A 57,671-nucleotide genomic window follows, 5' to 3' on the forward strand; every position below is an offset into this window, starting at 1 on the left:
CCTGCAGTACTTTCGAACCGCCCTGGGCGAAGTTCTCGGTCTTCACTTCCAGGCCGACGTCCTTGAAATAGCCCTTGGCGTCGGCGATGAAGAACGGCAGGTTGTTGAGGTTGTAGGAACCGACGCTGATGCGCACCGGGGCATTGTCGCCGCCGCGTGCGGAACCACCGGCCGCACCGGCGTCCGGCTTGCTGCATCCGGCCGCGGCCAGGCCGACCGCGCACAGCGCGGCCATGAAGAACTGCTTGTACATCATCCCTCCCAGGAGTGAAGCATCTACGTTGTGGTGGCGGGCAAGCACAGCCGTGCCGGCCCGACCGGTTTCAGATCATGCCGCTGACGTCCATTGGCGGGCTTGGGTAGCACTGGCCCTGGCGGGCGCGGGCGAAGTGGCGAACACACGACCTTCAAACAGACGACGTGCGGTGCGAACCACGCTGGCGATCACCGGCGCGTCGTCCGCGCTGCGACTGAGGCCCACCTCCAAGGCCCCACTCGGATGTTCGAGGGTAATGCTGCCGGGCAGCGGCAGGCACCCGACCAAAGTGTGGGCCAACGTGCCCGAGGTGACGGCGGCGGTCGCGATGCCCACCGCGCCGGTAATGGCCAGCGCGGTGTGGCACTGGTGTGGCATGAAATAGCGCACCTGCAGCTGCCCGCCATGTTGCGGTGCGGACAGCAGCACCGGCTTGGGAATGACCTTGCTGCCGGCGTCGGCGATGCCCATTCGGGCGCCGGCCTCGATGCGCAACGCCTCCAGCCGCGCCATGAACGCGGCATCCGCATTCAGTTCGGCAGGTGACGCATCGCCGCGTACGCCCAGGTCCTCAGCGTGCACCAGCATCATCGGCATCGCGCAGTCGATCAGGCTGACCGGCACGCCGTCGATGGTTTCCTGCGCATGGCCACTGGGCAGCAACTTGCCGGTACGTGCGCCTGCCGCATCCAGGAAGGACAACCGGACCGGAGAGGCCGAGCCCGGCGCTCCGGCAATACGGGTGTCGCCCCGGTAGACCACGCTGCCGCCCGGCGTTTCCACCGTGGCGATGATCAGCTTGCCGGTGTTGACGTTGTGGACGCGCACTTCGGTCTGCGGGTCCTGGGCCTGCACCAGCCCGCGCTCGATTGCATACGGGCCCACCGCCGCCAGCATGTTGCCGCAGTTGGGCGAGGTATCCACCACCTGCTGTTCCACCCGCACCTGGGCGAACAGATAGTCCACGTCGGCATCGGGGTGGCTGGAGCGGTCGATGATGGCCACCTTGCTGGTCAGTGCGTTGCCGCCGCCGATGCCGTCGATCTGCAGCGGGTGGCCCGAACCCATCACCTCCAGCAGCAGGCGGTCGCGTTCGGCGGTATCAGCCGGGAGCTCGCTGGCCAGGAAGAAGGGGCCCTTGGAGGTGCCGCCACGCATGAGCACGCAGGGAATGCTGAGCAGATCGTTGGACATACGTGTGTTAGATTGATGCGTATAGGGGATGAATGACCCCTCTGTGATTCGATACTGGCATGACCCCAATTGATCTGTGAATTGCTGATTTTTGGATGATTGATACCTGATGAGCATCAATTGCGAGATTCTCGATCTGCGCGCCTTCCTGCTGGTATCGGAAACCCGCAGCTTCCATCGCGCGGCCGAAATCCTGCACGTCTCCCAGCCGGCGCTGAGCCGTCGCATCCAGAAGCTTGAGCAGGCCGTGGGCTCACCGTTGCTCGAGCGCACCACGCGCAGTGTCAGCACTACGGCCGTGGGCGAGAACCTGCTGCCGCTGGTGCGGCGCATGCTGGAGGAATTCGATGGCTCGCTGTTCTCGCTGCGCGGCCGCGAAGACACCCGCGGCGCCACGGTGACCATCGCCTGCCTGCCCACGGCGGCGTTCTACTTCCTGCCGAGCGTGATGGCGCGCTTCCACGAGGCGCATCCGAACGTGCGCTTCCGCATCCTGGATATTCCGGCCACCGAGGGCCTGCAGGCGGTGGAGCGCGGCGAGGTCGAATTCGGCATCAACTTCATGGGCGCTAATGATCCCAACCTCGATTTCGACGTGCTGGCCGAGGATCCGTTCGTGCTGGCATGCCGGCGTGATCATCCGCTGGCCCGCAAGCGCACGGTGGAATGGGCTGATCTGGCCGAGCACCAGCTGATCACCGTGCATCGCACCAGTGGCAACCGCACACTGCTGGACGGCGCATTGGCGCGCGAGAACCTCAAGTTGAGCTGGCATTACGAAGTGACTCACCTGTCCACTTCGCTGGGCATGGTCGAGGCCGGCATCGGGGTATCGGTGCTGCCGAAAATGGCAACCCCTGATGGCGATCATCCGACGCTGGTGACGCGTTCGATCGGCAACCCGGTGGTGTCGCGCACCATTGGCATCGTGCGCCGTCGGGGTGCCCTGCTCTCGCCCACCGCAGAGCGGTTCCTGCAGATGCTGATGAGCCAGTGGCGCGTGGAGAACTGAGCGCGCCCTGGTGCGTATGGGGTGTAATGGCAGCCTGCTCTCCAGCCACATGAGCAGTGCAGCGGCCCCGGTGCAGATTACTCGGCGTAGCTTGCGGTGTTCTTGCCGTGCCGTTTTGCGTGATAGAGCGCCTTGTCCGCCTTCGCCAGCCAATCTTCTGCGCTGCCCGTGCCAGCCGCTGCGGCGATGCCGATACTGACGCTGAACTGGATATGGGCTGTTTCAGGGGCGCCCGGCTCCTGCAGGTAGTGCCTTATCTGCTCGGCCACATCCATGGCCTCTGCCGGTATCCGCTGGCGCAGCAGGACGGCGAACTCATCACCGCCCAGACGCGCCGGCATGTCGCCCGGCTGGGCCAGTTGGCGTAGCACCACCGCGATGCGGCGAAGCACCTCATCGCCGGCACGATGGCCATGCGAGTCATTGATCCGCTTGAAATCATCAACATCAAGCATCAGCAGGCACGCGTCGCCGCCGTGGTGCTGCCCCGTCTGCAGCACCTGCTGGGCGCGCTGGATCAGGAAGCCGCGGTTGGCCAGCTCCACCAACGGATCCATCCGGCTCAGGCGCTGCAGTTGGCGATTCTGTGATTTCACCCGGCGCGCCAGCCGCCAGCTCAGCACGCTCAACCCGATGCCGTAGACGAACAGGAAAGGCAGGCTGAGGACAACGGTGCGCTGCGAGGTGATGGGTTGATAAGGCAGGCCCAGGGCAAGCCAGGTAGCGGCGAACCCGACCACCAGGGCCAGGGTTGCCCTCGTTGCCAGGCGGATGCCGCCGGCGGCGATCTTGTCGGCCACCAGCAACGCGGCAAACAACGCACTGGGCACCGTGCTGAGGGCCATGAAGGCGATCCATGCGCCTCCAAAGAGAGAGTCGACGATCATGCAGCGGAACTGCGCTGCTGCAGGTTCGCGGGCGTGACGTGTCAGGAGCATCGCCAGCGCCGGCCATGCGAGGGCGTTGAGCAACAGCAGCACCCAGGGCGCAGCATCCGCCTGACGCTCCAGAATGATCGAGGCAATCGGAAGCGCGCCCAAGCCGTTCCCCACGAAGCGCATCCAGCCGATGCGCCGGGCTGCACCGACGCCCTCGACGGCGACTTCTGTTGAGTCAGTGAGAAACGGCATTGCCAGCTCTCCTGATGATCACTCCCCTGCAATTCACCCGGACACCCCTTTGTGCGCGAGTCTGACATCTGTGCGTCAACGACAGGTCAATGAGGCAAGGCGCGCTGCATCGCAGCCGCATGCCACCTGCCTTTCAACCCTGGCGCCGACGTGGACGATGCGTCGAAGAGCCATACCCCGGACAGGCTCAGGAATGACAAAGCGACATGGAAGGAGCACGACATGCCCGAGGATGGTGATGACCCCAAAGCTGCGCCCGACGACTACGAACGGCCTGATCCCGATCCGACCGGGTAGGCACGGCGGGTTGACGCCAATTGAAGCCAACGTGCGTGCCACGCGACATGGCGAGCCTCCTTGCTGAAGGTGCGCCCGCAGAGCGCGCTGTAAGCGCGCGCCGGATCGCGTGTTGCCGGCCAGCGGCCGGCACTACCGGATGCGAAGATGGGGAGCGCCGGGCCATGCCCAGCGAAAGCGAAGATGGGTAGCGCCGGGCTATGCCCGGCGAAAGCGAAGATGGGTAGCGCCGGGCTATGCCCGGCGAAAGCGAAGATGGGTAGCGCCGGGCCATGCCCGGCGGATGCGAAGAACAGAAGGGCCGGCAGGCATTCGATACGGCAGAGCTGCCGCGGACGATTCCATGGCGCTGCGAGGAAGCGATGATCAGCTGGCGTCGACGCCAGCCAGATCGTCATCGCTGCCGATCTCCCAACGCAGTTCGAAGTTCAGTTCCAGCTGTTGTCCCGGCTGCAACCGGGTTGGCGCCAGCGTGAATCCATCGGGTGGGCCGGTCTGCGGCTCCACGCAGGTGGCGTGCGCCGCCCCGTCGTAGACCACCCAGTGATCGGTATCGGCGCTCAGCCGCAGCCGCTGGCCGGCGGCAACCAGCATCATTTCGGCCTGGTTGATGAAGCAGTCATCCCACGGCCCCTGCGTTGGCTGCACGCAGGGCAAGGTGGCGATGCCCTCCCCGTCGCGCGGGTACATCGCGCTGGCTGCGAACAGCAGTCGATCCGGCTTGCGGAACCAGGGATGCCAGCCAAGCACGGCTGGCATTGCCATGGCACCGGCCTGCACCGCGAGGCGCAGCGTCAGGCGGTCGGGTTGCACGAGGAGATGCTGCGATGCCCTGCCTCCGAAGGGCCAATAGGCGTCCTCAGGCAGGTCCAGCGACAGCGAGGCGCCGTCCGGTTCAAGGCGGTCGATGCGCCACGGCCGTGAGAAGGCGACGCCATGGATGGCGTGCATTCCGAAGTTCACCGGCAGCTGATAGGGCCTGCCTTCGAAGGCGAAGCGTCCGTGCCGGATGCGCCCGGCCCAGGGCAGCATGGGATAGCACCCCCACGCAATGCCCGCCTGCCCTACTTCATGTTCGCCGACGAGCCAGTCCACACCGTCACAGCGTAGTTGGGCGATGCGCCCACCGGCTTCCGGTGCAAGCGCGACCTCCAGCCTGCCTGCCCGCAACCAGTGCAGTGGGCCGGCAGGCAGTGCCGCCTGCGCATCATCCGTGGGCGAAGTCGGCTCAGGTGCCATAGGGATGGATCGTCCGGATGCTGCCATCTGCTTCCATGTGCAGCGGTGTGCACTTGACCGAACGTAGGTGGGTGACCCCGCCGGACAACAACGCGTCGTGATAGAACAGGTACCACCGCCCCTGGAACGCACAGATGGAGTGATGGGTGGTCCAGCCCACCACGGGGGTGAGGATCACGCCGCGATAGGTGAACGGCCCGTACGGGCTGTCGCTGGTGGCATAGCACAGCAGGTGCGTATCACCAGTGGAGTACGACAGGTAATACCGGCCCTGGTGCTTGTGCAGCCACGGTCCTTCGAAGAAGCGACGGGCGTGGTCGTCGGCGCGCAGCGGCTGCCCGCGCTCGTCCACGATGATGATCTCCCGGGTGGGTTCGGCAAGCCGGGTCATGCCGGCGTCCAGTCGCCCGATACGCGGGCCCAGTGCCGGCGCCTCGCCTGCAGGTTCTTCATGCGCCGGGTCGTAGCGGTTGTCGCGGTACTTCTGCAGCTGGCCACCCCAGATGCCACCGAAACAGAGATAGTGCGTGCCGTCGTCGTCCTCGAACACGGCCGGGTCGATCGAATACGCGCCCTTGATGGGTTCGGGCTCTGGAGTGAACGGGCCCTCCGGCCGATCCGCCGCCGCAACGCCGATGCGGAACATGCCGTGGGCGTCCTTGGCCGGGAAGTACAGGTAATAGCGGCCATCGCGGGAGGCGGCATCCGGTGCCCACATCTGCTGGCTGGCCCAGGGCACGTCGCGCACATGCAGCGCCACGCCGCAGTCGGTGGCCTCGCCCTCCGGCGTGTCCATCCGCAGCACGTGGTAGTCCTGCATGCCGAAGTGCCCGCCCTCATCGTCGAAGGGGGCGCCGCTGTCGATGTCGTGCGATGGATAGATGTACAGCCGTCCCTCGAACACATGGGCCGAAGGGTCGGCCGTGTAGATGTGGCTTACCAGAGGCTGGGAGATGGCGTGTGCTGCCAGTTGCTGCAGATCGCTGCCCTGGCGCCGCGACTGCAGGTCCTGCTCGATGCGGGTCTCCATGCGCTTGTTGATCTCGTAGAGGAAAAGCAGCGCTACTGCAGCCAGGAACGGCAGGGAGCAGTACACACTCACCGTCAGGCGGATGCCGTCCACCACGGCTTCGGACTGTTGCGGTGCGCCTGCCTGGTAGCCGTGATGGGCGAGGATGCCGGCGACCAGCGCGCCACCGATGCTGAGCCCGATCTTCAGGCCACACAGCATCGCCGAGAAGACGATGGCGGTGGCACGGCGATGGTTCTTCCATTCGGAGTAGTCGGCGACGTCGGCGATCATCGCCCACAGCAGCGGGATGGTGATGCCATAGCAGAACCCGTGCAGCATGAAGGCAGCGAAGGCCACGGCAACCGCGGTGGGCGGGAAGAAATAGAACGCCAGCAGGAACACGGTGGACACCAGCAAAGCACCGCCAAAGACATCACGCTTGCCGAAACGGTCGGCCAGGCGGCGCGATACACCGATGCCCAGGATCATGCAGACGATGCCGCAGGCGTTGAACAGGCTGAAGGCCGATGTTGCCGGATCCTTCGGCCAGGCAAAGCCGGCCAGGCCCAGGCCGTTGAGTGCCGCGTTGACGGCGCCGATGAAGCGGTTGAAGCCGGAGCTGTCGAGGAAGCCCGCAAGGGCGGCCTCGCTCATGTAGTACTGGAAGTAGTAGACGTAGGTGCCGCCCTTCAGCGACAGGTTGATGAAGACCAGGATGGTCAGCGCCAGCATCACCTTCCACGGGCGGTTGCGCAGCAGGTCGGACAGGTCCTGCAGCACCCCGGCAGTCTGTTCCTTCGCCGGTACGATGCGCTCGCGCGTGGTGGCGAAGGTGATCAGGAAGAACACCGTTCCCACCACCGCAAATACCGTCATGACCCGCTCGAAGCCCAGCACCCGGTCGCCGTCGCCGAGGATCAGCACCAGCGGCAGCAGCAGGACCTGGATGATGAACTGCGCGATCATCACCGCCACGAAGCGGTAGGCCGACAGGCTGTTGCGCTGGGCCATGCTGCCGGTGAGCACGCCACTGAGTGCCGAGTACGGCAGATTGTTGGCCGCATACACGAGCATCAACAGGCCGTAGGTGGCCAGGGCGTAGACGACCTTGGCGCGCGGCGCCAGGTCGGGGGTGCTGAAGGCCAGCAGTGACAGCACCCCGAAGGGAATCGCCGTCCACAGGATCCACGGCCGGAACTTGCCCCAGCGGCTGACCGTGCGATCGGCGGCGATGCCGATCAACGGGGTGAACACGAAGGCACCGAGCACGCCGATCACGAAGATGATCGTGGCGGCCGTGGCGGGCGGCAGCCGGTACACATCGGTGTAGAAGAACGCAAGGTAGGTGATCAGCGTCTGGAAGATCAGGTTGGCGGCCAGGTCGCCCAGGCTGTAGCCGAGCTTCTCCCGGATGGACAGCGTGTGCCCGGTGCTTTCGATGCGGCGCGCATCAGTCACGGTTGGTCTCCACGGTGAACCCGGCCTTCGCGCGGATGTCGGCGCTGGAGCTGCCCACCCATGCCTCGTACGCGCCCGCCGGCACGGCATAGCCGCCGCGCGCGTCGTCATAGTGGCGCAGGGCCTGCTGCGCTTCCAGGTCGAACACCACGGTGCGCCGCTCGCCTGCGGCCAGGTGCACACGCTGGAAGCCGCGCAATGTCTGGCGTGCGTCGCCAGGCCCGGCCTGCAGCCGTCGCACATACAGCTGGACCACTTCGTCGCCGGCGCGCTTGCCCGTGTTGACGATCTCGACCTGCACCTTGAGTGTCCCGTCGTTGGCGATGCGCGTTGAATCGAGCTGCAGCCTGCCGTAGTCGAAGCGGGTGTACGACAGCCCGTGCCCGAACGGATACAGCGGGATGCCGCGGAAGTAGCGGTAGGTGCGTCCTTCCATCGTGTAGTCGTCAAAGGCAGGCATCGCCTCGTCCGCCTTGTAGAAGGTCACCGGCAGGCGCCCGCCCGGATTGACGTCGCCGAACAGCGCCTGGCCGACGGCAGTGCCGCCGCGTTGCCCGGGATACCAGCTCATCAGGATGGCGGACAGATTCTGCTGCGCCCACTCCACCGCCATGGCAGAGCCGCCGGTGAGGACCATCACCACCGGTTTGCCGGTGCCATGCAGCGCTTCCAGCAGCGAGCGCTGGGGCGCGGGCAGGCGCAGGTCGGTACGGTCACCGCCGGCGAAGCCCGGGTAGTTGACCTTCATCTCTTCGCCTTCGACGTCGCCGGTGAGGCCGCCCACGAACACCACCACATCGGCGTTGCGCGCGGCCTCCAGTGCCGCTTCGAACGGCGGCTTGGCTCCGGGCATGCGCCACCCCAGGCGGACGCCGGCATCGCGCTCGGCGTCGAAGTACTCAAGCCTCAGGTCATAGGCGCGGCCGGCCTGCAGGTCCAGGTCCACGCCATCGCCGTGCAGGCGATCACTGTTGGCCCAGTGGTCGAGCACCCACTTGCCGTCCACGTAGAGGCGGAAACCATCGTCGGCGGCCGCCTCGATCCGATAGCGCCCCGAGACGGGCGGCAGCAACTGGCCAGTCCAGCGGATGCTGAAACCATCGCTGGGGATGCCCTGCCCCGGTGCGGCTTCACCACGGGCCAGCAGGTTGTCGGTCGGGGAACCCCGATCCCAGCGGAATCCGATCTGGGCATCGGTGCGGACCAGGGCCGGAGTGCCCGAAAGATCGGCGGTACGGAAGTACTCGCCGCGCAGCCCGCGCTCCGGGGAGTCAGCCGACGGGCGCAGGTAGGTCGCTTCGATCAAGGGTGTGGCGCTGGGATCGTCGCGCCCTTCAACCAGGTCCACGCCCCGTGCGTAGCTCACCTCGATTCCCTTGGCGGCATCGCGGATGCCCTGCAGGAGGGTGACCGGCGCGGCCGGGGTGCCGAAGTAGTTGCCGAGCAGTGCCATGGTGTCATCGGCCGTGGGGCCGATCACGGCGATGCGCTTGAGGTTGCGCGACAGCGGCAGCACGCCATCGTTCTTCAGCAGCACCAGCGATTCCTGGGCGGCCTTCAGGGCCAGCGCATCATGCGCCGGAGCCTGGTTGACCGACGCGGGAATCTGCGCCCAGCGCACGCGCTCGGGTGGATCGAACATGCCCAGCCGCATCCGCGCGGCAAACAGGCGGGTCACCGCATCGTCGATCTCCGCCTCGCTGATCAGGCCCTGCCGTACTGCCGCCGGCAGCGTGGCGTACTCCTGGCCGCACTCCAGTTCGGTGCCGTTGCGGACCGCCAACGCGGCAGCCGCCTCGCGGCTGGGAACGATCCGGTGATGTTTCCAGATGTCGACGATGGCCCAGCAGTCGGACACCACGTAGCCCTTGAAGCCCCAGTCGCGGCGCAGCACGTCGCGCAGCAGGAACCGGCTGGCGCTGGCGGACTCGCCGTACACCCGGTTGTAGGCGCCCATCACCGCGTCCACCTGCCCCTCTTTCACCAGCGCCTCGAACGCGGGCAGGTAGGTGTCGTACAGGTCGCGCTTGCTCGGGCGCGCATCGAAGTAGTGGCGGTCGGCCTCGGGGCCACTGTGCACGGCCAGGTGCTTGGCGGTGGCGTCGAGCTTGCGGTACACCGGGTCATCGCCCTGTAGACCGTGCACGAAGGCCACGCCCATGCGGGCGGTGAGGTACGGGTCCTCGCCGTAGGTTTCCTGGCCACGGCCCCATCGCGGGTCGCGGAAGATGTTGATGTTCGGCGACCAGTAGGTCAGCCCCTGGTAGCGGCCATGCGAGCCTTCACGGAGGAACTGGTGGTGCTTGGCACGGGCCTCGTCGCTGATGGTGCTGGCCACCTGCCCCATCAGCGGTACATTGAAGGTGGCCGCCAGGCCGATGGCCTGCGGAAACACGGTGGCCTGCCCTGCCCGCGCCACGCCATGCAGGCCTTCGTTCCACCAGTCGTAGGCAGGAACGCCCAGGCGCTCGATCGCGGGCGCGGCGTTCTGCATCTGCGCTGCCTTCTCCTCCAGGCTCATCCGTGCGACCAGGGCAGCGGCGCGGTTTTCGAAGCTGGCCGAGGTGTCGAGCCAGGGCGCGGGCTCGGCTGCGTAACCCGTGCCCGCCAGCGCGATGGCAGCGCACAGGGCCAGCGTGCGGAAGATGGGAGTGCGCGTCATCATTTGCTCCTCAATGCACGCTCGTCGCGCGCGAATGGTCCCAGCAGGGCGCCGACGAAGCCGCCTGCACGATCCGTACTCAACACCGTTCCGTCCACGGCATCGGCCAGTGTCTGCCAGCCACGCCCGTCGCCGCTGTCGAAGGCGAACGCATAGCGGCCTTCGTCACCGGCGATCTTCAGGCGCAGCGACGTCGCTGCCGTTGCCTGGCGCGTTGCCAGGGTGCGGGTGACACCGCCGCCGTCGCGCGCTTCCAGGAAGACCGCCACGCGGTCACCGCCGAGGCTGCGCACGCCAAGGAAATACCAGTGGGTCTCGCTCTGGAAAGCTGCCAGGCCTGCGGCCACGCCCGCCGCCGGCCGGGTCATGGCCGTGCTGGATTCGAAGCGCAGGTGCTGCTGGCGCCGGCCGAGGAACGCGGGGTTGCGCAGCGTGTCCAGGTTCTCCGCCAGCGGATGGATGGCCAAGGCCCCCGGTCGCTCGCGCAGGTCCGCCCACGACTGCCTGGGGACGCGCACGCGCAGCCAGCCGCTGCCGAGTGTGGGCGCATCGAATTCGTCACGTTCGGTGAAATTGCCGGTGGACGGCGCCTGCGACGCTTCGCCCTGCATCCAGGAAGGCGCTCTGGCCGCATACGGAATGACCTGGTTGGCCGGCAGGATCACCGGCCAGCCGTCACGCCATTGCACCGGCAGCAGATAGGTCTCGCGCCCGGTGTTGTAGTGGCGCGTGTCGTAGTTGCGGCTGGCAAGGAACACCGCCCACCATGAGCCGTCCGGCCCCTCCACCAGATCCGCATGCCCGGCATTGGTGATCGGCAACGGCCTGTCGGCGGGCAGGTCACGCTGGGTGAGAATCGGATTGCCCGCATACGGCACGTAGGGCCCCCACACATCACGGCTGCGCAGCACCACCTGCGAATGTTGCGGCCCGGTGCCGCCTTCCGCGTCGGAGAGGTAGTACCAGCCATCGCGTTGGTAGATGTGCGGCCCCTCGATCCAGATAGGGTTCCTGGCCGGCTCCACCCCGCCGTCGATCAACACCTTGCGGGGACCTACCGGGGCGAAGGTCGCCAGATCAATCTGCTGCATCCAGATGGCACGGTGGCCCTCGTAACGTGGCGGGCCGGGCGGTACATCGTTGTTGAGCAGATACACGGTGCCGTCGTTGTCGAAGAACAATGACGGATCGATTCCATCGATGCCAGGCAGCCAGTGCGGGTCGGACCAGGGACCGGCAGGATCACGGGCGGTAGCGATGAAGTTGCCGCCGCTGTCGACGGCCGTGGTGACCACGTAGAACATGCCGTCGTGGTAACTGATGGCCGGCGCGAAGATACCGCGCGACACGCCCAGTCCGTCGAAGTCCAGCTGCGACGGTCGGTCGATCACATTGCCGATCTGCTTCCAGTGCACCAGGTCCACGCTTTCGAATACCGGGATGCCCGGGAAGTAGGTGAAGCTGGAATTGACCAGATAGAAGCGCCCGTTTGCGGCGACGATGCTGGGGTCGGCATGGAACCCGGCAAGAATCGGGTTGCGATAGTGCCCGGCCGGCAACGGCGCATCGAAGGCCGCGTCGCGACCGCTGTACTCGAACCAGTCGAAGTAGACCGGCGGCGCGGGCGGCGCTGCCCACGCCTGCGGCAGCAACGACATCAACACGAGTACTGGAGCCAGCAGCAGACGCATCAGGGAACCTCCGCAGGGGTGATGGAAAGCTCGAACGGGCCGGCGGGCGCCCCACTGCTGTCGCGCAGGGTGCACACCGGGCCATCGGCCCAGCAGTAGCGCACGCGCCCGCCCGCGTCTGCCAGCGGGCTGCGCAGCACGACGTCGTGCCCGTGCAGCACCGCGTCGGCGTAGTGGCAGTGGTGCGCATCGGCGTCGCACAGCTCGAAGCCGATGGGGCCGTTCGCGCCGGTCGTGACCAGGGTGCCGGTGACCCCGTTGAAGCGGATACGCACGCCGGCGCGCGTGGCCGATGCCGTGTGTGCAGTTGGGCCGGCGGGCGCCAGGCTGCGCTCGCCATAGACCACATGGCGCGCTGCCCGCGCCAGCCGCCGGCCCAGTTCCTGCTTGTTCGGCGGGTGGATGTCGTAGGCATCGCCGATGTCGATGGCCACGGCCAGCCCGGTGCGCGGGTCTTCCGCCGCAGCGAGCCGCTGCGCCTCGCGCACCTGCGCCCAGCCACTTTCAACCGGCGCCACGGGTGGCTGGCCATAGCCGGCCAGCTGCACCAGCAGCAGCGGCGTGTGCGCGCCGAACCGCCCCCGCCAGTCGTCACGCAGGCTGCGCAGGCGTGCGAGGTATGCCGTTGCGTCGCCGGTGTTGGATTCACCCTGGTACCACAGCATGCCGCGCAGGCCATAGGCACCCAGCGGCGCGATCATGCCGTTGTACAGCGTCGACAGCCCCGTGGCGGCGTGCCACGGGGCCAGCGGCGGCGCCTGTGCGCCTGGCGCCACCCGGTACTGCCAGCGGGCATCCAGCTCGATGCGCGTACCGTCATCCAGGCCGATGGCGTGCGCGCTCGCGGGCCCTGCAAGGCCGCCCTCACCGTAAGTGTCCAGTACATTGATCACCACGGTGTTGGCGCCGGCTTTCAGCAATCCGGCTGGCAGCGCATAGGTTCGCCGCTCGCCCGCACCGTACTGGCTGCCCACGGCCACGCCGTTCACCCAGGTCATGTCCGTCTCGTCGATGGGGCCGAGCTCAAGCTGTGCGCGCTTGGCTGCCTGGTCGGCGCTCAGTGTCACCTGGGTGCGGTACCAGACCATGCCGTTGTAGCCGGCCAGCGCTGGCACACCCCAGCGCTCCCACGCCCCGAGCGTGGCAGGTGCGCGTTGCCATCCACGGCTGTCGTTGCCTGGCTGCCAGGGTGCATCGGCGGCGACGGCATCGGCGCGTGTTGTCCACCAGTGTTGCCACTGCTGGCCCCAACGTTCGTTTGCCGCAGCCGGATCACGCGCGTACAGCGCGAACACGTCAAGCGCTGGGCCCAGGCCACCCTGCATGCGCAGGGCATTGCTGCTGGTCCAGGCCTCGATACGCGAGCCGCCCCACGCTGCCTGGATCAGCCCCATCGGAACGTCGACGGTCTTGCGCAGTTCACGCGCAAAGTAGAAACACGCGGCGGAAAAGTCACGCACGGTGTCCGGTGACGCGGGGCGCCATGCCACAGACGCGGAAAAATCACTCTGCGGTGAAACCGCCGCCGCCTTCGGCACGGTGAACAGGCGGATTCCCGGTTCCGTGGCGGAGGCGATCTCGCTGCCTGCATCAAGCGCGCGCCACACCGGAAGCTCCATGTTCGACTGCCCGGAACACAACCAGACATCGCCGATCTGCACGTCGCGCACGATCTGGCTGGCATGCCCGGACCGGACCGACATTTCGTAAGGTCCGCCGGCTGCGGCAGGCGGCAGCGTTGCGTGCCAGCGGCCATCGCCAGCCGCGTGCGTGCTGACAGTGCGCCCTGCAAACGCCACGGAAACCGAGGCGCCCGGTGTGGCCTGGCCCCATACCGGAATCGGCCGGTCACGCTGCAGCACGGCGTGATCCTGGAACAGCGGATGCAGCAGCGCCATCGTTGGTTCCTGTGCCGCTGCACGCGTGGCGCAGCCGCCCATGGCAACCAGCAGCAGCCATCCCACCCACGACGTCGGCTTCATCGGCCATCTCCTGGCGCGGAGGGAAACTGCAGGGCCTGGTACCAGGCCAGCGGATGCGGCGGCGCGGCTTCGCCTGCGGGCAACGGTCTGCCGCTCACCGACTGGAAGTACGCCACGCTGGCATCGCGCCACCACTGTGCTTCGCGCTGCTGGATACGCAGGAAGGCCGTGACCTGCGCATGCCGTTGCGCATCCACCTTGCCCTGCAGCCCAGCCCAGGTGGCCTGCATGCCCTGCACCTGCCGTACCCCCTGCGAGTAGCGCCCGACCAGTTCGTCCCACAGCGTCCGCCCAGAGGCCATGCGGTGATCCCACGGCACGTGGTGGAACCACAACAGCAGCGGCTCCGGAACCCGCGCCAGGTCGCCATACTGCTCGGCCACGCCGGGGGAATACTGGGCCACGGCGTTGCTGCCGCGTGCGGTGCGGTCGAAGCCGATGCCGTTGTGATCCGCACGGTGGTAGTACACCGACGTCCAGTCCGCGCGCGGGCCGCCATCGACCCATGGACCGGGACCATAGTGGTGCCCCCGCGCCATCAGATGGTGCAGGCCCAGCGGCGTCATGTAGTTCACCGCAGCCTCGCGCGAGGCCATCATCATCCCGACGATGGGCCGCACCACGCCGGGATCGGCCGAGAACGTCAGCGCCGCCCAGTCTGCCGCGATGTCCTGGGCCGATTGCCGCGGATCCCACGCAAGACGCCCGAAGGCGTACCAGTTGGCCTGGTCGAAGTGCGATCCACTCCAGGTGCGGTCGGTGCCGATGTTGGCGACCCCGGCCATGCCGGCCAGGGACTGCGCCACGGTGGCCCCCTTGCCGCGTGTGCGGGTGTCGGCCCGCAGCACTTCCTCGTACAACGGCCCCAGGTAAACCAGATGCGTGGCAAAGCCCAGGTACTCCTTGGTGATCTGCACTTCCATCACCAGCGGCGTGCGCGGCATGGCCCCGAACAGCGGATGGAACGGCTCACGCGGCTGGAAGTCGATGGGCCCGTTCTTCACCTGCAGCACCACGTTCGGGCGGAACGCACCATCCAGGCCGGCGAATTCGCTGTAGGCCTGCGTGGCCCGGTCCGCAGGAACGTCGTGCGCATAGACGAAGGCGCGCCACATCACCACGCCGCCGTGCGGGGCCAGCGCATCGGCCAGCAGGTTGGCGCCGTCGGCGTGCGAGCGGCCGTAGTCCTGCGGGCCGGGCTGCCCTTCCGAATTGGCCTTCACCAGGAAGCCACCGAAATCGGGAATGCGCGCGTAGATCTGGCCGGCTTTGTCGCGCCACCAGCGTTGCACGGCCGGGTCGAGCGGATCGGCGGTGTCGAGCCCGCCCAGCTCGATGGGTGCGCTGAAGCGTGCACTCAGGTAGACACGGATGCCATACGGCCGGAACAGATCCGCCAGTGTCGCCGCTTTGTCGAGATAGTCCGGCGCAAGACTCTGTGCGTTTGCATTCACGTTGTTGAGCACGGTGCCGTTGATGCCTACGGATGCGTTGGCGCGTGCATAGTCGGTGTAGCGCGGGTCGCGCCACTCCGGCAACGTCTGCCAGTCCCACAGTGAACGGCCTGCGTAGCCACGTTCGACATGGCCATCCAGGTTGTCCCAGTGATTGAGCACGCGCAGCCGGAGCCGTGGCGATTGACGCACATCGAGAGCGTCCAGTGCCGCGCCCGTCTGCAGCAGCCGCAGCAGGTGGAACACCCCGTACAGCACGCCGATATCCCGCGGTGCGGCGACCAGCAGCGCATCGCGCCCGCCCACCCGTGCGCGCTTGAGCAGGTAGCCTTCCTCGCCCAGCGGCTGCATCTGCGCACGCAACGGCGCGATCAACGCCGACGACTGCGGCGTACCCAGCACCAGCATGGGGCCGGTGGCTGCCGTACCTGCCAACTGCGGAGCGCTGCCGAGCAGCCCGGCCAGTCCACGCTGCAGTTCATCGCGCGCGGCGCGCTGCGTGGATGTGTGATCAGGGGCCACCACCTGCCCCAGGCGGGTACGGTAGTCGGCAGCAAGGACCGGTTCGAGCGGGACGTAGCGCATCCACAGGGCATGGCCATCCTCTGCGCGCGCGTCGCCGATGCAGGCCAGCAGCGCCAGCACGGCAGCGAACATCCAATGACACCGCTCGCCATCCGGACCGGACCGTTGGGCGGCCGGCAAACCTTGTAAGCTCCGGACGTGCGCGGGCTTCGGCAGCGTCACAGAGAAGAACGGGAGCGCGTATTGGACAAGCCGAAGAAATCGGTCCGCCGCAAAACCAGTGGCGTGACGATCGACGAGGTGGCGGCCCTGGCCGGAGTGTCGCCGATGACGGTGTCGCGGGCGATCAACCAGGGCAAGGTGCGCGACGTCACCCGCGAGCGCGTGATGCGCGCAGTGCGTGAACTGGGCTATACGCCCAACCTCGCCGCCAGTTCGCTGGCCGCCGCGCAGCACACGCGTATTGCACTGATCTACACCGACCCCAGCGGTGCCTACCTGCGCGAACTGCTGGTCGGCCTGCTGCGCGTAGCGTCCAACACTGCCATCCAGCTGGTCATCGACTACTGGGACGAGCCGGGCCCCGCGGCCCAGCGCAAGGCCGCGCGTGCCCTGGCCGGGCGGGTGGACGGCGTCATCCTGCCGCCGCCGCTGTGCGAATCGAAGCCGGTGGTGACCGAGCTGGTCAAGGCCGGCATCCCGGTGGTGGCGATCGCGCCGGGTCACCTCGGCAATGACATTTCCTGCGTGCGCATCGATGACTTCCACGCCGGCAGGGAATTGGCTGAACACCTGATCCAGCAGGGCCACCGCCGCATCGGCTTCATCTGCGGGCGCACCGACCTCAGTGCCAGCGCGCGGCGCTATGACGGCTTTGTCAGCGCACTGCACGACGCCGGGCTGGAGGTCGACCCCGCCCTGGTCGAACAGGGCGACTACACCTACCGCTCCGGGCTGGCCGCTGCCGAGAAACTGCTGTGCCAGCCCAGGCCGCCCACCGCAATCCTGGCCAGCAACGACGATATGGGCGCGGCGGCGATCTCCGTCGCGCACCGGCGTGGCCTGGAGGTGCCCCGCGACCTGTCGGTGGTGGGCTTCGATGACAGCTCCGCCGCCACGACGGTCTGGCCCGAGCTCACCACCATCCATCAGCCCATCGCCTCGATGGCCGATGCCGCCATCGAGATCCTGCTGCGCACCATCCGCCGCCGCAGCGAGGGCGTGCGCGTGTTGACCGACCACGTGGTGCCGCACCGGCTGGTGGTGCGCGATTCGGTCACGCGCCCACCCGGTTCCCGATAGCGCAGGACACAGCGTCACGGTCACGCGCCTGCGCACCCGATGCTGGTCTCCGCCTCGTTCAGGGCGCCCAGCGCGACACGTGACACCGACAGTGTCATCGCCCCCGCCGTTCCGATCGACCACGGGCGATCCAGCTTGCCGACGTCCGCACCTGCGGCAGCAAGGCACTTCAGCGGCACGCCCACGCGCGTCCATTGGCCGACCGGCAGTTTTGCCAGCGTCGGCGTGAGCGCAATGCGGGCCGAGCAGCCCGTGCCGCAGCCCACCGCCAACCAGGCCTCGCCACGGGGTGCAGACTCCACCCGCAGCGTGGTCAGCAGCATCAGGTCGCCGTTGCTTTCGCGCTGCAGGTCCAGTGCCGTGTGTGACTGCAGCGCGGCAACTGCCTCAGCCTTGCCCGACCAGGCCAGGCGGCGGCCGTCTTCCTGTGCCAGGTGGTCCACGCCGGTGACCTTGAGCAGATCGCCCTCCAGGGCCTCCGGCACCTTGGTGACCGTGACGCCCTGCCCCGTGCTGTTCTGCAGGCGCAGAGCCATGCCGGATCCGGCTTCGCCGCGCGCGAAGAACACGCCGGCGGCACCTTCATTGCCGGTTACCCCGGAGACTTCCGGCAGCGCCGCCAGATCGCCGTTGTCGGCGTAGGACAGGCCGAAGCCGAAGGCGAACTGCGGGTTGTAATCCTTCTGCCCCACATTGTTGGCGTACTGCGTTGCCGTGCGCGGCCAGCTGAAGCTCAACCTGCCCTTGAAATCGTGCTGCACGCTGCCATCAGGCCTGCGCAGCAGCACGTCGGCAACGCCAGCACCTTCCGAGCCGGGCAGCCACGCCGCCACGAACGCATCAGCGGCGTTGATCTCGCGGTTGACCCACAGCGGGCGTCCGCTCAGGAACACGGCCACCACCGGAATGCCGTCGGCCTTCAGCCGCTTGATCAGGTCAAGGTCGGCATCGTCCCCCGGCTTGTAGGCCAGCGTCGGCAGATCGCCCTGGAACTCGGCATACGGGCTCTCGCCGAATACCACCACGGCCACATCCGGCTTCGTTACATATTTCCCATCGACCGCCAGCACTGCCTCGCCACCCGCGGCCGACGCCTGCTGGGCGATGCCCTCGTAGATCGTGTCCGCATTGGGGAAGTCCTTGCGGGTCGTGCCGGTGCCCTGCCAGTTCAGCGTCCAGCCGCCGGCCTGCTTGCCCACGTCGTTGGCGCCGTCACCGGCCACCAGGATCCGTTGCTTGGGCGACAGTGGCAACACGCCCCCCTGGTTCTTCAGCAGTACCAGCGATTCGCGCACCGCCTGCCGTGCCAGCGCACGATGTTCCGGTGCGCCGATGAGGGCGAACTGGCCGCCGACCGCACGTGTGGACGGCTTGCCGGCCTCGAACAGACCCAGCCGCATCTTGACGCGCAGGATCCGGCGCACCGCCTCGTCCAGCCGTTGCTGGCTGATGGTGCCGTTCTTCACGGCGGCCAGCGTGGTTTCGTAGAAGCCCTTCCAGCTGTCCGAGGCCATGGCCATGTCCAGGCCCGCATTGATGGTGGCCGGGCAATCGGTGGTCGTGCAGCCCTTGACCTGCCCGTGGCCGTTCCAGTCGCCCACCACGAACCCACCGAAGTGCATGCGGCCCTTCAACGCATCGGTCAGGTACTGCCTGTGACCATGCATTTTTTCGCCGTTGACGCTGTTGAAGGAGGCCATGACGGTCTGTGCGCCTGCAGCGATCGCCGGCGGATATCCGGCCGCGTGGATGCGCACCAGGTCCGCTTCGCTGATCCGGGTATCACCCTGGTCCTTGCCATCGGTAGTGCCACCGTCGCCGAGGAAGTGCTTCACCGAGGCGATCACATGACGACCATCGAGGAACGCGGGCGTACCCACTTTGCCCTGCAGGCCTTCGACCATTGCACCGGCATAGCTGGCCACCACCTCGGGCGATTCGGAATAGCCCTCATAGGTGCGCCCCCAGCGGTCGTCCTGCGGTACCGCCACGGTCGGTGCGAACGCCCACTCCATCCCGGTCGCACGGGTCTCCAGCGCGGTCACCTCGCCGATCCGGCGCAGCAGATCCGGGTTGCGGGCCGCGCCCAGGCCGATGTTGTGCGGGAACAGTGTCGCGCCGATGATGTTGCTCTGCCCGTGCACGGCATCGATGCCGAACAGCACCGGGATGGCTTTGCCGCCGGTGGAGGTGTCCATCGACGCTGCGTAGAACGCATCGGCCAGCGCGAGCCATTCGGCCGGTGCGGCATCGTAACGGCCACCGGGATCGGAATTGCCGCCGGCCAGGACCGAGCCCAACCGATAGCGGCGCACGTCGTCGGGGGTGATGCTGGCGATATCGCCCTGCACCAGCTGGCCGACCTTTTCCTCCACCGTCATGGTGGCCATCAGGTCGGTGATGCGCTTCTCCAGCGCGGGGTCCTCGGCCAGTGGCCAGGCGACCTGCGGCCACGGCGTCGCGGCTGCAGTTGCGGCAACGTTTTGATCCTTGCCGCAGGCCGCCAGTGCCAGCAGCAGCGTGGTCAGCAGCACGCCAGCGTGTGCGCGGCCAACGTGTCGATGGGTCATCGCGTTCATCCTTCCATCTGCTCCAGTTCCTTGCCCTTGGTTTCGTGCACGTACCTGAGCACGAAGAACACCGAAATGACCGCCGCCACCAGATAGATGCTGTACGTGGCTGCCAGCCCGGTGGCGGCCAGCAGAATCGGGAAAGTCACGGTGACGGCGAAATTGGCGGTCCACTGCGCCGCACCGGCCACCGCCAGGCCCGAACCGCGGATCTGGTTGGGGAACATCTCGCCCAGCATCACCCACATCACCGGGCCCCACGAGATGTTGAAGAACACGACATAGGCATTGGCCGCCACCAGCGCCAGCGTGCCCATGCCTGCAGGCAGCTGCAGGTGCGTATCGACCAGCGACCCGCTGGCGAATGCGGCCACCAGCAGTGCCAATGACACCGCCATGCCGGCCGAGCCCACCCACAGCAATGGCTTGCGCCCGATGCGATCGATCAGCAGCACGGTGACGATGCAGGCGCCGATGCTGAGCGCACCGGACAACACGTTGATCAGCAGCGCGTCGTTCTCGGAGAAGCCGACGGCCTGCCAGAGCACGGCACCGTAGTAGAACACCACGTTGATGCCGACCAGCTGCTGGAAGGTGGCCAGGCCGATGCCGACCCAGACAATCGGGCGGATCCTGCCGGTGCCCTTGTTGCGCAGGTCCGACAGCCGCGGCCGATGGTGGTCGGTCGACAGCGAAGCGTCGATCTCGGCAAGCTTCGCCTGCGCCTCGACACCGCCGTACAGCCGCGCAAGCACCTGCAACGCCTCGTCCTTGCGGCGCTTCACCATCAGGTAGCGCGGGCTTTCCGGAATGGTCAGCAGCAGCGCCAGGAACAGCAGCGAGGGCACGGCCTGCATCCAGAACATCCAGCGCCACGCTGCGTGCCCGCCCCACAGTGCCTCGGTGGACGCACCGGCGGTGGCCGCCAGCAGATAGTTGGACAGGAACGCGACGGTCAGCCCGCTGATGATGGCGATCTGCTGGACCGTGGCGAGCCGGCCACGGTAGCGCGCCGGCGCGACTTCGGCGATGTAGGCCGGGGAGATGACACTGGCGGCGCCCACCGCAAAGCCCCCCAACACCCGCGCGACGATGAACATCGCCGAGGAGGATGCGGCGCCGGCGCCGATCGCCGACAGCAGGAACAGCACTGCCGAGACGATCAGCACGTTGCGGCGGCCGAGACGGTCGGCCAGCCGGCCGGCGCTGAAGGCACCCACGGCGCAGCCCAGCAACATCGAGGCGATCTCGAACCCCTGCATCCACTCGCCGGATCTGAACGCCTGGTGCAGGCCGTCCTGGGTGCCGTTGATCACGCCGCTGTCGAACCCGAACAGGAATCCGCCAATCGTCGCCACCACGCTGATCAATACGATCAGCCGGGTGTTCTCTCCACCGCTCATTGCCTGCTGCATTGCCGTGCCCCTCCCCGGTTCGGTGTCATCGATGCGAGCCGCTGTGCTCAGCGCAGCAGGTACTGGTTGATCAGGTTCTCGTAGCGCTCCTGCTTGCCGCTGATCTGCCTGGGCTCGCCGCCCTTGGCACCGAGCGCAGCCAGTTCTGCCAGACTGAGCGCGCCGCCCGCGAAGTCCTTGCCGGCACCACTGTCGAAGCTGGCGTAACGCTCCTTGCGCCACTGCTCCAGCGGCGAGTCGTTCAGCAGCGCATGGGCCACTTCCAGCCCGCGGGCGAAGGCATCCATGCCGCCGACATGGGCAATGAACAGATCTTCCAGGTCGGTCGATTCACGGCGCACCTTGGCGTCGAAGTTCAAGCCGCCTTCCAGGCCGCCCTGGCGCAGCACCACCAGCATCGCGCCCACGGTGTCGTACAGGTCGGTGGGGAACTGGTCGGTATCCCAGCCGTTCTGGGCGTTGCCGCGGTTGGCGTCGATGCTGCCGAGCAGGCCGTGGTCCGAGGCGACCTGCAGATCATGTTCGAAGGTGTGGCCGGACAGCGTCGCGTGGTTGGCCTCGATGTTGAGCTTGAAATCCTTGTCCAGGCCATGTTCCTTCAGGAACCCCACCACGGTGGCGCTGTCGAAGTCGTACTGGTGCTTCATCGGTTCCATCGGCTTGGGCTCGATCAGGAAGTTGCCCTTCAGGCCGATGCTGCGGCCATGGTCGCGCGCCATGGTCAGGAACCGCGCGAGGTGGTCGACTTCGCGCTTCATCTGGGTATTGGCCAGCGCGGCATAGCCTTCGCGGCCGCCCCAGAACACGTAATGCTCGCCGCCCAGTTCAACGGTGGCCTCCAGCGCCGCCTTTACCTGCACGGCGGCACGCGCCACCACAGCGAAATCCGGGTTGGTGGACGCACCGTTCATGTAGCGCGGGTGCGAGAACAGGTTGGCCGTGCCCCACAGCAGCTTCATGCCGGTTGCATCCTGGCGCGCCTTGGCCAGGCCCACCATGTGCTTCAGGTTCTTTTCGTACTGCCCGACATCCTCGGCGTCCGGCGCCAGGTCGATATCGTGGAAACACCAGTACGGCACGCCCAGCTTGGTGAAGAACTCGAACGCCGCGTCCACCTTCGCCTCGGCGGTCGCCATCGGCGAGCCGGCCTCCCAGGGGAAATGGCGGGTACCCGGACCGAACGGATCGTGCCCGGCATTGCAGAAGGTGTGCCAGTAACAGACTGCAAAGCGCAGATGCTCCTGCATGGTCCTGCCGCCGATGACCTTGTCCGCGTCGTAGACCTTGAACGCGAGCGGGTTGTCCGAGCCCCGGCCTTCGAAGGGAATGCGGCCGATGCCGGGGAAGTATTCCTTGGCGCCGATGAAAGGTTGCGTGCTCATGGTGCGTCTTCCTGTCGTTGTGCGAGGTGTCGCGGAAAGGAGATCAGCCGCGGTACAGCGGCGTGATGGCGTCGAGATGTCGAAGGAAACGGGCGTAGGCCGTGGCGTAGGCTTCGGCGCGTGCGGGGTCCGGGCGTGCCGAACGCAGCGGGTCAAGCGCAACGTGGCGGTCGGCGACGTCGGCGATGGAGGCGGCATCGCCGCGGCCGTGGCCCAATGCCCACAGGGCCTGCAATGCCGCACCGAATGCCGCGCCTTCGGACTGGGTCGGCACCTCCACCGGCAGGCCGAACACATCGGCCACCAGTTGCCGCCACTGCGCGCTGTTGCTGCCGCCGCCGGTCAGCACGATGCGTTCGAACTGCATGCCCGCGCCGACGAATGCGTCGTAGCCATACTTCAGGGCGTAGGTGGCCCCTTCCATGGCCGCGCGGTAGATGTGCGCCGGCGTCATGTTGGTCGTGTCCAGGCCCGCCAGCACCCCCTTGCCCTGCGGCAGGTCCGGCGTGCGTTCGCCGTTGAGGAACGGCAGCATCACCAGGCCGTCGGCACCGGGCGGAGTGGCCTGCAGGTGCCGGTCGCCCTCGCGGCTGCTGAAGCCGAAGGCGTCGGCGACCTGTCCGGTCACCACGGTGCAGTTCATCGTGCAGATCAGCGGCAGCCAGCCGCCGGTCGACGAGCAGAACGCGGCCCATGCCCCGCCCGGGTCGACCACGGGCGCGTCCGAGAAGGCAAACAGGGTGCCGGACGTACCCAGGCTCATCACCAGGCGGCCGGGTACGACGCAGCCAGTACCCACGGCCGCCATCATGTTGTCGCCACCGCCGACGGCCACCTTCACCGATGCGGGAAGGCCCAACGCCGCCGCCGCGGCGGGGGTGATGCCGAACATCTCTTCGGTCGCGGCGATGCGTGGCAGGCAGTCGGCGAGATCGCGCTGCGGATCGGTCGCGTGCAGCAGCTCGGCCGACCAGGTCCGGGTGCGCACATCCAGCCAGCCGGTGCCCGACGCATCGCCGTATTCGCAGAAGCGCTCGCCGGTCAACACGAAATTGAGGTAATCGTGCGGCAGCAGGATGGTGGCAAGCCGCGCGTAGGCGTCGGGCCGGTGCGTTTTCGTCCACGGCAGCTTGGAGGCGGTGTAACCGGCAAGCACCGGGTTGCCGGCCAACGCGATGGTGCGCGCCGTGCCGCCTGCGGCGTCCATGATCTGCACGCATTCGGCCGAGGTGCTGGTGTCGCACCACAGCTTGGCCGGAGCCAGCACCTCCCCGGCCGCATCGACCGGCACGAACCCATGCTGCTGTCCTGAGACTGCCAGCGCGGCAATCCGGGAGCGCACCGCCGGATCGATCGCAGCAAAGCAGGCGTGCAGTGCCGTCACCCAATCGGCCGGCCGCTGTTCCCGGCTGCCGTCTGCAGCGCTGGTCAGCTGCAATGGCGCGCTGGCGCTGGCCACGAGACTGCGCCCTTCAGGGTCGTAGACGACCACCTTCAGGCTTTGCGTACCAGCGTCGATTCCCGCAACCAATTCCATTCACTGCACCCCGTAGTGGTTTGAAGGTAGCGCTACCAATTCAATGCAACAGCGCGCACTGCGGCTACGCCACGGCCCTGCCCCTTTGCCATGCGTCCGGCGCCGCCTTGCAGTAGCGCTCGATGAACTCTGCCTGCGTCGGCATCTTCGCCACCGTTTCCTGCACTGGCTGCCGGATGCGATGCAACAGGGTGCGCAGGTCCGCATCGCCGATGGCCCGCGCAAGCGGGTGCGGCGCTCCGGGCTGGATGCCCTGACCCATCAGGACGCTGGTCCAGGAGTCGACCCGGAACAGCTCGCCAGGGTCCTGCCAGGCATGGGCACGCTCGCGCCACGCGCGCAGGCGGACCTGCAGCGATTCAGGCAGCGCCATCTCGCGGCAGGCCTTCCACATCGGCTCGTCGCGCTGGTTGGCGTGGTAATGCAGGATGATGAAATCGCGCACGTGCTCCATCTCCTGGCGGCTCACGTCGTTGTACAGCGCCACCAGCGAAGGGGTGATGCCGTCGGACGGGAACAGCTGGATCAGGCGCACGACGGCGCTGATGGTCAGGTGGATGCTGGTCGATTCCAGCGGCTCGATGAAGCCACTGGCCAGCCCGAGCGCCACCACGTTCCTGTTCCAGGCCTGCAACCGGCGCCCGCTGCGGAACGGCACCAGCCACGGATCGCGCAGGGGCCGTCCGTCGACATCACGCAGCAGCTTGGCCTGCGCCTCGTCATCGGACATGTGGCGGCTGGAAAAGACCAGCCCGCAGCCAACCCGGTGCTGCAGCGCGATGTGCCAGCGCCACCCGGCCTCGTGCGCGATGGCACGGGTGTAGGGCACCGGCGGCGCGGGCGAGTCGGTCTGCACGGCAACGGCGCGATCACTGGGCAACCATTCGTTCCAGTCTTCATAGCCGGTATGCAGGGTCTGCTCGGTCAACAGGCCGCGGAATCCCGTGCAGTCGATGAACAGATCGCCTTCGATGACCTGCCCGTCGTCCAGCACAAGCGACGCAACCGAGCCGTCATGGGGATGCTGGCGGACTTCGCGGATCTTGCCTTCCACCCGCCGCAGGCCGTTTGCTTCGGCCTTGCCGCGCAGGAACCTGGCATAGAGCCCGGCGTCGAAATGGTAGGCGTAGTTGACCTGGGGTTGGGTCTGCAGCGAGAACCTGTCGGCCAGGGACGCGGCGCTTTCCAGGCAGAAGTCGCCCAGCTCGGAGGGCATGCCGCGGCGCAGGCTGTCCAGCCAGAAGTGATGGAACGGCGTGGCCCAGGTGCCCTGCCCGATCGTGCCGAAAGGATGGATGAAGCGTTCACCGGGGCGACGCCAGTTCTCGAACGAGATCGACAGCTTGAACGTGCCGGCGACCGCACGCAGGAACTCCTGCTCATCGATCTGCAGGAAACGGTGGAACGTGCGGATGGGCGGCACGGTGGATTCGCCCACACCCACGGTACCGATCTGCTCGGACTCCACCAGGGTGATGTCCAGCTGCTGGCGGAACTGGTGCGCCAGTGCGCAGCCGGCCAGCCAGCCGGCGGTGCCGCCACCGGCGATCACCACTCTCCGGATCGGCCCTTGTGTAGTGTCCGCAGCGTTCAATGCGATGCTCCCATCAGCGGTTGAGTCGACCCAGCAGCTGCGCGCGCATGCGCCGCGCCTGCGTCTCGTCGAACGGTGCCAGCTCACCCCGGGCCGCTTCTGGCAGGTGTTGCCCTGCCTGCTCGCCGGGACCAAACACGTAGTACTGGAAGATCTTTGCCCACGCCTGCTTCTCGCGCGCCGGTAGATCGCGCAGGGCCCACATCGCATGCTGCAGCGCCGGCAGGGGTGAGCCGAGATAGCCAGGCGCACTGCGCCACCAGTAGTTCACCAGCACGTTGAACGGTTCCAGGCTGCGCACGTGGTGCCACCACAGGCCTGGGATGAAGATGGCATCACCGGGCTCAAGCGTGGCAGTCTGCGCGCTTGCCAGGGCATCACGGAAGCGCGGATGGCGGTCGAAATCCGGCTGGTCGAAATCCACCACGCTGACCACCTGCCCACCCGGGGTGGGCTCCATCGGTCCCGGGTAGAGGTTGTCGATCTGCTCCGGCGGAAACAGGGTGAAGCGGCGCCGGCCCACCGCGCAGCACGCCAGGTTGTCCGGAATGTCGTAATGGCAGGAGGCCGTCACCCGGTTGCCGACCCAGATGCTGGCCGAAGCATCGATGCCCTGCCCCGCCAGTCCGGCGTCGTTGTGCTGGGCGAACCCGGGCAGCGCACGCGCGATCAGCAGCGAAGCGACGTAATAGGTGGGCGGGCTCGGCGAATCGAGGTGGTCGGCGATTGCGTCCAGCACCTCTGTCAGCAGGCCACGCCGGACCTCGAAGTTCAAGCGGGTGAAATCCGCGTTGTAGAACGGACGCCCTTCGATCTCGGGGCCGCCGAAGGAATAGGGAACAGGCACGCCTGCTTCGAACCCGCGCAGGTAGGCCATGGCCTCCTGCAGGGAACGCGACCCGGCCTGCACCAATGCCCAGTCGCGCGCGATGCCGCGCAGCACCACTGGCTCGCCGGCTGCCACCAGCGCCTGCAGCGGCAGCGCCGCGGGATCCAGGTCTTCCATTGTGCGCATGGCGACGCCGTCCAGCACCGGTCAGTTCCTGCCGCCCGCGACAGCGGTATCCGCTGCGCGCAGGCGTCGCTGCTTCTCGGCGATCAGGCGGCGCAAGTTGTGCAGCGATGCCAGCATCAGATAGGCGCCCTCCAGGTAGCCGGCGCGGTTGAGTTCGGCCAGCGCCGCACCCTCCAGCAGCGCGAGGCGGTCACGGTCGACCGCATGCAGGCCGTTGACGCCGACCCGATGCTCCGCGTCGATCCGCACGTCCAGCGTGATCGGTTGGATCAACCCTTTCGCGTCGAGCGTGGCAAACATGTCCGCGGCAAAAGCATGGCCGTCGTGGATGCCGCGCAGCACCCCGGCGATATGGTCCAGATAGGGCGAGTTACCGCCCTGTGGCAGGAACACCGGCTCGCCGTGCATTGCGGTCACGCGCGGATGATCCAGATCCACGTGCAACACCGCTTCCCGGGTAAGCGCACCATCGATGTGCCCTTCCTGGAAACCGATCAGGAATGGCCCTTTCGCTGCGGCGCCGGGCAGGTAGGAGGCGTTCCAGCGACCGTCCTGCAGGAACAGGTTCTCGTGCTGTTCGAACCCCAGCAGGGCCACCGCCTGCCAGCCGCCCGTGGCGGGGTCCCTGCGCAGGAAGATGGGATATTCCCGCTGCAGTTCGGCGAACTCACTCGGATAGGCCGGCACCATGCCCACCGCGTCGCCGAACTCGGCGCCGAAGCCGGTGGCCACACGCAGGTCCCGATGGGCAATGTTGTTGAGCATTTCGTAACGCGACATGGTGTTGTCCAATCCGTCAGCAGCCTGGAACGGGTGCCGCTGTCGTGGCAGCGGCACCCCACGGTTCAGAACCTGTAACGCACGCCCAGCATGTAACGCGGGCTCTGGTCGGCCAGCTTCACGATCATCTGCGAGGTACGCGAACGCCAGCGCACATCCTCACCGGTCAGGTTGATCGCCTCCAGGCCGAACGACCAGTGGTCATCCAGGGTGTAGTTCACGCTGAGATCCCACTGTTCGTACGCCTCCACATAGTACGGATTGCGGCTGGCTCCCTGGTTGGCCAGGATCAGGTACTGGTCACGCCAGTTCCACGCCAGTCGTACCGACCAACCGTACTTCTCGTACATCAGCATCGCATTGGCCGTGTCGCTCAGTCCCGTGAGCGAGAACTGGTCGATGCCCGGGTCGCCTGCGTTGTTGAAGCCCACATCGCCATTGACCAGGGTGTAGTTGGCCAGGATGCCGAAGCCGGTATCGCCGAAGAAGTATTGCCCACCCAGTTCCCAGCCGTGGAGCTTGGCCTTGTTCTGGTTGATGGGACGATTGACGTTGAACTGGTACAGCGGATCGCCGGCCGTACCGTACAGGTCGTAGGCTGCTTCAGTGGCCAGCACCTGGGCGTCGGTACCGTTGTAGGCGCCCAACCCGGCGGGATTGTTGCGCAGCAGGGCCAGGGCGGTGAACAGCGAGGTGTCATTGGCCGAGCACGCCGCTGCATTGGCAGCGCCGACCTGTGTGACGCAGGCACCGCTGGTGAGGAACGCCAGCGCCGCCTGCGCATCCGGACCGGCGGTAGGATCGCGCAGGCCGTACAGATTCTCCTGGACAATGGTGTTGCCGACGAAATTGTCGACCGATTTGTTCCAGTAGGTCAGCGAGACGTAGCTCGCATCGGCGAAGTACCACTCCAGCGCCAGATCCAGGTTGTCCGATTCCAGCGGTTTCAGCTGCGGGTTCTGTGCGGTACCGCTGGCCCGCGAGGACGGGTCGATGAGGACCGAGCCGAACGGCTGCTGGGCGGTCGGGCCGGCATACAGGTTCCCGATCGGCGCGCGTGCGATGCTCTTGCCGAATGAGACACGCCCCTTCAGGTCCTCACGAAGATCGATGCTGAAATCCAGATTGGGCAGGATGTAGCTGTAGCTGTTCTTCTCGGTGAACGGCTGTTGTTCGTCGGACAACACCACGCGGAAGTCATTGTTGGATTGCCACTCGATGGCTTCCGGGATGGCGATGTTCGAGGTGGAGACAACATCGGTGGTTTCATAGCGCACACCCAGGCGGGTATTGGTACGCATGCCGCCCAGCTCACCATCCAGCTCCACCTGGAAGTAGGCCGACTTCGTCTTCTCTTCCACCAGGTTATCGGCGGCGCGCTGCGGGCTCACGCCGAGATTGGCGCCATAGTTGTCCGCCGCCCACTGCGCAAGGCGACCGGCATCGCCGCGCCAGGCCGTGAAGCTGTTGGCATTGAAATCGTTGAACAGCCCGACGATGTTGACCGGCTGCAGCAGGTCCATCAGCCCGTTGGCAACATCCCCGTCAACGTTGGCCACGCCCCAATCGCCCAGGGTGTTGTAATTCTCCGCTGCCTGGATGCGGTGGGTGGTCTGCTTGCTCGAGTCCACGCCAAACTGGAAGCGCCCCTTGTCGAAGCTCCACTCACCGTCGACACGCCCCTGCTTGATCTCGCTGATCTGTGTCTGCGAGTTGATGCGCAGCACCTGCGAACCGATCTCGCCCGGCGCGAAACCCGGATTGACCACGCCGTTGGTGTTGGCGATGGCATCGGCCGTGCTCGGGTACCAGACCTGGGTGCCCACCGGCAGGCCGCTGTTGAAGACCATTTCCTGCACCCATGACCCACCGCAATGCGGTCCGGCGGTGCAGTTGTTGGTGCCGGCGATGCTGCTGAAGATGGAGCCGCCACCAGTGAGCGGATCGTTCGGGCGGCTTTCATTCTTCGAGTTGTGCGCATCGAAGCTGAGCTTGAAGCGGTCGGTCACATTCCAGACCGCATTCAGGCCGAGCGAACCCAGCTTGTACTTCTGCATGCTGCGCTGCTGCTCAAGGCCGAAATCCTTGGTGCCGGCGATTTCACGGATGTAGATCGGCGTGGCAACCGCACCGCTGGTATCGAATTCGACGTCGGTGTAGTTGCTGTTCTGCAGCCACATGCCCTGCTCGCCACGATTTTCAGTGATCTCGTTGGTCGAATAGGTGTAATCCAGGGTCAAGGTCACCGCATCGGTCGGCGCGAACTGCAGCACGGCCTGGCCGTTGATGCGCTCACGCTCGAATTCGGAGAAGGCATAGCGCAGGTCGTTCGGCCGCGCATACAGCGCACCGATCGCCGGTGCATTGACCACCCTCGGGTTGCCCGGCATCGTGCCGGTCCACGGCTGCACGTTCCAGTAGTTGTCGGTGGCCTGCACCGAACCGCCCTTGCGTTTCTGGTAGCTGGCGCTCACGCCCACGCCGAAGGTCTTGTCGGGATTGGCGTAACTGAAGATGCCGGACAGTTCCGGCGTCAGGTCGTCGCCGAACGGCTGGCTGCGGTCGGAGACGGCCTTCGCCCCGGCACTGGCGACGATGCCCTCGTGGTCAAACGGCCGCGAGGTCAGGATGTTGATGGTGGCACCGATGCCACCGCTGGGAACATTGGCCTGGCTGGTCTTGTAGACCTCGATGCCATTGATGGCTTCAGCGGCCAGCTGGGCGAAGTTGAAGGCACGGGTGCCGCCGTCGACACCACCGATGGCGACCTGCCCCGACGCACCGAACGCATCGGCGCCGGGCATCTGCCGCCCGTTGAGCGTCACCATGTTGAACTGAGGGCCGAAACCACGTGCCGTTACCTGTGCGCCCTCACCGTCACGGCGCTCGATCGAGATGCCGGTGATGCGCTGCAGGGATTCGGCCAGGTTGGTATCGGGGAACTTGCCGATGTCCTCCGCACTGATCGCATCCACCACGCCGGCTGAATCACGCTTGATGTCCATGGCCTGGCTGAGGCTGTTGCGGATGCCCGTGACCTGGACGGTGTCCAGCTGTGTCGGGCTGGGCGGATTCTGCTGCCCGGCGACGGGTGCCGGCGTTGACGCCTCTTGTGCGAATGCGGGATTGATGACCAGGACGCCACCGACAAAGGTGAACATGGCCCTGGAAGTGAACTTCGCCAGCGTCCGGCTCATCGACGAGCCCTCCGGCCTGGGGTACGACGGAAAGTAGCAGCGCTCATGACTCTCCCCTCTGACATACGATCGAATGGATGTACCGCCCCTCCTGGGGGCACGTACGGGCGACGCCCGTCTTCCACACCGAACATCGCAGTGCGCTTTGCACCCACTGCGACTCAAACTCGCTTTCAGACTTGCCGGAACAGCCGCGCGGTAAAGGGGGGGGGCATCCGCTGGCCTTACACCGGCTCAGTGGTAGCGCTACCATCGCGTCACGGCGCAGACTACTCATCCGCAATCGCGCTTGTCATCATGCAGCGCAGCAAAGGAATCCAGCCTTGAAAAACGGCCATAAAGCGGTCCGTCGAAAAGCAAGCGCCGTCACCATCGATGACGTCGCTGCCCATGCCGGTGTTTCCGCCATGACGGTGTCACGCGTCATCAACGGCCATGCCGGGGTACGCGAAGGCAACCGCGAACGCGTCCTGCGCAGCGTACTGGCGCTGGACTACCGGCCCAACCCTGCTGCCTCCGCCCTGGCTGCGGCGCAGCACACCTGCATCGCCCTGATCTACACCAACCCCAGCTCCAGCTACCTGCGCGAACTGCTGGTCGGCGCGCTGCGCGGTTCCACCCGGTCGGCGGCGCAACTGGTCATCGCTGCCTGGGATGAGCTGGGCACCCCGGCGCGTCGCGAGGCGGCACGGCAACTCGCCACCACCGTGGCAGGCGTGATTCTTCCGCCGCCGCTGTGTGAATCGAAGGACATCGTCGAGGTATTCGTCAACGCGGGCATTCCCGTCGTCTCCATCGCCTCCAGCCGCTTCAGCGACAGGATCTCCTGCGTGCGCATCGACGACCGCCAGGCCAGCCATGACATGGTGTCGCACCTCATCGCCCACGGGCATACCCGCATCGGCTATATCAAGGGCGACCCGAACCAGACCGCCAGCGCGCACCGCTGGCAGGGCTACCGGGATGCACTGGCCAACGCCGGCATCGGCTACGACGACGCGCTCGTGCAACCCGGCTGCTTCACCTACCGTTCCGGCCTGGAGGCAGCCGAGCGGCTGCTGGCCCAGGGCCCGCCACCCAGTGCGATCTTCGCCAGCAACGATGACATGGCATCGGCGGTTGTTTCAGTAGCCCACCGCCGCGGCCTGCAGGTGCCGGGGGATCTTTCGGTGGTGGGCTTCGACGACACCTCCGCCGCGACCATGGTGTGGCCGGAACTGACCACCATCCATCAGCCGGTCGCAGAGATGGCGGACAACGCGATAGACATCCTGCTGCGGGAAATGCGCCGCCCCGCGTCCTCAAGGCGCGTCACTGTCAACCACGTGCTTGCGCACCAGTTGATCACGCGCGCCTCGGTATCGGCACCGCCGCTGTCCTCTGCACGCCGGGCATCCCGGATCGCAACGCGGCAAGCCCCGGACATCGATGGACAAGGGGGCTGAAGCACCCGCCGGGTCCCGGCCGGCCTACAGCCGACGCATCATCAGCTGTGCCGAGCCTGGGCACAGCTCACTGAACTGCGTCGACGCAGCGATGAATCCCGGTGCTGCATCGCGCGCGACGCGCTCATAGCCAAGCTGCTCGAAGAACGGTGCTGCCGTGGTCGTGAGAAGGAACACGGTCCTGCCACCCGCCGCCTTGGCATGCCGCTCCAACTCCACCACCAGTTGCCGCCCCAGGCCCCTGCCCTGCGACATCGGCTGGATCGCCAACGAGCGCAGGAGCACGACGTCGCGGCTCGATTCATAGCCCACGCAACCGAGCAGCTCTCCATTCAACGACGCTGCCAGAAAGGTGATCGGCCTGCCTGCACGCAGATCCTCCGTAGGCAGGCCGCTGGTCTCCAGCAGGGCCAGCACGTCGGCAGACAACGCTGTCTCCATCACTCGCATGCGGCAGCTCTCGCTTTGTTCCGGCCAGGCGACCTGCAGCGGCGACAGGGGCTCATAGCCCACTCCGCGCGGCGTGGGCGCGGTCGCTGGTGGACGCCGCCTGCTGGCAGGGAAGCGCAGTCTCCAGCGCTTCAATGACCAGAGATGCGGCATCCTGATTCAGTCGTTCGGCGGGTAGCTGCCGGATGTGCGAAGACACACGGTCGACCAGTTCATGGGGAAGAATATGTCCCTGGCCACACCACTGCCCTCGGCCTGTATCCGCAACGCCCTGGATGTAGGCGCCCGCGCGGGCGCTCGCCAGGTTCCGGCACTGATCGCCGCTGCAGAATCCGTCTTCACCCCTGCCCTGCAGGAGCTTGGCCAACTCTGCTCCGCTCACGAACCAGGTGCGCGTGACCGGCGCTGTCTGCGCCAGCGCAGATCCGGCCAGCGTGCAGAAGCAGAGCACAAGGGCGCCGGGCAAGCAGCGTGCTCTCCTGCTGACTGGATCCCTGCGGGTGCCTGTGCTTGTCATCTAGTTCTCCTGGGCCGCATGGCCGCGCTCCTGGATACGGTCGAACTGATTGCGTGGAGTGAACTGCGGGTCGTCCGCTCCGTCCAGCATGAGCTCGACCATTGCATCGAAGGTCGCAGCGGTCTCGCCGGCCTGCGCCGGCGTCATGAAGCCCGAATCGCCCTTGCCGGCGAGGTGGACCGCAGCAACCGTCTCCCGCTCACCGTCCTCGGCCCATAGGTAGTCGTGCACCAGTGCCACGCCGTGCTCACCAGGCTCAAGAAAATCGGCGGCGCCCCGCGCCATCGCCAGGAACACGACCAGATCATAGAGGTTCTCGGAATACGTCAGTGACCCTGCAACGAAGTACGCCCCGGCCCGATCGTAGGCCGCAACCCTGATGTTCTCCGCCTGCGCCGATTCCAGGAGGGCGGCCAACGCGGCGCGATTTTCCGCATGCCGGGCCAGCATTGCAGTGCAATCGGAGAGGAATTCACCCAGCTCCACATCACTGGACGCAGCCAGATCGACGCCGCCGGGCAGGCGCCACCGGCCGGCGATGGATCGCCAGTCATTCCACCTCGATGCTGCAGGCACCGGGGCCGCCAACCAGCGTGCAAGACGCTCGCGCGGCAGCTGCAGCCTGAGCAGGGCCGAATAGGGTTCGGACATGGCTCGCGCCCATTCTCTGATCTTCGACAGCTTGGCTTGTACCAAACAACGTCAGCCAAGCCAACTGCCGCTAGCGGGCACGTGCTGTTAACGCTCCCGCATTATGCTGACCGCCTCATTGGACTTCCGCGAGGTGCACCCCTTGACCAAGCTGCATACACTGATGATCGCCGGCTGCCTGTCTGCCTTCAGCCCCTTGGCCCTGGCTGAAACCGTGAACCTGACCAACAGCGCCGACGGTGCCAACCGCGAGGCCGGCATTGCTGCGGTCAAGAAAAAACTCCACGACGCGTGTACCGATCGCAAGGGCTCGCCCGACGCAGCGTCGTTCGAAGTGGTCTTTGAGAAGACCAGCGACAACCCGAACGTACCCAAGCCGTATTACGTGGACGGCAAGATGAAGTGCGAGTTGCCGGGGTGAGAGCGCGATGTCACCGGCGGCCGTGCCGCCATTACCCCCGCGGCGGCTGCGCGCCGCCCGGGGGCTCGTGCCGGAATCCTAGCGACGCAAGGCGTCGATGATCACGCCGGTGGCGATCTCCACCAGCAGGTATTCCGTATCCGACTGCCGCACCCACCGCTGACCGCGACCGGGGTCGCGCAGACGGTAATGCGCGTAGTCGTCCACCCAGTAGCGGCGGTCAACCTCGGCCCAGGGCAAGCGGTCGCCGCGGCGCCATGCCTTTTTCTGCCAGCCCGGCGGCGGTGCGTCGCGGTTGTGGGGGCCGCCTGCATGGGGCGGCGGTCCGTTGCCACGTGCATGGTGCGGCGGATCGGCCCAGGCGGTGGCAGCCATCAGGGTGATTGCAGCGCCCAGGGCAATGCCAAGCAAATGTCTGGTTTTCATGGGAATGTTCCCCGTCCAGCCGCGGTATGCGGCGTTGTGACCCGGAATATAGGGCAGCGCCTGTGAATGAATCCGTGAGCCCGACCGGACCCGATGGGCGTCCGCAAACCCGCATTCAGCAATGCGGCGCCCTCACCCTCGAATCCGGGTGGGAGTCAGGCCCAATCGGCGGCGCAGCAATCGCCTGAGTGTCGCAGAATCGCCCAAGCCCACCTGCGCGGCCACCTCTTCCACCGAAAGCCTGCCGCTTTCCAGCATCAGCCGCGCCCGGTTCAAGCGCACCGACTGGATGAGCTGCTGCGGCGGGCGCCATCATTGCCGGCGACATGTGCAGCGCCTGCAGGCGCTGGGGGCCCAATGGCCAGCTGTGGACGCTGCCGCAGTTCGTGGACGCTGCAGGCTATTCCCATCTGCACCCCCTGTGACCCGCTGACGCCGCAAGCGCATGGCCGGGCCTTGCGGACGCACGGTGCGTGTCCAGAACGCCCTTGTCAGCAGGCCGCGCTATCGATCATGCGCGATCACCCTGCGGTCGGCCGCAGTAGCGGGCGAATTCCTGAAGAAAGGCCTCTGCCGGCGCGCGATTGACCGGTTGTCTTACAGCACTGGCAATGGCCTCCGGCTCCATCTTCATGAAAGGAAAGCGCAGGAACAGTTCCTCGTTGAAGCGGGAACTGATGGTCGACAGCACAAGCCGGAGAGACGCCAGCATGTCATCGCCGCGATGGGAGGCGTGCACCAGGGCGATGGGTTTTGCAACCACAAGGTCGCCCGATACCAGCCAATCCATGGCGTTCTTCAGGCCGCCGGGAATGCCTCTTGCGTACTCAGGGCTTGAAATCACGATGCCATCGCTGGCTTCAATGCATTGCTTGAAGCGCACGACGCTGTCATGCAAGGGCAGATCTTCAAGGTCGGGAGAGAAAACGGGAAGCCCGCCGAGATCGGCGCAGGTCGTCAGCGCGATATCCGGCGGCGCGATTTCTTCCAGCGCCCTCAGCAATGCGGTGTTGGTGGACAGCCGGCGTGCACTACCGGATATGGCAAGGATCTTCATCCTGGCACGCTATCACAGGCGCCTGTCGCCGCGCCCGGCGATGGCCTGCAGCACCTCCCCGCACTTGGCAAACCCCAGGTGATCGTCCAAAGTCCGCTGCTCATGCACGGATGCACGTAGCCCATGACACGACTGCTCATCATTGAAGACAACCCCGAGCTGGTTGCCAACCTTTACGCGTTCTTCGAGCCACTGGGCTACGTACTTGACGATGCACGGGATGGTGCCAGCGGCCTGCGCAGGGCAACGCAGAATGATTACGATGCCATCCTGCTGGACCTGATGCTGCCCCGCCTTGATGGCATGGCGCTGTGCCGGACACTCCGCGAGAAGTTCCAGAACCCGGTGCCGATCCTGATGCTGACCGCCCGTGATCCGGTGGAAGACCGCGTGCAGGGGCTCGCGCTGGGTGCGGATGATTACCTGGTCAAGCCCTTTTCCCTGAAGGAGCTGGACGCGCGCATCAAGGCGCTGGTCCGCCGCGCCCAGGGCCGGCAGGTGCAGAGCGTGCTGGCCTGGGCGGACCTGCGGGTCGACACCCGTTCGCCACAGGCATGGCGCCAGGGCCAGGCCCTCAACCTGACACCGACCACGCACAAGCTGCTGATGTGCCTGATGCGGGCCGCGCCGGCGGTAGTGCGCAAGCAGGAGATGGAGTACCTGATATGGGGCGACGAGCCGCCGGAGAGCGGTGCACTACGTACGCATATCCATGAGCTGCGCCTTCAGGTGGACAGGCCGTTCGACCCTGCACTCATTGCTACCGTGCACAGTGTCGGCTGGCGCCTGGGCACGCCGGCGCCAGCACTCGCGGAATAGTCGCCACCCATGAATGCCCGCTCGCTGAAGTCCCTCTATCGAAGCTTGACCCTGAGAACGCGCATCACCGTTGCCTTCGTGTTGCTGATGGCCGGTGCCATGGGCTTCATCGTACTGGTAGAACTGGTGGACTATGACGAAGTAAGGGCCTCCGTGGTTTCAATGAGCCAGGACCGGGAGGTCCGCAGGCTGCAGGTGGCCTTGGCCCAAGGCGTGCAACCGGACCTGCCGGAAGGCAGCCAGCTGTTTGATCCGCATACGGTTCCGCAGGTGCTGCGCCGGTACGGGCTGGGTTACCACGGTGAAGCCGCACCGAACGAATGGCACCTTCGGGTCTTCGAAAGCAGCGGGCAGCGCTACTACCTGCTGCAGCACGGTGATCACTACGCCTACCTCGAGCACCTGATCAACGCCTTTGCTGCGCTGGTGATCCTGACCTGCGTGCTCTGTGCGTTCTGGATTGGTCGCCGGACGTCGGCCCACGTCATCGCGCCCATTACGCGCCTGGCTGATGCCGTGCAGAACAAGCACAAGCCCTTCCCCTTCCAGGACGCGCGCGACGAGATCGGCGTTCTGGCGCGCGCCTTTGCCCAGCACAGCGACGAACTTGAGCAGTTCCTGCAGCGTGAACAGTGCTTCGCTGGCGACGCCAGCCATGAACTGCGCACACCACTGGCGATCATCGGTGGCGCCGCCGAAACGCTGCTGCACCAGCTGCCGGCCGACAGCCGGCTGCTGGCCAGTGCCGAGCGCATTGTGCGGACCACGCAGGAAATGCAGCGCCAGCTGACCTGCCTGCTGCTGCTTTCCCGCGACCCCAGGACGGTGCCACGCAGCAACCTCCTGCTGCGACCGGTGATCGAGGAATGCATGGCGCGATGCGTGCCGTGGCTGGCAGGAAAGCCGGTGCGGCTGACCCTTGATGCGGCGCAGGACGAGCAGCTGCTGACCAATGACGTGCTGGCACAGAGCGTGATCTGGAACCTGCTGCGCAATGCGTGCCAGTACACGGAGGAAGGCGAGGTACGGGTGGAACTGCGTGGCACCACGCTGCGGGTTGCCGATACCGGCCCGGGGCTGCCGTCCAGCATCGACGCGCAGCAGTTCCAGCGCTTCGTGACCAGCGCCCGGCAGAGTGGCGAAGGTCTGGGCCTGTCCATCGTGCAGCGCGTGGTCGAGCATCTTGGCTGGCAGATGACGGTCGATACCTCGGTGCAAGGCTGCTGCTTCACCCTGCAGATGCGCCCAGCCGCAGCCGATACCTGACAGCTTCCTGACATTGCCCCTTCCACCCTTGCCGGATCTCTTCATGAAGGCAGGTACGAAATGCAGCCAGGGCAACCCAAGGGCAACGGCAAGTACGCGCACGGCAAGACCGGTCTGCGCCGCATCCTGCATACCGTGATCCATTCCCGCGACGGTTTCGTCGCGACATTCAAGGGTGAGGCCGCGTTCCGGCAGCTGCTGTTGCTGCATGGCGCGCTGGCAACCGTCGCGCTCCTGCTGGACGTCAGCCGCAGCGAGCGCGCCGTGATGCTGATGGTCTGCTTCGTCAGCCTGCTGGTGGAGCTGCTCAACTCGGCCATCGAAGCGGTGGTGGATCGCATCTCTCTGGAACACCATCCACTTTCCAAGAACGCCAAGGACATGGGCAGCGCCGCACAGAGCACGGCCCTGCTGATGGTGGCTACGGTGTGGGCCGTGGTCCTGTTGGGATGAGCAACGAACCTGACAACTTCCTGATGAACGCGTCCAGATACTGCGCGCACTTCTGGCTCAGCGGATTCTGCACGTGCGTTCATGCTTCAGGTCTGTCCCGCAACATCCGATCATGCTTGTCTGGTGCACGGCATTGTTCTTCACCACGCTGGGAAACATCGCTCTCTGGAAGACGCTCTGGTCTCTCATCGACATCCATGATCTGCGCAGCGCTTTGTTCTTCTGCAGCCTTCCGGTGCTGCTGCTGTGCCTGTTCAATCTGCTGTTCACGCCCATCGGCATGCTCCCCTATGCGCGCAAACCGGTGCTGGCGTTGCTGGTTGTCGCCAGCGCTGCGTGCACCTACTTCATGCTGCATTACAACGTACTGATCGACCGCGACATGGTGCAGAACGCGCTGGAGACCAACCAGGCTGAGATGACCTCCTACCTGTCGCTGCCGTTGCTGTTGACGGTGCTGTTGCTGGGCGCGCTGCCCACATGCGTTCTGCTGATCATGCGCAGTGGAAACAGGGGGCGTCCTTTGCGGGCGGCGCTGGTGTGGTTGGGGAATGTGCTGGCGACGCTGATGGTGCTGGCAACGGTAAGCCTGGCGTTCTACAAGGAGTATTCGTCGCTGCTCCGCAACAACCGCTACATCCGCGAGCAGGTGCTGCCGCTGAACGTCCTGCGTCACACCTATGGCTACCTCCGGAGCAGCTACAGCGCCAAGGCACAGCCGCTGCGCACGATCGGCGAAGACGCCGCGCGCACGCCCGGCGAGCGCCCGCGCCTGGTCATCCTGGTGGCCGGCGAGACGGCACGTGCAAAGAACTTCCAGCTCAACGGCTATCCGCGCCCGACCAACCCGCAGCTGTCACGCAAGGACGGCGTCATCAGCTTCCGGGACGTTGCATCCTGCGGCACATCAACGGCGGTGTCACTGCCGTGCATGTTCTCGCAGATGCCGCGGTCGCAGTACGAGGGCGTCGCTGCGGCATCGGAAGAGAACGTACTGGACATCCTGCAGCGCACCGGCGCCAGCGTGCTCTGGCGCGACAACAACAACGGTGGCTGCAAGGGCGTGTGCAACCGCGTTCCCACCGACGACATGCCGCCGCTGAAGGTGCCTGGGTTGTGCGTGAACAAGGACGGCACCTGCCATGATGAGATCCTGCTGCACCAGCTGGACACGCGCATCGCGGCCATGCAGGGTGATGGTCTGATCGTGCTGCACCAGCTGGGCAGCCATGGCCCCACCTACTTTGAACGCTATCCCGCCGACTCCAGGGCATTCAGCCCTACCTGCGACAGCAACCAGATACAGAAGTGCAGCAACGAAGCGCTGACCAACACCTACGACAATACGCTGGTCTATACCGACCGGCTGCTGGGCAAGGCCATCGACCTGCTGCAGACCTATTCGGAGCAGCGTGACGTTGCACTGATCTATGTCTCCGATCACGGCGAGTCGCTTGGCGAGCACGGTCTGTATCTGCACGGAACGCCCTACTTCATTGCGCCACGCGAGCAGACCCAGGTGCCGATGGTGATGTGGTTCTCCCCGGGCTTTGCAACCCATGCCCGCCTTGATCTGGCCTGCCTGCGCCATGCTGCAGGCACCGGCTCCTACAGCCACGACAATCTCTTCCACTCCCTGCTGGGACTGTTCGCCATCAGCAGCGGTATCTACCAGCCGGGACTGGATGTGTTCGCGGGCTGCCGCATTCCCTAGCGTGCTGGCCGGTCACAGCGTCTCTGCCAGCCGCAGTACATCCATGGGAAACGCGGCGTAATCGTCGAGCGGGGCGCTGTGGCTCTCCCGCCGTTGTATCTGCCTTACCGCCACCACGCCCTTGTCGGGAACAATGACCAGGTGCTGGCCGAGATAGCCGTTGGCGGCGTAGGCCGCTACCGGCCCTCGGTCGATGTCGAAGATGTCGCCGAGCTTCAGTCCACGCCCGGTGATTTCCGCAGTGTAGCGCTGGGGCCAGCTCGGTCCCAGCCGTTCGGCCAGGAAGCTGATCAGCGCTGACTTGCTGTCAAATACCTGGCCGTCGGCGGCCAGCAGCGCGTCCAGCATCATGGCATCCATGCTGCGAGCGCTCAGAAGCGTGGCCGCACCGGCCTTCAATCGGTAGTGCTCCCATGCGGGGATGCGCCACCACAACAGGCCGACGTCGGGGGAACGCACGCTTTCGGCGGTCATCAACGCCACCGAGCGTTCGCTCAGCAACCGCTTGCCGCCCGGGGTGACACCGCCGTCCAGCATCAATCGTCCGATCGCTGCAAGATCAACCGCCGACAGCGACAGCCCGGCCATGCCCATGGGCGTCCCGGCCTGGTCCTTCATCCATGCATGGCCGGTGATGCCAAGCGGCTTGAACAACCGTTCGTCCAGATAGATATCCAGTGGCTTGCCGGCAAGCCGCTGCACGATGTCCGGCAGAAGATTGGTCGCCTTGTTGTTGTAGGCGAAGGTGGTGCCTGGATCGCTGGACACCTCGGCCGCCAGCGCCAGCTTCACCAGATCCGGCGCGCCCTCCAGTTCCACCCCCGCGTTGGCCACGTTCTGCAGGCCGGAGGTGTGGTCCATCAACATCCGGATCGTGATGTCACGCTTCCTGCCCTGGCGCCATTCCGGGTACACCGTGCTGACCGGTTCGTCGATGGATGCGAGCTTGCCGTCATCGAGCAGCAGCCCGATGGCCAGGGCGACGACGGACTTGGTCGCCGACATCAGGTGGATGCGGTCTTCACCGGCTGCCGGCGCGATCTGCAGCAGCACCCCGCGCCCGCTTTCAATGTAGACCGCGTCGGAATGCGCGTTGCGGGCATTCCGCTCTATCGCTGCCAAGGCATCAGGCGTGTTGGCTGCGGCCACAAACGGGTGTAATACCAGGAAGACTATGCAGGCAAGCAGACATGCTCTCATGGCGGGCTCCTTCAATGGACACAGAGATAATGACTACATTTGTAGTCAATCTGCAGTGCATGAAGTCATGCTTCCTGGACTGAAATCGAGCGTGCGCTGAATGCCTGGTCGGGCCATGGCGAAAGCCGGATGGCCTTGAGACGTCGACTCAATGTTCCCGGGGAGTCTTTCAGGCCACCGGCAGCGTCATCCCATAGGCGCGCATGAAGAGCGCCACGGTTGCTTCACTCCCGGACACGGGCATCGCCCCATGAGGCAGGCCATGTTCTGTGAGGATGAGCCTGAGGAACTTCTCACTGTCACCCGGGTGGCTCGAGCGGACCGGGGCGCTCGCCATCGCTCGTGTCGCAAGGTCCAGATACGGTTCCAGTTTCGTGCTCCAGTGTTCCATGTAGACATCACGCGCATGATCAGAACGCGACAGCGTCCGGCAGAAGGCTTGACATGCCGGGTCCGCTGCCAACCGTTCGATGCCGTCACTGATGCGCATCAGCACATCACCAAGATCCATTGCTCCGTGCGCGTCGAGCCGGGCATCCGGTATCAATGCCAGATGGCCGTCCATGACCGCCCTGTAGAGCCGCGCCTTGTCACGATAGTGCGCATAGATCGTGACCTTGGTAACGCCACAGACCTCGGCAATGCGCTTCATCGTCGCGTTCTCGAACCCTTCTTCCGCAAACACAGTGCCGGCGGCATCCAGCATCCAGCGCCGGCTCAACGCCCGTGCACCTTCCCAGCGCAGGGCGGTTTTGCTTGGGAAGCCGCTGGAGGCAGCCACGCTCACATGCGCCTGAACAGTGCACTGGCATTGACGCCGCCAAAACCAAATCCATTGGTCAACGCGAACTCGATGCCAGCCGTGCGCGGCACGCCGGCGACGATCGAAAGCCCTTCGGCCAACGGATCGGGGCGGCCGAGGTTGAGTGTCGCTGGTGCGACCTGATCGCGCAAAGCAAGCACGGTAAAGATGGCTTCGATGCCGCCAGCTGCCCCGAGCAGGTGCCCGGTGCTGGACTTGGTGGCAGAGATCAGAAGATCTGGGCGGGCACCGAACAGGGCACGCATGGCCGCAAGCTCTGCCCGATCCCCCACCTGGGTCGAGGTTGCGTGCGCGTTGATGTGGTCGACCTGCCCGGCGGCAATGCCCGCCTGCGCCAGCGCGATCTCCATCGCCCTGCGCGCACCACTGCCGTCGTCGGGGCCCGAAGTCAGATGATACGCATCGGAGGTGGTGCCGTAGCCGACCAGCTCGGCCAGCGGGGTGGCGCCACGCGCCAGCGCATGATCCAGCCGCTCGATCACCAGCAGCCCTGCCCCTTCGGACATGACGAAGCCGTCCCGCTGCTCATCAAACGGGCGGGACGCTGCCTGTGGCGTGTCGTTGAACGACGTGCTCAGTGCCTTGGCCGCCGCAAAGCCGCCCAGGCTGACCCGATGCATCGCAGCTTCCGCGCCGCCACACAGTGCAATGTCCGCCTCGCCGGACCGGATGAGGCGCGCCGCATCACCAATGGCTTGGACGCCCGCCGCGCATGCCGTGACGGGTGCGCTCTGCGGCCCCTTGAACCCGTACCGGATCGACGCCTGCCCTGCCGCCATATTGGCCAGGAAGGTAGGCGCAGTGAAAGGCGACAACCGGCCAGGCCCACGGCTTTCGGTGGTGTGCACCGCATTGACGATGGATCCAAAGCCACCGATCCCCGTCGCAATCACGGTCGCCGTTCGCAGCAGGCCACGCTCATCAGCCTCACACCACCCGGCCTGCGCAAGCGCTTCGTGAGCGGCTACCAGCGCGAACTCGACAAACCGGTCCATCTTCTTCAGATCTTTCGGCGCGATGATGTCGCTGGAGTAGAGGCCCGCCTCAGGATCCTGCACCCGGTCGGGCACGCGGCCGCCTACGTTGCAGCCCGTTCCGGCGGAAAGCGCATCGCCCAGCGGGCCAATTCCGGAACGTCCCGCCAGCAGGCGCGACCACACCGTTTCCACGCCGCAGCCCAGCGGGCTCACCACACCCATTCCGGTCACTACGATGCGATCTTTGTCGGCAATGTTCATGACTCACTTCCCATGTAAAAGAGATCCAGGCCACTTTCAGGCAACGCGGGTCTTGTCCGCTCGGACCTTGAACCAGATGGCATACATCGCCGGGAGGAAGACCAGCGTCATCACGGTGCCGGCGATGGTGCCGCCGATCAACGTGTAGGCAAGCGTTCCCCAGAACACCGAATGGGTCAGCGGAATGAAGGCCAGCACCGCTGCCAGGGAGGTCAGGATCACCGGGCGCGCCCGGTGAACCGTCGCCTCGATGATCGCGTGGAAGGTTTCCATCCCGGCTTCCTCGTTTTCGTGGATCTGACCGATAAGGATGAGCGTGTTGCGCATCAGGATGCCCGACAATGCAATCAGTCCAACCAGGGCGTTGATGCCAAACGGCTGCTGGAACAACAGCAGGGTCGGGACCACGCCGATCAGGCCGAGGGGGCTGGTCATGAAGACCATGATCATTGCGGAGATGGAGCGCACCTGCAGGATGATGATCAGCAAGGTGATCGCCAGCATGATCGGGAACAGCGGCAGCATGGCGCTCATCGCCTTGCCGGACTCTTCAATGGCGCCGGCCTGGGCAATGGCATATCCCTCGGGAAGCGAGGCGATGAGTGGCTGAAGCTGCCTGCTGATGGCCGCCGATACGTCCGGTGGCTGCAGGGCATCGTCGATATCACCGCGCACGGTGATGGTCGGCACGCGATCGCGCCGCCGCAGTACCGGCTCTTCCATGCGCACTTCGACAGCGCCGATCTGGGACAACGGCACGCGCTGGCCACCGGCGCCGACCAAAGTGAAATCGGCAATGCGCGCCGGGTCCAGGCGCGTATCCCCGCCAGATCGGGCAACCACTTCGACGGTGCGGATGTCCTCGCGAACGGCAGTGACCGGCACCCCGCTGAGGAAGAACTGCAACTGCTGCGAGACAGACGCAGAGGTCATGCCCATCGCCTGCAGGCGGTCCTGATCCAACGTGAAGTGCAACGTTGGCGTGCGAACGCCCCAGTCGGTGTTCACGGTGCGCATCATCGGGCTGGCGTGCATGATCTGCTCGACCTTGGCCGCAATGCCGCGGATGACATTCGGATCCGGGCCACTGACCCGATAGGCCACCGGATAAGGCGAGTAAGGTCCGAACACCAGCTGCGTGACGCGCACGCGTGCTTCAGGCGCCAGTCCCTCTGCCACTGCCTGGCGGAGCCTTGCCTTCAGCGCATCGCGCTGTTGCTGGCTGTCGGTGCGGACGACGATCTTGGCAAACGCGGGATCGGGGAGCTCCGGCGAAATGGCGAGGTAGAAGCGCGGCGCGCCCTGGCCGATGTAGGCCGTGACGATCTTCGACTCCTCCTGCGCGGACAGCCACTTCTCCACCTTCCTGGCCGCCAGGCTGGTCTGTTCGATGGCGGTGCCGTAGGGCATCTGTACCTCGACCAGTACCTCCGGGCGATCAGAGATGGGGAAGAACTGCTTCTTCACCAACCCCATGCCTGCCACCGAAAGCACGAACAGGCCGATTACCGAACCTGCGGCCAGCCACTTGCGCGCAATCACGCGCGCCAGGATCGACCGGAAGCGGTTGTAGCGCGGCGTATCGTAGAGACTGCTGTGGCCGCGCTCCACGGCCTTCAGTTCAGGCAGAAGCTTCACGCCAAGATAGGGCGTGAAGAAAACCGCGACCACCCACGACACGATCAGCGCAATGCCGACGATCCAGAACATGTTGCTGGTGTATTCGCCGGCAGTTGAGCGGGCAAAGCCATTGGGCATGAAGCCCACGGCCGTGACGAGGGTGCCGGCCAGCATCGGCGCCGCCGTATGGCTCCAGGCATAGGCCGATGCCTTGATCCGGCTGTAGCCCTCTTCCATCTTCACCACCATCATTTCGATGGCAATGATCGCGTCATCGACCAGCAAGCCCAGCGCCAGGATCAGCGAACCGAGCGTGATGCGATCAAAGTTCTTTCCGGTGGCAGCCATCACCATGAACACCGCGGCCAGCGTCAACGGTACGGCAGCTGCCACCACGATGCCGACACGCCAGCCCATGCTGACGAAGCACACCACCATCACCACCAGCAGTGCGACGAAGAACTTCATCATGAACTCGTCGACCGAGGCGCTGATGTTCACCGCCTGATCGGTGACTTTCTCCAAGGCCATCCCCACCGGCAGGCCGTCGTTGATCTTCTTGACCTCAGCGTCGAGCGAGGCGCCCAGATCCAGGCCGTTCCAGCCGTCGCGCATGACGATCCCGAGCAGCATGGCGGGCTCGCCCCCGTTGCGGAGCATGAAGGTCGACGGATCTTCATAGCCGCGCTTGACGGTGGCGATGTCCTGCAGCTTCAGCGTCCTGCCCTGCGCAACGATGGGGGTATCCCGGATCTTCTGCAGCTGATCCAGCGCGCCGTCGAGGCGGATGAAAATCTGCGGGCCCTTGGCCTCCACGGAGCCGGCGGGCGTCAACGCGTTCTGCCCGTTCAGCGCGGCGAACACTGCCTGCGGCGTGATGCCCAGGTTGGCCAGACGTTGGTGGGAAAGCTCCACATAGATCCGCTCGGACTGCTCGCCGATGATATTGACCTTCTTTACCCCCGGGACATGCAGCAGGCGCTGGCGAAGGGTTTCGGCGTCACGTGCAAGCGCGCGGAACGGCTCGCCCTTGGCTTTTAACGCGAACAGCGCGAAGGTGACATCGGCGTATTCGTCATTGACCATTGGGCCGATGACACCTGCGGGCAGGTTTGCGGCTTCGTCGGCCATCTTCTTGCGCGCCTGGTAGAACTCTTCCTGCACCTCCGAAGGAGGCGTACCGTCCTGCAGGGTCAGCGTGGTGAAAGACAGGCCGGGACGCGTATATGTTTCGCTGCGGTCATACCAGCGCAGCTCCTGCAGGCGTTTTTCCAGCTTCTCGGCCACCTGGTCCTGCATCTCCGTGGGCGTGGCACCCGGCCACGCCGTGATCACTGTCATCACCTTGACAGTGAACGCCGGGTCCTCTGCGCGGCCCAGCTGGAAGAACGACACGATGCCGGCAACCGAGACCAGGAAGATCAGAAAGACGGTAATCGCGCGCTCGCGCACCGCAAGCGCCGACAGGTTGAACCCACTCACGGGTGGGCTCCCTTGCCAGCGGTGGTCGTGGCGGTATCGGCCAGACGAACGACCTGCCCTTCGCGGAGCAGGTGCGCGCCCAGCGCGGCCACGCGGTCGGATGCACTCAACGCGCCCTCAACCAGGGCCTGGTCGTCACCCAATCGCTTGACCACTACCGGCGTCCAACGGGCTTTGAGTGGCTCGCCGCCGATGACCCAGACACCGGCCCCGTTGCCGGGATCGAACACCGCGCCCAATGGGACCTCAACGCCCCCCGCCCTGCCTGCAGCTGCGGTGCCTTCAACCGCTACCGCCACGGTGGACCCCAACGGCAATGCCGTGCTGCCGTCCTCCAGGGTGTAGCGGGCTTCAAAGGTGCGGGTTGCGGGGTCTGCCGATTCAGAGAGCACACGCAACCGTGCCGGAATCCTGCCACTTGCCCCGAACAGGGAAGCGGACGCCGCCGAGCCGATCTGCGGCCGAAGTGTCTCGGGCAGCTGGACGACGGCCTCGCGGCTGCCTGCACGAGCAAGCCGGGCGACGATCTGCCCCGCTGCAACGACCTGGCCGGGCTCGGCCAGAATGTTCATGACCACTCCATCGGCATCGGCAACAAGTGCCGTGTACTGACTGGCATTGCGCGCGACACGGGCTTGGGCTTCGGCTGCCTTGAACTGCGCGGACGCCGCGTCTGCGGCAGCCTTGATCTGATCGTAGGCCGACCGGGATACAACGCCCTTGGCCGCCAGGTCGCGATAGCGCGCCTCGTCCGCGGTGGCTTGCACATTCTGCGCACGGGCTGCGATGACGGCCTGCTGCTGGGACGCTGCGGCCAGGTTCAGATCGATGGGATCAATTCGATACAGCAAGTCGCCGCGCTTGACCGTCTGCCCCGTCTCGACCAGGCGCTCGGTGATCTTGCCCCCCACCCGGAAGGCCAGATCGCTCTGCACCCGTGCGGCGACGATGCCAGTGAAGGTCCGCGCATTTCCCGTGTCCGGCTGCACCTGGGCGACCCGGACGATGGGCGGCGCGGTTCGGGGGTCGCTTTCACCCGCCCTGCTGCAGGCCACAAGGAGCAACGGAACAACACAGGAAATGGCTGGGAGTACAAAACGGCGACGCATGCGGCCTTCCGGAGTGGGGTGTCCGGACGCATTTTGTTCCTAGTGACTCATTTCGTCAATAGTCACTACTGGTGTGGCTGCAAGCTCCTGAGGACCAGTTCCTGCAAGGCTTTGGGCGCTTCTTCGTGCAAGGGCGCCAGGTGCGGCAGCGTCACCGGGTTCAGATAAGGAAGCAGGACCTGATAGACCGCGCGGCCGGTCTCTTCAAGTGATGTCCGGCTCTCGAACGCTCCGCAGGCACGTCCCTCCTTGATGATGTCTTCAACAAGCTGCCCGATCCGGTCTTGATACGCCTTCGCTGATGGCCATTGATCCGTCGCGGCGGCGACGGCGATTTCATACAGGCGCCGATCCTGCAGAAACAGGCGAAGACCGGCCTCCACAATGACGGTGAACAACACACGCAGCCTATCGTCAGGCGCTTGCACCCCCTGCAGGGCCTGACGAACCTCGCTTTCGATCTGACCGAGGCAATTGGCGCAGATCACCTCACCAATGGCCTGCTTGGAGGCAAAAAACTTGTAGATGTAAGCCTTGGAAAAACCGATGGCTTTGGCAAGGTCGGACACCGTGGTCTTGTCGTAGCCGTAATGGCTGAAATGCGCGGTGGCGGCCACGATGATCTGGGTGCGCACGTCGTGCTCGGCGGGGCCGCGCCCGCCGTCGAGTGCTGCGGAGGTCGAAGTAGACATCGTGGAAGCGTAGCGCCGCGCCGTCACGCCGGCAAATGGTGACCGTTTGGGTATCGGTCCACCACCCGCCCGGCGGCTGTTTGATTTTCAGCTCCGGCAAAAGAGCAGGCAAGGCAAAGCGAAAGCAGCTGCCAAATGATCCTCGTCGCGCGCCTCATCAGCCTCATGCCTCTACGGCAACCGCCGAGCCGGATGTGGACGCAGCATCGGCGGCCGTGACATAGGCGAGCAATGCCGCAAACAGCAGCAAGCCCGCACTGGCCAGGAATGTGCAGGCGAAACCAACACTGTCCAACAGCACGCCGCCAAGGCTGGAACCCAGCGCGATCGAGCACTGCACCACCGCTACCATCAGCCCGCCGCCCGCTTCAGCGTTGTTGGTGAACGTGCGTGCCAGCCAGCTCCACCAACCCACCGGCGCAGCCGTGGCCAGCAGACCCCATACCGAAAACAGTGCGGCCGTCGGCCAGAGTTGAGGCCCCAGCGCCACGAGCGCCGCGGCAATCACCGCCATCAGGATCGGGACGGCCACCAGTGTGCGATAGAGACCACGCCTGATGAATGCCCCGATCGCGAGCGTGCCGACAACGCCGCTTGCACCAATGGCCAGCAGCACCAGCGGAACGGCGGATTCCCCTGCACCCGTGACCTTTTCCAGGAACGGGCGCACATAGGTGAACAAGGCAAACTGCCCCATGAAGAAGATGCCGCACGCCGCCATTCCCAACATCACAACCCGCCGCCGCAACAGGGCCAGCACCCCGCCCCGGGATCGCCGTCGTTCCGCGGCCATGGAAGGAAGACACAGCCACTGCCATGCCAGCGCGATGGCTGCCACAGGCAGGAGGCACAGGAATGCCCCACGCCATCCGATCACGCCGCCAAGGTAGCTGCCCAAGGGGGCAGCCACTACCGTTGCCAGCGCGTTGCCGCCATTGAAGATCGCCAGTGCTCGCGGCACCTGCGCTGCTGGAACCAGCCGCATGGCCGTGGCCGCAGACAAGGACCAGAAGCCACCGATCACCACGCCGATCAATGCCCGGCCCATCATGTAGATCGGGTAGCTGGGAGCCAATGCCACCACCACGCCGGATACCGCCATCAATGCGGTGAGCGTCAGCAGCACTGTCTTCCGGTTGATGCTCCCGGCCAAGCGGGAGATCGACAGGCTGGTCAGCACGGCGAAGGCACCAGAGATGGCAATCCCATACCCGGCCAGCCCTTCGCTCACGCCAAGGTCAGCCGCCAAGGGCGTAAGCAGGCTCACCGGCATGAATTCAGAGGCGATCAGTGCGAACACGCACAGCGTCATTGCCAGCACCCCGCCCCAGTTGGCCCGGTCGGCCGTCGCGTCGTTGCTGCTCATTTCCCAGCCAGGCCTTGCTGGAAGAACGTCGCCAACCTTGCGAAGGGAATCAGGTCGGTGCGGTCATACAGGTCTACATGACCGGCATCCTTCACCCAGTAGAGCTCCTTCGGCTGCCCTGCCCTGCGGTACGCGTCCTCGCTGAACTCACGCGAGTGGGCGTGGTCGCCAGAGATGAACAGCATCGGCCTGGGCGAGATGGTCTCGATATCGTTGAAGGGGTAGAAATTGACGAACTTGACCAAGCTGCTGAACAGCGGCTGGGTGGTCAAGTCGCTGCGCTCGCCTTCGGCAGTGTAAGCGCCACGCGACGTGCGGTAGAAATCAAAGAACTCGCGCTGCACTTCGGACGCATCGGCCTCGAGCTTGTTCACGGTGCCAGGTACATGGACTGCCGGCCCACCGTTGAACTCGACCAGACGCTGGTCCGTTGCAGCCTTGATCATCTGCCTGCGCTGCTCCAGCGATTGCGCGTGGTTCAGCCCTTGGCGCGCGGCGGCTCCCATGTCATACATGCTGACCGTAGCGATTGCCTTGATGCGCGGGTCGATCTTGGCTGCGCTGATCACGAAACTGCCACTGCCACAGATGCCCAGGCCACCAATCCGCTGTGGATCCACGAACGACTGCGTGCTCAGGAAGTCCACCGCCGCGCTGATGTCGTCCGAATAGATTTCAGGCGACACCAGGTGCCGCGGGGTACCCGCGCTCTCTCCCCAGAAGGAAAGATCGATCGCCAACGTAACGAAACCCTGCTCAGCCAGCTTCTGCGCATACAGCTGTGAGCTCTGCTCCTTCACCGCGCCCATCGGGTGTCCGACCACCACGGCGGGTGCGCGGCCGCCATGCGTCAGGCCCTGCGGCCGGTACAGCGTCCCGACCACTTCCATCTGGTACTGGTTGCGGAAGCTGACGCGCTCGCCTTTTACGCTGGCGCTTCTGTAGAAATTGTCGGCGCCGGCGGTTCGTGTGGCCGCCGGCGCCTCAGCGGACAAGGCCGACTGCGGAACGAAATGGCTGGCGATCAGTGCCAACAGCAGGGTAGTGGGTTTCATGTGCGGACGGCCTCAGTGGGGACTCAGGTCGCCACGATAGGCGCCGCCCGCTACCGCGATAAGCCAGCTGAAAGTTGATGCATTATTGAGTTGCGCTCACAATTGGCACATGAACGGCGTGAAGACCAATGATCTGCAAGCCTTCCTGGTGGTGGCACAGGAGCAGAGCTTCACCAGGGCAGCTGTCCGCCTCGGTGTTACGCCCTCAGCGCTCAGCCATTCCATGCGGCTGCTGGAAGAGCGCCTGGGCATCCGCCTGCTGGCCCGGACCACGCGCAACGTCTCCCTGACCGAGGCGGGCGAGCGCCTGATGCGCTCCATCGCACCGCACTTCGAGGCCATCGTCGCCAGCGTCGAGGCACTGGGGGATCTGCGCGACCGCCCGGCCGGAACTCTTCGTATCTCCTGTACGGACGATTCCATGGAGACCATCGTCCGCCCTCGCCTTGCCGGGTTCCTCGCCGAGTATCCCGACATCACACTTGAGTTCTACGTCGATTACGGCTTCACCAATGTGGTTGAACAGCGCTTCGATGCCGGCATCCGGCTGGGTGAGGCGCTCAGCAAGGACATGATCGCGGTCAGGGTCGGACCGGATTGGCGCCTGGTGGTGGTTGGATCCCCCGACTACTTCGAGAGGCACGCCAAGCCAAGGAAGCCTGCCGATATCACGCAACATCGCTGCGTGCACATCCGGCATCGCCCGAACGGCGCCATCTATGCCTGGGAGTTCGAAGAGAAGGGCAAGGAATTCACCGTGCGCGGTGATGGGCCACTGGTGTTCAACAGCATGATCCACGTCATCAATGCCGCACTGGATGGACTGGGCCTGGCGTATGCGCCCGAGCCGATGGTGGCCGACCACATTGCCGAGGGGCGGCTGGTTGCCGTGCTGGACAAGTGGTGCTTGCCTTTCCCCGGTTATCACCTGTATTACCCGAACCGTCGGCAGCCCTCGCCGGCATTTTCGGCGCTGGTGGCCTGGCTGAGGCGAGATGCCTGAGGTCCGGGGCGACACCAGGGCCGACAAGATCAGCGAGGCCAGCATTGCCCGCGCCGGCTGAACGCCTCAGGTACTTCAGCGCACGGAAATACCCGGTCGATCACCGGCTTGATACCCAGTAGGACGCTCAGGACAGATGACGGCTAGATGTGAAACACCGGACCCGCCGACAACGTCGCCGAACTCACCCTGACACGGAACGCAATGAGCAGGCTCGCGATGAGCATCACCGCCGCAGCAACGGTGAGCACGGCAACAATGCCCCCGAACCCGAACACCAGGCCGCCCAAAGCGGCACCCGCGGCGATGGAAGACTGCACAGCAGCGACCACCATCCCGCCGGCACTCTCGGCCTGATCGGGCACCGCACGTGCAACCCAGCTCGACCAGGCCACGGGCACGCCACCGAAGGCCAGGCCCCAGAGCGCGACCAGGGCCGACAGCCCGCCAACGCCCACCGGCAACAGGAGCATGCCCAGCGCGGCTGCGCCAACCAAGGCGGGCATGATCACCAACGTGACTTTCAAGCTGCGCTCCATGAGCCAGCCGGCCAGCAGGGTGCCAACGAAATTCGCCACACCGAATCCGAGCAGAATCAGCGCCAGGCCATCCGCGCTCATCTGCCCCAGGCTCTCCAACGTGGGGCGGATGTACGTAAAGAGCGAGTACTGACCGGTGTGCGCCAGAACGCAGCCCAGCATGCCGACCGCAACGCCTGGCCGGCGCAGGAGCCCCACCACCGACTCTGGGACTACCGCCTTGCGCGGGGCCATTCGGGGCAGCGTGAACCACTGGAACGCAAACGTGAGTCCACCTACCGCCGTCGCAGCCCAGAAGGCGCTGCGCCAGCCCAGCAGACCTCCCAGGTAGCTCCCCAAAGGAACGGAAACCACGGTGCCGACCGCAATGCCGCTGAAAATGATGGAAAGCGCGCGAGGCACGCGCTGCGGCGGCACCAACCGCATGGCCACGGCCGCTGCCATGCTCCAGAAACCGCCCAGCGCAATGCCCAGAAGGACGCGCATCACCAACAGGACGCCCATGCTGGACGACAATGCCACCAGGGCGTTGGAGAGGATCATCAGACCCGTGAAACTCAACAGCACCAGGCGCCGGTCTATCGAACGGGTCAGCCGCGGCACCAGCAGGCCAGCGAACAGGGCCACTACAGCGGTGACCGTCACTGCTTGACCAGCCAGCGCCTCCGACACCGCCAGGTCCGCCGCCATCGGCGTCAACAGGCTGGCAGGCAGATATTCGGCCGTGAGCAGCCCGAAGACACCCATGGCCAGCGAAAACACCGCTACCCATGCCGACGAAGAAGGTTCCCCGCTACTCCAGGCCACAGAATCAGGTGCGTCTGCGGCATCAGCTACGTCATTACTCATCAAAGATCCCAGTGCAATCGTGCAGCCGAGAGTCTAGGGAGCTACACCCGGATGATCTATGATTACCTGACCTGTATTTTTGATCGAAACCCCGGGCCGTCTCATGAGCCACGCTCCATCCCAGCCCACCGACCTGATCAGCGAGCTGCTGACCGGCATGCGGCTGCATGGCGTTCAATACCGACGCATTCAGACCGGGCCGACCTTTGGGCTTGGATTTTCTCCGAAGCCAGGCCATGCCTACTTCCATTACCTGGCAGTGGGCACTGCCATTCTTCGTGGCGCGGACGGCAGCCAACACCACCTATCTGCCGGGGATGTCGTGCTTCTTCCCCGCGGAGAAGGGCACGCGTTGCTGTCGGGCGACGAGCACCCCGTCCAGTGTCTGGAAACGATAGACGCAGCCCCGCTGGGTGACGCGGTGAGCGGCATAGACACATGCCCGAGTACGCATGCCGTGCCGAGCGCAGTGCTCTTCCACGGCTGCATGGTGTTCGATCTGGGCGGCATGCAAGGGTTGAGCAAGGTGATGCCGGCGGTGATGTTGGCCGATGGCAACGGCACGCAGTTCCCTGGGCTGTTGCCCATGGTCGACGCGATGAAGCGCGAGGTGTGCTCCGGACGTATCGGATATGCAGGAATACTCTCCCGGCTGGCGGATGCAGTGGCCGCCATGATCGTTCGTGACTGGGTCGAGCGCGGTTGCGACGGCGCATCCGGCCTGGTCATGGCCATGCGCGACCCGCGTCTATCGCTGTCGTTGCTTGCCCTGCACAGAGACCCCGGGCGTGACTGGACCGTCGAAGCGCTGGCCGCAGAATCCAACATCTCACGCTCTGTCTTTGCAGATCGGTTCCAGACCGTTATTGGAACCGCACCCCTGCGGTACGTGACTGAGCTGCGGATGCAATTGGCAAGTCAATGGCTGACCCACCAGAGCCTACCGATCGAGGTAGTGGCAGAGCGCCTCGGCTACGCGTCGCAGGCGGCTTTCAGTCGCGCCTACAAGCGCGTCATCGGGCACTCGCCTGGGGCGACCCGGCGCGGGCGCGCCTTGGCCTCGACATAGAAAGACCTGCCGCCCTGCTTCCGAACAATCGTCTCGCACTGTGCGGTTCATCGCCGCTGCAGCTCTGCAGCGCACTTCATCATCAATGCGCACTACGTTCCCGAAGACCAGCAGTGCGCCGAGCAGGCTGACATCCGTCGTAGCCGAGGAGCGCGATGGATGGCGCGTTGCCGGCCAGCGGCCGGCACTACCCTTGCCTTGCTGACTCCGGGTCGCCTCAGGATCAGACCGAATTGAGCGGCGACCACGCCAACCGGGCCCGGCCTTCACAGTTACCACGGCCCCTGCAATGCAACCATGCAGGACGCGCCCTGCACCCATCGGTAACCTATGCCCCACCTTCGTCGTCTTTTTGGCCGCTGGCTGCGCCTGCGTCGTCGTGTGCGTTGGCGCTGGCGTGAGCACCAGGCATCGGCCCCGGCCATCGAGGTCACCGAGGGCCCACTGCGTGCCGCGCTGTACAACGTTGAACAGATGGAGGAGTACGGCCGCGCACTTGCGCGACAGCATCGCGTGCGGTTGCGACCCAGCCCGGAGCGCCTGCTCGAACGACTGCAGGCCAACGAGCGCGTGCTGGAAGACGCCAACACGCTGCTGAGCAGCGTGGTGCGCGAACAGCGGCCGGTCACCCCGGCGGGGGAATGGCTGCTCGACAACTACTACCTGGTCGAAGAACAGATCCAGACCGCGCGACGCCACCTGCCGCGCGGCTACAGCCGCCAGCTTCCTTCACTTGCCTCCGGCCCATCGGCCGGGTTGCCACGGGTGTATGAGCTGTCGATGCAGGCGATCGCGCACGGTGACGGCCGCATTGACGCCGATACGCTGGGCCGCTTCATCGCCTCGTACCAGTCGCTCGCGCCGCTGAGCCTGGGCGAACTGTGGGCCGTTCCGATCATGCTGCGCCTGGCGCTGCTGGAGAACCTGCGGCGCATGGCCGCGCGGGTGATGCGCGATGGGACCGACCGCCGCCTGGCCGCGCAGTGGGCCGACCAGCTCAATCGCGCGGCGTCCGACACCCCTACTGATGTGGTCCTGGTGGTTGCCGACATGGCGCGATCCGCGCCGCCGCTGACCGGCGCGTTCATCGCCGAGCTGACGCGCTCGCTGCAGGGGCGCGGCGGCGCGTGGGCCATGCCCATCGCGTGGCTGGAACAGTGGGCGGCAGCGGCTGGGCAGCGCATCGACGAACTGGTTGCCGCCGAGGGGCAGCAGCAGGCGGCCGACCAGGTCTCCATCGGCAACAGCATCGGCAGCCTGCGTTTCCTCTCCACCATGGATTGGCGCACCTTTGTCGAAGACATGAGTGTGGTCGAGCAGCGGCTGCGGGAAGACCCCATGGGCGTCTATGCGCAGATGGATTTCGGCACCCGCGATGCCTACCGCCACGTGGTGGAGAAGATTGCCCGCGGCAGCCGCATCGCCGAAGAGCGCGTTGCGACCATCGCCCTGGACCTGGCACGGGCGGCTACGCCGGCGGACGGCCCACGCACGCACGTGGGCTACTGGCTGGTCGGCGAAGGCCTGCAGACCACTGTTGCGGCGGTGGCCGAGGCAGCACCGCGCCACCGCAAGGCACGGCGACTGGCGCATCGCGTGCCGCTTGCGCTGTACCTGCTGCCGATCGGCCTGCTGGCGGTGCTGGCCACCAGCGGCCTGCTGGCAACCGGCAGCGGCTCGGTACCTGTCTGGCTGGCCGCGCTGCTCGGGCTGCTGGTGTTCAGTGAACTCGGCATCGTGCTGGTGAACTGGACCGCGACGGTGCTGGTCGCCCCCAGGCCGCTTCCCAAGCTTGATTTCAGCGAAGGCATTCCTGCCGCGTGCGCCACCGTGGTCGCGGTCCCCTCGATGCTGTCCAGCGTCGACGGCATCGACGTTCTGGTCGAAGCGCTGGAGGTGCGTTTCCTGGCCAACCGCGATCCCCAGCTGCGCTTCGTTTTGTTGACGGATTTTCTCGACGCGCCAGCAGCACAGGCGCCGATGGACGACGCTCTGCTTGCGCACGCCGTGGCACGGATCGAGGAATTGAACCATCGTTACGCGCCCGAGCGCGGCGACCGCTTCTACCTGCTGCACCGGCCCAGGCAATGGAACCCGGGCGAAGGTGTGTGGATGGGCCACGAGCGCAAGCGCGGCAAGCTGGCCGCGCTCAATGCCCTGCTCCGCCAAGGCGATGCGGCGGCGTTCATGCGCATCGTCGGAGACGCGGCGGCCCTGATCGGCGTCCGTTACGTCATCACGCTGGACTCGGACACGCAGCTTCCGCGGGATGCGGCACGCGCGTTCGTCGCCACCTTGGCGCACCCGCTCAACCGCCCGCGCTTCGATCCGCAGCTGCAACGCGTGGTGGAGGGCTACGGCATCCTGCAGCCCAGCGTCGGCACCAGCCTCGGCAGGCGCCGCACCTCGCGTTTTGCCAGGATGTTCGGCAGCGAGCCCGGCATCGATCCGTACACGCGCATGGTTTCCGACGTCTACCAGGACCTGTTCGACGAAGGCTCGTTCGTGGGCAAGGGCATCTATGACGTCGACGCCTTCGAGCATGCGCTGGAGGGCCGCCTGCCCGAGAACCGCATCCTCAGCCACGATCTGCTGGAAGGCTGCTATGCACGCGCAGGCCTGGTCAGTGATGTGCGCCTGTACGAGGACTATCCCGAGCGCTACGCCGCCGACGCCAAGCGCCGTGCGCGCTGGATCCGTGGCGACTGGCAGCTGCTGCCGTGGTTGTTGCCGTGGACACCGCGCCCGGGCCCGGGTTGGGAACGCAACCGGCTCAGCCTGCTCTCGCACGGCAAGTTGCTGGACAACCTGCGCCGGAGCGTGGTGCCGATCGCTGCCCTGGCGTTGTTGGTAGCCGGTTGGCTGTATGCGCGGAACCCTGCTGCGTGGACCGCGTGGGTGCTGGCGCTGTGGTTCGCGCCGCCGCTGATAGGCATGCTGCGTGATGGCCTGAGCGTTCCGGAAGACACTCCGCTGGAAGCGCATTACATCAAGGTCGGGCGCGGTACGTTGCAGTCGTTGCTGCGCGCATCCACCCAGATTGCGTGCCTGCCCTACGAAGCACTGCTGGCCAGTGACGCCGTGCTGCGCACGCTCTGGCGCATGGCCGTCACACGCCGTCACCTGCTGCAATGGAATCCCTCCAGCGAAGTCGAGCGCCGCCTTGGCAGCGATCGCGGCGCGGAATGGCGGGTGATGGCGCCGGCCTCGCTGCTGGCGCTCGCGCTGGTGGCTGTGGTGGCCGGCGTGCGTCCGCAGGCATTGCCGATCGCCCTGCCGCTGCTGTTGGCATGGACCTTTGCGCCGGCATTGATGGCGTGGCTGGGCCGCCCGCCGGCTGCAAGCGTGGCCGAGTTGTCGGTCACGCAACGGGCGTTCCTGGGCCGGCTGGCGCGGCGCACCTGGTCCTTCTTCCAGGCCTGGGTGCGCGAGCAGGATCATTGGCTGCCGCCGGACAACATCCAGGAGCATCCGGCGCTGGTGGTCGCGCGACGCACCTCGCCGACCAACATCGGCCTGTCCCTGCTGGCCAATCTGTCTGCGTGGGATTTCGGCTATCTGCAGCAGGGCGCGGTGGCTGAACGTACCGCCCGCACGTTCGATACGCTGGACCAGCTGCCGCGCCACCGCGGCCACTTCCTGAACTGGTACGACACCGAAACCCTGGCGCCGCTGCCGCCGCGCTACGTCTCCACCGTCGACA

The 57,671-nt window shown here is 65.8% G+C and carries 42 protein-coding genes and 1 pseudogene (2 of these 43 cut by a window edge); 11 read left to right on the top strand and 32 right to left on the bottom strand.

What is annotated here, in order from left to right; genetic code table 11:
* Positions 1–253: the start of an ABC transporter substrate-binding protein gene (locus tag LC407_RS06975; RefSeq protein WP_032974882.1), read on the bottom strand. The gene continues 809 nt to the left of window position 1, outside the view; the window shows 253 of its 1,062 coding nt (coding positions 1–253); its start codon is at positions 251–253; its stop codon lies off the left edge, out of view.
* Between the two features lie 75 nt (positions 254–328).
* A complete protein-coding gene (locus LC407_RS06980; protein ID WP_134833359.1) occupies positions 329–1,450 on the bottom strand; it encodes a 4-oxalomesaconate tautomerase in 1,122 nt (373 codons plus the stop codon).
* A gap of 109 nt (positions 1,451–1,559) precedes the next feature.
* On the opposite strand from LC407_RS06980, the gene LC407_RS06985 reads away from it, so the two are divergent.
* On the top strand, positions 1,560–2,462 hold the full coding sequence (locus LC407_RS06985; protein ID WP_033831088.1) for a LysR family transcriptional regulator: 903 nt from the start codon (positions 1,560–1,562) through the stop codon (positions 2,460–2,462).
* A gap of 77 nt (positions 2,463–2,539) precedes the next feature.
* Here the strand turns inward: LC407_RS06985 and LC407_RS06990 are convergent, their stop codons facing one another.
* The 8 genes and pseudogenes from LC407_RS06990 to LC407_RS07025 form a co-directional block, all read right to left on the bottom strand.
* Complete coding sequence (locus LC407_RS06990; RefSeq protein ID WP_223482471.1) at positions 2,540–3,592, bottom strand: sensor domain-containing diguanylate cyclase; 1,053 nt, start codon at positions 3,590–3,592, stop codon at positions 2,540–2,542.
* Positions 3,593–4,255: 663 nt separating this feature from the next.
* On the bottom strand, positions 4,256–5,128 hold the full coding sequence (locus LC407_RS06995; RefSeq protein WP_223482472.1) for an aldose epimerase: 873 nt from the start codon (positions 5,126–5,128) through the stop codon (positions 4,256–4,258).
* Positions 5,118–6,134 (bottom strand): glycoside hydrolase family 43 protein, encoded by a 1,017-nt coding sequence (locus LC407_RS07000; protein WP_317850713.1) that lies wholly within the window; start codon positions 6,132–6,134, stop codon positions 5,118–5,120. Before LC407_RS07000 ends, LC407_RS06995 begins: the two co-directional genes overlap by 11 nt.
* Positions 6,108–7,580, bottom strand: a pseudogene (locus tag LC407_RS07005) (MFS transporter); the annotation flags it as partial. The gene LC407_RS07000 and the pseudogene LC407_RS07005, both read right to left, overlap by 27 nt.
* 10 nt (positions 7,581–7,590) lie before the next feature.
* On the bottom strand, positions 7,591–10,260 hold the full coding sequence (locus tag LC407_RS07010) for a glycoside hydrolase family 3 C-terminal domain-containing protein (RefSeq protein ID WP_345778113.1): 2,670 nt from the start codon (positions 10,258–10,260) through the stop codon (positions 7,591–7,593).
* Complete coding sequence (locus LC407_RS07015; RefSeq protein ID WP_223482474.1) at positions 10,260–11,951, bottom strand: glycoside hydrolase family 43 protein; 1,692 nt, start codon at positions 11,949–11,951, stop codon at positions 10,260–10,262. Before LC407_RS07015 ends, LC407_RS07010 begins: the two co-directional genes overlap by 1 nt.
* The gene (locus LC407_RS07020) at positions 11,951–13,933 is read right to left on the bottom strand and encodes a sialate O-acetylesterase (protein WP_223482475.1); all 1,983 of its coding nucleotides are present in this window, start codon (positions 13,931–13,933) and stop codon (positions 11,951–11,953) included. The genes LC407_RS07015 and LC407_RS07020 overlap by 1 nt, the downstream gene beginning before the upstream one ends.
* Complete coding sequence (locus tag LC407_RS07025) at positions 13,930–16,044, bottom strand: alpha-glucuronidase family glycosyl hydrolase (RefSeq protein ID WP_223482476.1); 2,115 nt, start codon at positions 16,042–16,044, stop codon at positions 13,930–13,932. Before LC407_RS07025 ends, LC407_RS07020 begins: the two co-directional genes overlap by 4 nt.
* 111 nt (positions 16,045–16,155) lie before the next feature.
* Here LC407_RS07025 and LC407_RS07030 point away from each other — a divergent pair, with 111 nt between their 5' ends.
* Complete coding sequence (locus tag LC407_RS07030) at positions 16,156–17,214, top strand: LacI family DNA-binding transcriptional regulator (RefSeq protein WP_223482477.1); 1,059 nt, start codon at positions 16,156–16,158, stop codon at positions 17,212–17,214.
* A gap of 20 nt (positions 17,215–17,234) precedes the next feature.
* On the opposite strand, the gene LC407_RS07035 is transcribed toward LC407_RS07030, so the two are convergent.
* The 8 genes from LC407_RS07035 to LC407_RS07070 all read right to left on the bottom strand — a co-directional run bounded on the left by LC407_RS07035 (position 17,235) and on the right by LC407_RS07070 (position 30,704).
* A complete protein-coding gene (locus LC407_RS07035; protein ID WP_223482478.1) occupies positions 17,235–19,793 on the bottom strand; it encodes an exo 1,3/1,4-beta-D-glucan glucohydrolase in 2,559 nt (852 codons plus the stop codon).
* Positions 19,790–21,199: a sugar porter family MFS transporter gene (locus tag LC407_RS07040; RefSeq protein ID WP_025877152.1), complete on the bottom strand. Its 1,410-nt coding sequence runs from the start codon at positions 21,197–21,199 to the stop codon at positions 19,790–19,792. Before LC407_RS07040 ends, LC407_RS07035 begins: the two co-directional genes overlap by 4 nt.
* 47 nt (positions 21,200–21,246) lie before the next feature.
* On the bottom strand, positions 21,247–22,581 hold the full coding sequence (gene xylA / locus LC407_RS07045; RefSeq protein WP_025877150.1) for a xylose isomerase: 1,335 nt from the start codon (positions 22,579–22,581) through the stop codon (positions 21,247–21,249).
* Between the two features lie 43 nt (positions 22,582–22,624).
* On the bottom strand, positions 22,625–24,118 hold the full coding sequence (gene xylB / locus LC407_RS07050; protein ID WP_223482479.1) for a xylulokinase: 1,494 nt from the start codon (positions 24,116–24,118) through the stop codon (positions 22,625–22,627).
* Between the two features lie 64 nt (positions 24,119–24,182).
* Positions 24,183–25,712, bottom strand: a complete 1,530-nt coding sequence (locus LC407_RS07055) for a tryptophan halogenase family protein (RefSeq protein WP_223482480.1) — start codon at positions 25,710–25,712, stop codon at positions 24,183–24,185.
* Between the two features lie 13 nt (positions 25,713–25,725).
* Positions 25,726–26,745: a cupin-like domain-containing protein gene (locus LC407_RS07060; protein ID WP_223482481.1), complete on the bottom strand. Its 1,020-nt coding sequence runs from the start codon at positions 26,743–26,745 to the stop codon at positions 25,726–25,728.
* A 3-nt stretch (positions 26,746–26,748) separates the two neighbouring features.
* On the bottom strand, positions 26,749–27,507 hold the full coding sequence (locus LC407_RS07065; RefSeq protein WP_223482482.1) for a SapC family protein: 759 nt from the start codon (positions 27,505–27,507) through the stop codon (positions 26,749–26,751).
* Between the two features lie 65 nt (positions 27,508–27,572).
* Positions 27,573–30,704, bottom strand: a complete 3,132-nt coding sequence (locus LC407_RS07070; RefSeq protein WP_080148772.1) for a TonB-dependent receptor — start codon at positions 30,702–30,704, stop codon at positions 27,573–27,575.
* Between the two features lie 407 nt (positions 30,705–31,111).
* Here LC407_RS07070 and LC407_RS07075 point away from each other — a divergent pair, with 407 nt between their 5' ends.
* Complete coding sequence (locus LC407_RS07075; RefSeq protein WP_317850714.1) at positions 31,112–32,149, top strand: LacI family DNA-binding transcriptional regulator; 1,038 nt, start codon at positions 31,112–31,114, stop codon at positions 32,147–32,149.
* A 24-nt stretch (positions 32,150–32,173) separates the two neighbouring features.
* Here the strand turns inward: LC407_RS07075 and arsN2 are convergent, their stop codons facing one another.
* The 3 genes from arsN2 to LC407_RS07090 form a co-directional block, all read right to left on the bottom strand.
* Positions 32,174–32,578 carry an arsenic resistance N-acetyltransferase ArsN2 gene (gene arsN2 / locus LC407_RS07080; protein ID WP_170919583.1) on the bottom strand — a complete coding sequence of 135 codons (405 nt, stop codon included), beginning with the start codon at positions 32,576–32,578 and terminating at the stop codon, positions 32,174–32,176.
* 73 nt (positions 32,579–32,651) lie between these two features.
* On the bottom strand, positions 32,652–33,065 hold the full coding sequence (locus LC407_RS07085; RefSeq protein WP_080148769.1) for a Rap1a/Tai family immunity protein: 414 nt from the start codon (positions 33,063–33,065) through the stop codon (positions 32,652–32,654).
* A 51-nt stretch (positions 33,066–33,116) separates the two neighbouring features.
* A complete protein-coding gene (locus LC407_RS07090; protein ID WP_223482483.1) occupies positions 33,117–33,767 on the bottom strand; it encodes a hypothetical protein in 651 nt (216 codons plus the stop codon).
* A gap of 142 nt (positions 33,768–33,909) precedes the next feature.
* Between LC407_RS07090 and LC407_RS07095 the strand changes: the two genes are divergently transcribed.
* Positions 33,910–34,188 (top strand): hypothetical protein, encoded by a 279-nt coding sequence (locus LC407_RS07095; RefSeq protein ID WP_033832140.1) that lies wholly within the window; start codon positions 33,910–33,912, stop codon positions 34,186–34,188.
* Between the two features lie 78 nt (positions 34,189–34,266).
* Here LC407_RS07095 and LC407_RS07100 read toward each other — a convergent pair whose 3' ends face one another.
* On the bottom strand, positions 34,267–34,614 hold the full coding sequence (locus LC407_RS07100) for an RcnB family protein (RefSeq protein WP_080148767.1): 348 nt from the start codon (positions 34,612–34,614) through the stop codon (positions 34,267–34,269).
* A 511-nt stretch (positions 34,615–35,125) separates the two neighbouring features.
* On the bottom strand, positions 35,126–35,671 hold the full coding sequence (locus LC407_RS07110; RefSeq protein WP_223482484.1) for an NADPH-dependent FMN reductase: 546 nt from the start codon (positions 35,669–35,671) through the stop codon (positions 35,126–35,128).
* Positions 35,672–35,794: 123 nt separating this feature from the next.
* Between LC407_RS07110 and LC407_RS07115 the strand changes: the two genes are divergently transcribed.
* The 4 genes from LC407_RS07115 to LC407_RS07130 all read left to right on the top strand — a co-directional run bounded on the left by LC407_RS07115 (position 35,795) and on the right by LC407_RS07130 (position 39,923).
* A complete protein-coding gene (locus tag LC407_RS07115) occupies positions 35,795–36,490 on the top strand; it encodes a response regulator transcription factor (RefSeq protein ID WP_223482485.1) in 696 nt (231 codons plus the stop codon).
* A 9-nt stretch (positions 36,491–36,499) separates the two neighbouring features.
* A complete protein-coding gene (locus LC407_RS07120; protein WP_223482486.1) occupies positions 36,500–37,756 on the top strand; it encodes a HAMP domain-containing sensor histidine kinase in 1,257 nt (418 codons plus the stop codon).
* Positions 37,757–37,816: 60 nt separating this feature from the next.
* Positions 37,817–38,209: a diacylglycerol kinase gene (locus tag LC407_RS07125; protein WP_218787513.1), complete on the top strand. Its 393-nt coding sequence runs from the start codon at positions 37,817–37,819 to the stop codon at positions 38,207–38,209.
* A gap of 112 nt (positions 38,210–38,321) precedes the next feature.
* The gene (locus tag LC407_RS07130) at positions 38,322–39,923 is read left to right on the top strand and encodes a phosphoethanolamine--lipid A transferase (protein WP_223482487.1); all 1,602 of its coding nucleotides are present in this window, start codon (positions 38,322–38,324) and stop codon (positions 39,921–39,923) included.
* A gap of 12 nt (positions 39,924–39,935) precedes the next feature.
* On the opposite strand, the gene LC407_RS07135 is transcribed toward LC407_RS07130, so the two are convergent.
* The 8 genes from LC407_RS07135 to LC407_RS07170 form a co-directional block, all read right to left on the bottom strand.
* Positions 39,936–41,123, bottom strand: coding sequence for a serine hydrolase domain-containing protein (locus LC407_RS07135; protein WP_223482488.1), 1,188 nt, complete (start codon positions 41,121–41,123; stop codon positions 39,936–39,938).
* 169 nt (positions 41,124–41,292) lie between these two features.
* Entirely contained in the window at positions 41,293–41,904 is a 612-nt protein-coding gene (locus tag LC407_RS07140; RefSeq protein WP_223482489.1) for a TetR/AcrR family transcriptional regulator, read from the bottom strand.
* 2 nt (positions 41,905–41,906) lie between these two features.
* Positions 41,907–43,184: a beta-ketoacyl-ACP synthase II gene (gene fabF, locus LC407_RS07145; RefSeq protein WP_223482490.1), complete on the bottom strand. Its 1,278-nt coding sequence runs from the start codon at positions 43,182–43,184 to the stop codon at positions 41,907–41,909.
* A gap of 36 nt (positions 43,185–43,220) precedes the next feature.
* On the bottom strand, positions 43,221–46,286 hold the full coding sequence (locus LC407_RS07150) for an efflux RND transporter permease subunit (protein ID WP_223482491.1): 3,066 nt from the start codon (positions 46,284–46,286) through the stop codon (positions 43,221–43,223).
* Positions 46,283–47,395 (bottom strand): efflux RND transporter periplasmic adaptor subunit, encoded by a 1,113-nt coding sequence (locus LC407_RS07155; RefSeq protein ID WP_223482492.1) that lies wholly within the window; start codon positions 47,393–47,395, stop codon positions 46,283–46,285. The genes LC407_RS07150 and LC407_RS07155 overlap by 4 nt, the downstream gene beginning before the upstream one ends.
* A 65-nt stretch (positions 47,396–47,460) precedes the next feature.
* Positions 47,461–48,087, bottom strand: a complete 627-nt coding sequence (locus LC407_RS07160; RefSeq protein WP_059064256.1) for a TetR/AcrR family transcriptional regulator — start codon at positions 48,085–48,087, stop codon at positions 47,461–47,463.
* Between the two features lie 163 nt (positions 48,088–48,250).
* On the bottom strand, positions 48,251–49,453 hold the full coding sequence (locus LC407_RS07165) for an MFS transporter (RefSeq protein ID WP_223482493.1): 1,203 nt from the start codon (positions 49,451–49,453) through the stop codon (positions 48,251–48,253).
* Positions 49,450–50,508 carry an alpha/beta hydrolase gene (locus LC407_RS07170; RefSeq protein WP_223482494.1) on the bottom strand — a complete coding sequence of 353 codons (1,059 nt, stop codon included), beginning with the start codon at positions 50,506–50,508 and terminating at the stop codon, positions 49,450–49,452. The genes LC407_RS07165 and LC407_RS07170 overlap by 4 nt, the downstream gene beginning before the upstream one ends.
* A gap of 109 nt (positions 50,509–50,617) precedes the next feature.
* Between LC407_RS07170 and LC407_RS07175 the strand changes: the two genes are divergently transcribed.
* Positions 50,618–51,511, top strand: a complete 894-nt coding sequence (locus tag LC407_RS07175) for a LysR family transcriptional regulator (protein WP_033831116.1) — start codon at positions 50,618–50,620, stop codon at positions 51,509–51,511.
* Positions 51,512–51,654: 143 nt separating this feature from the next.
* Here the strand turns inward: LC407_RS07175 and LC407_RS07180 are convergent, their stop codons facing one another.
* Positions 51,655–52,812: an MFS transporter gene (locus LC407_RS07180; RefSeq protein WP_223482495.1), complete on the bottom strand. Its 1,158-nt coding sequence runs from the start codon at positions 52,810–52,812 to the stop codon at positions 51,655–51,657.
* Positions 52,813–53,002: 190 nt separating this feature from the next.
* Between LC407_RS07180 and LC407_RS07185 the strand changes: the two genes are divergently transcribed.
* Positions 53,003–53,968, top strand: a complete 966-nt coding sequence (locus tag LC407_RS07185; protein ID WP_223482496.1) for an AraC family transcriptional regulator — start codon at positions 53,003–53,005, stop codon at positions 53,966–53,968.
* A 330-nt stretch (positions 53,969–54,298) separates the two neighbouring features.
* Positions 54,299–57,671, top strand: partial view of a glycoside hydrolase family 94 protein gene (locus tag LC407_RS07190; RefSeq protein ID WP_223482497.1) — the beginning only. 5,339 nt of this gene lie beyond the right edge of the window; 3,373 of the gene's 8,712 nt are visible here — the first part of the coding sequence; its start codon is at positions 54,299–54,301; the stop codon falls past the right edge of the window.

This window comes from Stenotrophomonas sp. OVS01A (genome assembly GCF_019969775.1).
GTDB lineage: Bacteria > Pseudomonadota > Gammaproteobacteria > Xanthomonadales > Xanthomonadaceae > Stenotrophomonas > Stenotrophomonas indicatrix.

Bases quoted from the DNA above. Each gene is read 5' to 3' on its own strand.
- LC407_RS07170 (WP_223482494.1), bottom strand. From the start codon at position 50,508: ATGAAACCCACTACCCTGCTGTTGGCACTGATCGCCAGCCATTTCGTT.
- LC407_RS07090 (WP_223482483.1), bottom strand. From the start codon at position 33,767: ATGTCCGAACCCTATTCGGCCCTGCTCAGGCTGCAGCTGCCGCGCGAG.
- LC407_RS07065 (WP_223482482.1), bottom strand. From the start codon at position 27,507: ATGTCGCGTTACGAAATGCTCAACAACATTGCCCATCGGGACCTGCGT.
- LC407_RS06980 (WP_134833359.1), bottom strand. From the start codon at position 1,450: ATGTCCAACGATCTGCTCAGCATTCCCTGCGTGCTCATGCGTGGCGGC.
- LC407_RS07070 (WP_080148772.1), bottom strand. From the start codon at position 30,704: ATGAGCCGGACGCTGGCGAAGTTCACTTCCAGGGCCATGTTCACCTTT.
- LC407_RS07010 (WP_345778113.1), bottom strand. From the start codon at position 10,260: ATGACGCGCACTCCCATCTTCCGCACGCTGGCCCTGTGCGCTGCCATC.
- LC407_RS07115 (WP_223482485.1), top strand. From the start codon at position 35,795: ATGACACGACTGCTCATCATTGAAGACAACCCCGAGCTGGTTGCCAAC.
- LC407_RS07135 (WP_223482488.1), bottom strand. From the start codon at position 41,123: ATGAGAGCATGTCTGCTTGCCTGCATAGTCTTCCTGGTATTACACCCG.
- LC407_RS07035 (WP_223482478.1), bottom strand. From the start codon at position 19,793: ATGAACGCGATGACCCATCGACACGTTGGCCGCGCACACGCTGGCGTG.
- LC407_RS07015 (WP_223482474.1), bottom strand. From the start codon at position 11,951: ATGCGTCTGCTGCTGGCTCCAGTACTCGTGTTGATGTCGTTGCTGCCG.
- LC407_RS07025 (WP_223482476.1), bottom strand. From the start codon at position 16,044: ATGTTCGCTGCCGTGCTGGCGCTGCTGGCCTGCATCGGCGACGCGCGC.
- LC407_RS07075 (WP_317850714.1), top strand. From the start codon at position 31,112: ATGACGGTGTCACGCGTCATCAACGGCCATGCCGGGGTACGCGAAGGC.
- xylA (WP_025877150.1), bottom strand. From the start codon at position 22,581: ATGAGCACGCAACCTTTCATCGGCGCCAAGGAATACTTCCCCGGCATC.
- LC407_RS07040 (WP_025877152.1), bottom strand. From the start codon at position 21,199: ATGCAGCAGGCAATGAGCGGTGGAGAGAACACCCGGCTGATCGTATTG.
- LC407_RS07120 (WP_223482486.1), top strand. From the start codon at position 36,500: ATGAATGCCCGCTCGCTGAAGTCCCTCTATCGAAGCTTGACCCTGAGA.
- fabF (WP_223482490.1), bottom strand. From the start codon at position 43,184: ATGAACATTGCCGACAAAGATCGCATCGTAGTGACCGGAATGGGTGTG.
- LC407_RS07020 (WP_223482475.1), bottom strand. From the start codon at position 13,933: ATGAAGCCGACGTCGTGGGTGGGATGGCTGCTGCTGGTTGCCATGGGC.
- LC407_RS07130 (WP_223482487.1), top strand. From the start codon at position 38,322: ATGCTTGTCTGGTGCACGGCATTGTTCTTCACCACGCTGGGAAACATC.
- LC407_RS07125 (WP_218787513.1), top strand. From the start codon at position 37,817: ATGCAGCCAGGGCAACCCAAGGGCAACGGCAAGTACGCGCACGGCAAG.
- LC407_RS07165 (WP_223482493.1), bottom strand. From the start codon at position 49,453: ATGAGCAGCAACGACGCGACGGCCGACCGGGCCAACTGGGGCGGGGTG.
- LC407_RS06985 (WP_033831088.1), top strand. From the start codon at position 1,560: ATGAGCATCAATTGCGAGATTCTCGATCTGCGCGCCTTCCTGCTGGTA.
- LC407_RS07155 (WP_223482492.1), bottom strand. From the start codon at position 47,395: ATGCGTCGCCGTTTTGTACTCCCAGCCATTTCCTGTGTTGTTCCGTTG.
- LC407_RS07110 (WP_223482484.1), bottom strand. From the start codon at position 35,671: ATGAAGATCCTTGCCATATCCGGTAGTGCACGCCGGCTGTCCACCAAC.
- LC407_RS06995 (WP_223482472.1), bottom strand. From the start codon at position 5,128: ATGGCACCTGAGCCGACTTCGCCCACGGATGATGCGCAGGCGGCACTG.
- LC407_RS07185 (WP_223482496.1), top strand. From the start codon at position 53,003: ATGAGCCACGCTCCATCCCAGCCCACCGACCTGATCAGCGAGCTGCTG.
- xylB (WP_223482479.1), bottom strand. From the start codon at position 24,118: ATGGAATTGGTTGCGGGAATCGACGCTGGTACGCAAAGCCTGAAGGTG.
- LC407_RS07160 (WP_059064256.1), bottom strand. From the start codon at position 48,087: ATGTCTACTTCGACCTCCGCAGCACTCGACGGCGGGCGCGGCCCCGCC.
- LC407_RS06990 (WP_223482471.1), bottom strand. From the start codon at position 3,592: ATGCCGTTTCTCACTGACTCAACAGAAGTCGCCGTCGAGGGCGTCGGT.
- LC407_RS07100 (WP_080148767.1), bottom strand. From the start codon at position 34,614: ATGAAAACCAGACATTTGCTTGGCATTGCCCTGGGCGCTGCAATCACC.
- LC407_RS07175 (WP_033831116.1), top strand. From the start codon at position 50,618: ATGAACGGCGTGAAGACCAATGATCTGCAAGCCTTCCTGGTGGTGGCA.